This window comes from Pseudanabaena mucicola FACHB-723 (assembly GCF_014696385.1).
GTDB lineage: Bacteria > Cyanobacteriota > Cyanobacteriia > Pseudanabaenales > Pseudanabaenaceae > Pseudanabaena.
The window spans coordinates 288,358-346,028 of record NZ_JACJQB010000001.1 but is presented as its reverse complement, the minus strand read 5'-3'; the positions used below and the strand labels follow the sequence as shown (position 1 = coordinate 346,028).

The 57,671-nt window shown below is 43.4% G+C and carries 53 protein-coding genes and 2 tRNA genes (2 of these 55 only partly in view); 33 read left to right on the top strand and 22 right to left on the bottom strand.

What is annotated here, in order from left to right; all coding sequences use genetic code 11:
• The 7 genes from dapF to H6F41_RS01480 form a co-directional block, all read left to right on the top strand.
• A protein-coding gene (gene dapF, locus H6F41_RS01510) for a diaminopimelate epimerase (protein WP_190401685.1) crosses the window boundary here: on the top strand, positions 1-90 show its end. The gene continues 756 nt to the left of window position 1, outside the view; only the last 90 of its 846 coding nucleotides appear in the window; the start codon falls outside the window, past its left edge; it ends in the stop codon at positions 88-90.
• A 70-nt stretch (positions 91-160) separates the two neighbouring features.
• Positions 161-499, top strand: a complete 339-nt coding sequence (locus H6F41_RS01505) for a histidine triad nucleotide-binding protein (protein WP_190401684.1) — start codon at positions 161-163, stop codon at positions 497-499.
• Between the two features lie 26 nt (positions 500-525).
• Positions 526-2,130: an Hsp70 family protein gene (locus H6F41_RS01500; protein WP_190401683.1), complete on the top strand. Its 1,605-nt coding sequence runs from the start codon at positions 526-528 to the stop codon at positions 2,128-2,130.
• A 218-nt stretch (positions 2,131-2,348) separates the two neighbouring features.
• Positions 2,349-2,858 (top strand): hypothetical protein, encoded by a 510-nt coding sequence (locus H6F41_RS01495; RefSeq protein ID WP_322095857.1) that lies wholly within the window; start codon positions 2,349-2,351, stop codon positions 2,856-2,858.
• Between the two features lie 49 nt (positions 2,859-2,907).
• Positions 2,908-7,722, top strand: coding sequence for a GAF domain-containing protein (locus H6F41_RS01490; RefSeq protein ID WP_190401682.1), 4,815 nt, complete (start codon positions 2,908-2,910; stop codon positions 7,720-7,722).
• 16 nt (positions 7,723-7,738) lie between these two features.
• Positions 7,739-8,428, top strand: a complete 690-nt coding sequence (locus H6F41_RS01485) for a glutathione S-transferase (protein WP_190401681.1) — start codon at positions 7,739-7,741, stop codon at positions 8,426-8,428.
• A gap of 174 nt (positions 8,429-8,602) precedes the next feature.
• Complete coding sequence (locus H6F41_RS01480) at positions 8,603-8,911, top strand: hypothetical protein (RefSeq protein ID WP_190401680.1); 309 nt, start codon at positions 8,603-8,605, stop codon at positions 8,909-8,911.
• A 4-nt stretch (positions 8,912-8,915) separates the two neighbouring features.
• Here the strand turns inward: H6F41_RS01480 and H6F41_RS01475 are convergent, their stop codons facing one another.
• The 9 genes from H6F41_RS01475 to H6F41_RS01435 form a co-directional block, all read right to left on the bottom strand.
• Positions 8,916-9,617, bottom strand: a complete 702-nt coding sequence (locus tag H6F41_RS01475) for a lecithin retinol acyltransferase family protein (RefSeq protein ID WP_190401679.1) — start codon at positions 9,615-9,617, stop codon at positions 8,916-8,918.
• 35 nt (positions 9,618-9,652) lie between these two features.
• On the bottom strand, positions 9,653-10,255 hold the full coding sequence (locus tag H6F41_RS01470; RefSeq protein ID WP_190401678.1) for a hypothetical protein: 603 nt from the start codon (positions 10,253-10,255) through the stop codon (positions 9,653-9,655).
• 190 nt (positions 10,256-10,445) lie between these two features.
• Complete coding sequence (locus H6F41_RS01465) at positions 10,446-10,805, bottom strand: hypothetical protein (RefSeq protein WP_190401677.1); 360 nt, start codon at positions 10,803-10,805, stop codon at positions 10,446-10,448.
• A 74-nt stretch (positions 10,806-10,879) separates the two neighbouring features.
• Positions 10,880-11,029 carry a hypothetical protein gene (locus H6F41_RS01460; protein ID WP_190401676.1) on the bottom strand — a complete coding sequence of 50 codons (150 nt, stop codon included), beginning with the start codon at positions 11,027-11,029 and terminating at the stop codon, positions 10,880-10,882.
• Positions 11,030-11,296: a type II toxin-antitoxin system RelE family toxin gene (locus H6F41_RS01455; protein ID WP_190401723.1), complete on the bottom strand. Its 267-nt coding sequence runs from the start codon at positions 11,294-11,296 to the stop codon at positions 11,030-11,032.
• The gene (locus H6F41_RS01450) at positions 11,280-11,489 is read right to left on the bottom strand and encodes a hypothetical protein (RefSeq protein WP_190401675.1); all 210 of its coding nucleotides are present in this window, start codon (positions 11,487-11,489) and stop codon (positions 11,280-11,282) included. Before H6F41_RS01450 ends, H6F41_RS01455 begins: the two co-directional genes overlap by 17 nt.
• A 173-nt stretch (positions 11,490-11,662) precedes the next feature.
• Positions 11,663-12,034 (bottom strand): HEPN domain-containing protein, encoded by a 372-nt coding sequence (locus H6F41_RS01445; RefSeq protein ID WP_190401674.1) that lies wholly within the window; start codon positions 12,032-12,034, stop codon positions 11,663-11,665.
• The gene (locus H6F41_RS01440) at positions 12,031-12,366 is read right to left on the bottom strand and encodes a nucleotidyltransferase domain-containing protein (protein WP_190401673.1); all 336 of its coding nucleotides are present in this window, start codon (positions 12,364-12,366) and stop codon (positions 12,031-12,033) included. Before H6F41_RS01440 ends, H6F41_RS01445 begins: the two co-directional genes overlap by 4 nt.
• Positions 12,367-12,402: 36 nt before the next feature.
• On the bottom strand, positions 12,403-12,591 hold the full coding sequence (locus H6F41_RS01435; RefSeq protein WP_190401672.1) for a hypothetical protein: 189 nt from the start codon (positions 12,589-12,591) through the stop codon (positions 12,403-12,405).
• Positions 12,592-12,600: 9 nt separating this feature from the next.
• Here H6F41_RS01435 and purH point away from each other — a divergent pair, with 9 nt between their 5' ends.
• Positions 12,601-14,157 (top strand): bifunctional phosphoribosylaminoimidazolecarboxamide formyltransferase/IMP cyclohydrolase, encoded by a 1,557-nt coding sequence (gene purH / locus H6F41_RS01430; protein WP_190401671.1) that lies wholly within the window; start codon positions 12,601-12,603, stop codon positions 14,155-14,157.
• A gap of 148 nt (positions 14,158-14,305) precedes the next feature.
• Positions 14,306-15,517, top strand: coding sequence for a lipid-A-disaccharide synthase-related protein (locus tag H6F41_RS01425; protein ID WP_190401670.1), 1,212 nt, complete (start codon positions 14,306-14,308; stop codon positions 15,515-15,517).
• 47 nt (positions 15,518-15,564) lie between these two features.
• Here the strand turns inward: H6F41_RS01425 and H6F41_RS01420 are convergent, their stop codons facing one another.
• Positions 15,565-16,629 (bottom strand): CobW family GTP-binding protein, encoded by a 1,065-nt coding sequence (locus tag H6F41_RS01420; RefSeq protein ID WP_190401669.1) that lies wholly within the window; start codon positions 16,627-16,629, stop codon positions 15,565-15,567.
• An 82-nt stretch (positions 16,630-16,711) separates the two neighbouring features.
• Positions 16,712-16,915, bottom strand: coding sequence for a sulfur carrier protein ThiS (gene thiS, locus H6F41_RS01415; protein ID WP_190401668.1), 204 nt, complete (start codon positions 16,913-16,915; stop codon positions 16,712-16,714).
• 54 nt (positions 16,916-16,969) lie between these two features.
• Here thiS and H6F41_RS01410 point away from each other — a divergent pair, with 54 nt between their 5' ends.
• Together H6F41_RS01410 and H6F41_RS01405 are read left to right on the top strand one after the other, a co-directional pair.
• The gene (locus tag H6F41_RS01410) at positions 16,970-19,489 is read left to right on the top strand and encodes an HAD-IC family P-type ATPase (RefSeq protein ID WP_190401667.1); all 2,520 of its coding nucleotides are present in this window, start codon (positions 16,970-16,972) and stop codon (positions 19,487-19,489) included.
• A 37-nt stretch (positions 19,490-19,526) separates the two neighbouring features.
• Entirely contained in the window at positions 19,527-20,033 is a 507-nt protein-coding gene (locus H6F41_RS01405; protein WP_190401666.1) for a hypothetical protein, read from the top strand.
• Positions 20,034-20,131: 98 nt separating this feature from the next.
• On the opposite strand, the gene H6F41_RS01400 is transcribed toward H6F41_RS01405, so the two are convergent.
• Together H6F41_RS01400 and H6F41_RS01395 are read right to left on the bottom strand one after the other, a co-directional pair.
• Positions 20,132-21,298, bottom strand: coding sequence for a metallophosphoesterase family protein (locus H6F41_RS01400; protein ID WP_190401665.1), 1,167 nt, complete (start codon positions 21,296-21,298; stop codon positions 20,132-20,134).
• Between the two features lie 34 nt (positions 21,299-21,332).
• Complete coding sequence (locus tag H6F41_RS01395; RefSeq protein ID WP_190401664.1) at positions 21,333-21,956, bottom strand: ribonuclease HII; 624 nt, start codon at positions 21,954-21,956, stop codon at positions 21,333-21,335.
• Positions 21,957-22,098: 142 nt separating this feature from the next.
• Between H6F41_RS01395 and ndhL the strand changes: the two genes are divergently transcribed.
• Genes ndhL through H6F41_RS01380 form a run of 3 tightly spaced genes read left to right on the top strand, consistent with a single transcriptional unit; the run spans position 22,099 to position 24,380 of the window.
• The gene (ndhL, locus tag H6F41_RS01390) at positions 22,099-22,326 is read left to right on the top strand and encodes an NAD(P)H-quinone oxidoreductase subunit L (protein ID WP_190401663.1); all 228 of its coding nucleotides are present in this window, start codon (positions 22,099-22,101) and stop codon (positions 22,324-22,326) included.
• 33 nt (positions 22,327-22,359) lie between these two features.
• Positions 22,360-22,713: a DUF3007 family protein gene (locus H6F41_RS01385; RefSeq protein WP_190401662.1), complete on the top strand. Its 354-nt coding sequence runs from the start codon at positions 22,360-22,362 to the stop codon at positions 22,711-22,713.
• Positions 22,710-24,380, top strand: coding sequence for a hypothetical protein (locus H6F41_RS01380; RefSeq protein ID WP_190401661.1), 1,671 nt, complete (start codon positions 22,710-22,712; stop codon positions 24,378-24,380). Before H6F41_RS01385 ends, H6F41_RS01380 begins: the two co-directional genes overlap by 4 nt.
• Before the next feature lie 111 nt (positions 24,381-24,491).
• Here the strand turns inward: H6F41_RS01380 and gcvP are convergent, their stop codons facing one another.
• Positions 24,492-27,464 carry an aminomethyl-transferring glycine dehydrogenase gene (gene gcvP, locus H6F41_RS01375; RefSeq protein ID WP_190401660.1) on the bottom strand — a complete coding sequence of 991 codons (2,973 nt, stop codon included), beginning with the start codon at positions 27,462-27,464 and terminating at the stop codon, positions 24,492-24,494.
• A gap of 321 nt (positions 27,465-27,785) precedes the next feature.
• Between gcvP and rpoB the strand changes: the two genes are divergently transcribed.
• The 3 genes from rpoB to H6F41_RS01360 all read left to right on the top strand — a co-directional run bounded on the left by rpoB (position 27,786) and on the right by H6F41_RS01360 (position 37,449).
• Positions 27,786-31,088, top strand: a complete 3,303-nt coding sequence (gene rpoB, locus H6F41_RS01370; RefSeq protein WP_190401659.1) for a DNA-directed RNA polymerase subunit beta — start codon at positions 27,786-27,788, stop codon at positions 31,086-31,088.
• A gap of 229 nt (positions 31,089-31,317) precedes the next feature.
• Positions 31,318-33,354 carry a DNA-directed RNA polymerase subunit gamma gene (rpoC1, locus tag H6F41_RS01365; RefSeq protein ID WP_190401658.1) on the top strand — a complete coding sequence of 679 codons (2,037 nt, stop codon included), beginning with the start codon at positions 31,318-31,320 and terminating at the stop codon, positions 33,352-33,354.
• Between the two features lie 117 nt (positions 33,355-33,471).
• The gene (locus H6F41_RS01360) at positions 33,472-37,449 is read left to right on the top strand and encodes a DNA-directed RNA polymerase subunit beta' (RefSeq protein ID WP_190401657.1); all 3,978 of its coding nucleotides are present in this window, start codon (positions 33,472-33,474) and stop codon (positions 37,447-37,449) included.
• 455 nt (positions 37,450-37,904) lie between these two features.
• On the opposite strand, the gene H6F41_RS01355 is transcribed toward H6F41_RS01360, so the two are convergent.
• Positions 37,905-38,597, bottom strand: coding sequence for a GntR family transcriptional regulator (locus H6F41_RS01355; RefSeq protein ID WP_190401656.1), 693 nt, complete (start codon positions 38,595-38,597; stop codon positions 37,905-37,907).
• 99 nt (positions 38,598-38,696) lie between these two features.
• Here H6F41_RS01355 and H6F41_RS01350 point away from each other — a divergent pair, with 99 nt between their 5' ends.
• From H6F41_RS01350 to H6F41_RS01330, 5 genes are all read left to right on the top strand, one after another.
• A complete protein-coding gene (locus H6F41_RS01350; RefSeq protein WP_190401655.1) occupies positions 38,697-39,941 on the top strand; it encodes a Zn-dependent hydrolase in 1,245 nt (414 codons plus the stop codon).
• A gap of 86 nt (positions 39,942-40,027) precedes the next feature.
• The gene (locus tag H6F41_RS01345) at positions 40,028-41,389 is read left to right on the top strand and encodes an 8-oxoguanine deaminase (RefSeq protein ID WP_190401654.1); all 1,362 of its coding nucleotides are present in this window, start codon (positions 40,028-40,030) and stop codon (positions 41,387-41,389) included.
• Positions 41,390-41,560: 171 nt separating this feature from the next.
• Positions 41,561-42,703, top strand: coding sequence for an ABC transporter substrate-binding protein (locus tag H6F41_RS01340; protein WP_190401653.1), 1,143 nt, complete (start codon positions 41,561-41,563; stop codon positions 42,701-42,703).
• Between the two features lie 90 nt (positions 42,704-42,793).
• The gene (locus H6F41_RS01335) at positions 42,794-43,618 is read left to right on the top strand and encodes an ABC transporter ATP-binding protein (RefSeq protein ID WP_190401652.1); all 825 of its coding nucleotides are present in this window, start codon (positions 42,794-42,796) and stop codon (positions 43,616-43,618) included.
• 103 nt (positions 43,619-43,721) lie between these two features.
• Entirely contained in the window at positions 43,722-44,531 is an 810-nt protein-coding gene (locus H6F41_RS01330; RefSeq protein ID WP_190401651.1) for an ABC transporter permease, read from the top strand.
• Positions 44,532-44,583: 52 nt separating this feature from the next.
• On the opposite strand, the gene H6F41_RS01325 is transcribed toward H6F41_RS01330, so the two are convergent.
• Positions 44,584-44,775: a hypothetical protein gene (locus H6F41_RS01325; protein ID WP_190401650.1), complete on the bottom strand. Its 192-nt coding sequence runs from the start codon at positions 44,773-44,775 to the stop codon at positions 44,584-44,586.
• Positions 44,776-45,140: 365 nt separating this feature from the next.
• On the opposite strand from H6F41_RS01325, the gene H6F41_RS01320 reads away from it, so the two are divergent.
• Together H6F41_RS01320 and H6F41_RS01315 are read left to right on the top strand one after the other, a co-directional pair.
• Positions 45,141-45,863, top strand: a complete 723-nt coding sequence (locus tag H6F41_RS01320; RefSeq protein ID WP_190401649.1) for a bifunctional sterol desaturase/short chain dehydrogenase — start codon at positions 45,141-45,143, stop codon at positions 45,861-45,863.
• Positions 45,864-45,866: 3 nt separating this feature from the next.
• On the top strand, positions 45,867-46,730 hold the full coding sequence (locus H6F41_RS01315) for a 3'(2'),5'-bisphosphate nucleotidase CysQ family protein (RefSeq protein ID WP_199288606.1): 864 nt from the start codon (positions 45,867-45,869) through the stop codon (positions 46,728-46,730).
• Positions 46,731-46,767: 37 nt separating this feature from the next.
• Here the strand turns inward: H6F41_RS01315 and H6F41_RS01310 are convergent.
• Positions 46,768-46,840, bottom strand: a tRNA-Ala gene (locus tag H6F41_RS01310).
• Positions 46,841-46,960: 120 nt separating this feature from the next.
• On the opposite strand from H6F41_RS01310, the gene H6F41_RS01305 reads away from it, so the two are divergent.
• Together H6F41_RS01305 and H6F41_RS01300 are read left to right on the top strand one after the other, a co-directional pair.
• On the top strand, positions 46,961-47,869 hold the full coding sequence (locus H6F41_RS01305) for a 4-hydroxybenzoate solanesyltransferase (protein WP_190401648.1): 909 nt from the start codon (positions 46,961-46,963) through the stop codon (positions 47,867-47,869).
• A 90-nt stretch (positions 47,870-47,959) separates the two neighbouring features.
• The gene (locus H6F41_RS01300) at positions 47,960-48,181 is read left to right on the top strand and encodes a Calvin cycle protein CP12 (protein ID WP_190401647.1); all 222 of its coding nucleotides are present in this window, start codon (positions 47,960-47,962) and stop codon (positions 48,179-48,181) included.
• A gap of 97 nt (positions 48,182-48,278) precedes the next feature.
• Here the strand turns inward: H6F41_RS01300 and H6F41_RS01295 are convergent, their stop codons facing one another.
• A complete protein-coding gene (locus tag H6F41_RS01295; RefSeq protein ID WP_190401646.1) occupies positions 48,279-49,235 on the bottom strand; it encodes an ABC transporter ATP-binding protein in 957 nt (318 codons plus the stop codon).
• A 236-nt stretch (positions 49,236-49,471) separates the two neighbouring features.
• Between H6F41_RS01295 and aspS the strand changes: the two genes are divergently transcribed.
• A complete protein-coding gene (aspS, locus tag H6F41_RS01290; protein WP_190401721.1) occupies positions 49,472-51,262 on the top strand; it encodes an aspartate--tRNA ligase in 1,791 nt (596 codons plus the stop codon).
• Between the two features lie 184 nt (positions 51,263-51,446).
• Here aspS and H6F41_RS01285 read toward each other — a convergent pair.
• A tRNA-Val gene (locus H6F41_RS01285) sits at positions 51,447-51,519 on the bottom strand.
• A gap of 217 nt (positions 51,520-51,736) precedes the next feature.
• On the opposite strand from H6F41_RS01285, the gene H6F41_RS01280 reads away from it, so the two are divergent.
• The 4 genes from H6F41_RS01280 to H6F41_RS01265 all read left to right on the top strand — a co-directional run bounded on the left by H6F41_RS01280 (position 51,737) and on the right by H6F41_RS01265 (position 54,447).
• Positions 51,737-52,564, top strand: a complete 828-nt coding sequence (locus H6F41_RS01280) for a YaaW family protein (RefSeq protein ID WP_190401645.1) — start codon at positions 51,737-51,739, stop codon at positions 52,562-52,564.
• A 185-nt stretch (positions 52,565-52,749) separates the two neighbouring features.
• Positions 52,750-53,391, top strand: a complete 642-nt coding sequence (locus H6F41_RS01275; protein ID WP_190401644.1) for a chorismate lyase — start codon at positions 52,750-52,752, stop codon at positions 53,389-53,391.
• Positions 53,392-53,492: 101 nt separating this feature from the next.
• Complete coding sequence (coaD, locus tag H6F41_RS01270; protein ID WP_190401720.1) at positions 53,493-53,972, top strand: pantetheine-phosphate adenylyltransferase; 480 nt, start codon at positions 53,493-53,495, stop codon at positions 53,970-53,972.
• Positions 53,973-54,045: 73 nt separating this feature from the next.
• Positions 54,046-54,447 carry a hypothetical protein gene (locus H6F41_RS01265; RefSeq protein ID WP_190401643.1) on the top strand — a complete coding sequence of 134 codons (402 nt, stop codon included), beginning with the start codon at positions 54,046-54,048 and terminating at the stop codon, positions 54,445-54,447.
• A gap of 69 nt (positions 54,448-54,516) precedes the next feature.
• Here H6F41_RS01265 and H6F41_RS01260 read toward each other — a convergent pair whose 3' ends face one another.
• The 3 genes from H6F41_RS01260 to H6F41_RS01250 all read right to left on the bottom strand — a co-directional run bounded on the left by H6F41_RS01260 (position 54,517) and on the right by H6F41_RS01250 (position 56,859).
• Positions 54,517-55,251 carry a peptidylprolyl isomerase gene (locus H6F41_RS01260; protein WP_190401642.1) on the bottom strand — a complete coding sequence of 245 codons (735 nt, stop codon included), beginning with the start codon at positions 55,249-55,251 and terminating at the stop codon, positions 54,517-54,519.
• A gap of 81 nt (positions 55,252-55,332) precedes the next feature.
• The gene (locus H6F41_RS01255) at positions 55,333-55,890 is read right to left on the bottom strand and encodes a photosystem I assembly protein Ycf4 (RefSeq protein WP_190401641.1); all 558 of its coding nucleotides are present in this window, start codon (positions 55,888-55,890) and stop codon (positions 55,333-55,335) included.
• A gap of 252 nt (positions 55,891-56,142) precedes the next feature.
• The gene (locus tag H6F41_RS01250) at positions 56,143-56,859 is read right to left on the bottom strand and encodes a response regulator (protein ID WP_190401640.1); all 717 of its coding nucleotides are present in this window, start codon (positions 56,857-56,859) and stop codon (positions 56,143-56,145) included.
• A gap of 167 nt (positions 56,860-57,026) precedes the next feature.
• On the opposite strand from H6F41_RS01250, the gene H6F41_RS01245 reads away from it, so the two are divergent.
• Complete coding sequence (locus H6F41_RS01245) at positions 57,027-57,251, top strand: DNA-directed RNA polymerase subunit omega (RefSeq protein ID WP_190401639.1); 225 nt, start codon at positions 57,027-57,029, stop codon at positions 57,249-57,251.
• Between the two features lie 130 nt (positions 57,252-57,381).
• Positions 57,382-57,671: the 5' portion of a DUF1818 family protein gene (locus tag H6F41_RS01240; protein WP_190401638.1), read on the top strand. 106 nt of this gene lie beyond the right edge of the window; only the first 290 of its 396 coding nucleotides appear in the window; it begins with the start codon at positions 57,382-57,384; its stop codon lies off the right edge, out of view.

The window sequence follows — 57,671 nt, the reverse complement described above, 5'->3', positions numbered from 1 at the left end:
CAAATTAATTGGTCAGCCGAGAACGATCATATTTTGATGACTGGCCCCGCGAAGTTGGTATTTACTGGCTCGGCTAACTGTGATTTGTAATTTTAATCATCTTTAATCATCAAAGGTGCAAAGCACCTTTGATGATTTCCAGAAATATTGAGAGAGAACTATGAGCGAAACTATTTTTAGCAAAATCATTAAGCGCGAAATTCCTGCCACGATCATCTATGAAGATGATCTATCCCTTGCCTTTCGCGATGTCAATCCGCAAGCACCTGTGCATTTTTTGGTGATTCCCAAAAAGCCCATTGTAAAGCTATCGGAAGCAACTGTTGAGGATCAATCTCTGTTAGGACATTTGCTGCTAGTTGCTAATCAGGTCGCCGCACAGGAAGGGCTAGAGAGTTTCCGTTTAGTGACTAACAGTGGCGCAGCGGCGGGGCAGAGTGTGTTCCATTTACATATCCATGTCTTGGGTGGACGTTCCCTCGATTGGCCCCCCGGTTAGATTGAAGGCATTCTATAAGCATTGCTATGACAGTTATTGCCATTGATTTTGGAACTAGTAATACTGCGATCGCAATTTTAGAAATGGATTGCGATCGCCATCTTGCCACACCGCGAACTTTGCAATTTCCCGATATTGCCAATAGCTTTGTGACCGAAGCAGGAGATGTTTGGCTTGTACCGAGTTTGGTATATGTGGATGGAGATGATGAACATAGTTTTTTGGTGGGAGAACAGGCGCGATCGCAAGCAAGTTCAGTAAGAGAAAACCAAGCACGGCGATTATTTCAAGGTTTTAAACGGGATATTATCGCCAGTTTTCGTCCCCCTGCCCGTGAGATTGATGGTTGGCAGTATGACGCGGAAATCATTGCGGAGATATTTTTAAATGACCTGTGGCAACGTTTGGCGTTGAAAAATATTCAACCCACACAATTAATTTTGACAGTTCCCGTGGGGGCGTTTGAGGCATATTTGCACTGGTTTCGAGGTTTTGCCCAGCGTTTAGATTTCCCTAATTTACAAATTATTGATGAATCCACCGCCGCCGCCTTGGGCTATGCGATTACGAAGCCTAATACCTTAGTGTTGGTGGTAGATTTTGGTGGTGGCACTTTGGACTTGAGCCTAGTCAGGACTGCGCCAGTTGCCAATATTAGTGAAAAGCAGCAGGTAATTAAGGCAGAAGCGATCGCGAAGTCTGATGCCTATATTGGCGGCATTGATATTGATCGTTGGATTGCCGAATATTTTTTGCGGCAGTGGGGTAAATTGCGATCGCAAATTAGTAATTCTGACTGGCAAAGTCTTTTAAAAAGCTCAGAACAAGTCAAAATTCAGCTATCTCTCGCACAGGAAACCAATGCTATTTGGCAAGATGAACATAGAGTGGCGCATTCTCTCCGCCTTACGCAAGCACAACTCACCGAAATTATCGAACAAAATCAAATGATCGAACAATTGCGGGATGCAATTGATGAAATCTTGGCAATTGCTACTAATCGCGGCATTAGTAAAGCGGCGATTGAGCAAGTTCTTTTAGTCGGTGGCAGTTGTCAGATTGTGGCGGTGCAACAGTTGATGATCGCCTATTTTGGTAAAACCAAGGTCAATTTTGGCAAACCCTTTGAAGCAGTTGCCCATGGCGCATTGATGCTCGGTCAAACGATTGCTGTTGAAGATCATTTACGCCATAGCTACGCAATTCGACTTTGGGAACCCTATTTACATCAATACGCCTTTTATACCTTGTTTGCCAAAGGGACAAAATATCCCTGTGAGCGTCCTGAGCCATTGATCCTGCAAGCGGCAGCCGCAGGGCAATCGGAAATTAGGCTCGATATTGGTGAAGTTGCAGATATTGCTCATGCCGAAGTTACCTACGACGCTTCAGGACGGATGACCAGTAGCCAATTACTGAAGCAGTCAGATTTTCGGGCGTTGGCTAGCAGTGCGTCTAAGAACGGGGATCAAGCCTGTGTGGCGCGACTTGAACCTGTGGCGCAATTGGGTTGCGATCGCATCAGTATCAATTTTGAGATCAATGAGAGGAGAGTATTAATCGCTACGATTACGGATTTACTGACGGGTAAAGTGTTAATTGAGAAACAAGCAATTGCTCAATTAAATTAGCCATCATCCCCCGCCCCCTTCTCCCTAGGGGAGAAGGGGAGTAGAATCCATATTTTCTTATTCTCCTCTCCTGCGGGAGATAGGCTAGGGATGATGGCATCGCCAATTATTTATTTAAAGTTTAAGAAATCGCTGGAATTGCCTGAAACTTTGTAGAATCTAAGAAGATATATTTCTATAATCTAAATCAACTATCTAGTAGATAGCAGGCATCACTCGTGACTCACACTCGCTCAAAACATTCTCGGCTGATGATTGCTGTTTTACCCGACGAATCCTCAGCATTTGAAGCCTATCGATTGCTGCAATGCCATGGCATTTCCCCAGAGCATTTAGCATTAGTCGGCAAAGGTTATAGTAGCCCCGATAGTGTTGGTTTATTTAATCCTGCCCACACGACATGGAACTATGCAAAGTTGGGAATGTTATGGCTAGGTATGGTTAGCACGATCGTGGGGGTCACATTGTATTTCATTTTTAAGATTAACTTACCAAATCTTGATTGGTATCAAGCCTTATTTACGATCGCATCTACATCAGGCTTGATTGGTATTTTCACAGGCGGAACCATCGGCACATTATACGGATGGTTTTTTAAGAGTAGTCTTTCCATCTCTTGTCGGGGATGTTTAGAACGTGGACAGTATTTACTCTTGCTAGAAGGGTCAGAATCTTTGACTCGCAAAGGCAGGGAAATTCTGGATAACTATACGGTAAAGCCTCACTAAATTTAAAAGCTTATTCAAAGGATTCAGATCAGGTTCATTTAAGGCAGATATGACTAACTCTCAAACTATCTTGATAGTCGATGACTGTAGAAGCGATCGCGAGCTATTTCGGCTATACATACAAAGCTCGGACATTAATCTACAGGTTTTAGAAGCAAGTACGTTCAAGGAAGGGTTAGAGCTATGGCATCTGCACAAACCACAGATAACTTTGATGGATCTGAGCTTGCCTGATGGGAATGGCATGGTTTTTCTATCAAAAATTCGTGAAGAAATCGCTACATACAATAATCCAAATCAAAAATTACCAGTTGTCGTCCTTACAGGTAGTGAAAATGCGAGAGATGCCGTGCAAGCACTAAAACTGGGTGCATTTGACTATTTAGTTAAGAATGACATTAATGAATTTTCGCTGAGATACTGTATCCATGGTGCAATTTCGCACTTTAACTTAACCACCAAACTAGAGAATTTACGCAAACGGGAAGCAATCGTTTCTAGAGTTGCCCTCAAAGTTAGTCAATTTATCAACCTAGAAGATATTTGTCAGACTGTGGTGCATGAGGTGAGGCAGTTTCTTAAAGCCGATCGCACATTAATTTACAAATTTGATGAGCAGATGAAACGACGCATTGTGGCGGAATCGGTCGCTGCCCCTTGGCCATCTTGTTTAGATTTCGGCTCGGAAACTAGCTGTGTCACACCTTCAGAGTCACAGATTAACGAATATCTTGACGGCAAAATTTATGCTAACCCTGATATCCATAAAGCGGGATTTGCCGAATGTCATTTGCAGATGTTGGAGGGCTTTCAGGTACGCGCCAACATGGTTGCGCCAATTATTTTATCGGGTAGTATCAGTCAGCAATCGCAGCCGATCCTATGGGGCTTAATGATTGTGCATCACTGCGCCAATACGCACCTATGGGAAGACTTTGAGATTAAATTAATTCAGCAAGTATCCACTCAAGTTGCGATCGCAATTCAACAAACAGAGCTTTATCGAAACCTGCAAAATCTGAATACATCCCTAGAAAAGCAAGTGCAAGAGCGCACTTCAGAATTACAAGCCAGTCAGCGCAAACTCCGTTCGATTATTAATGCAATTCCCGACATGGTGAATTTAGTCAGCGTCGATGGAGTCTATTTAGAATGCAAGCGACCGACATCTTTTTATGACTTAATCCCATCTAAAGTTGATCCGATTGGCAAGAATATACGCGAGTTTTTGCCCTCAGATTTAGCTGAGGCGCAGTTACAAGCCGTACAAAAGGCACTCGCGACTAGAGAGATGCTCGAGATCGAGCAGACATTTGAAGTTGATGGGCTTTGCCACTATGAAGAAGTGCGTGCGATGCCAGTGGAGACAGATACGGCTGTTATGATTATTCGTGACATTACCAATCGTAGGCATACCGAACAGGAACTACAACTTCAATATCAGCGCACGCAAATACTGGCAGAGGTTTCCCTCAAAATCCGTCAATCCTTAGATCTAGAGACGATCTTACTAACTGCCGTTGGTGAAATTCAAAATATTTTCCAAGCCTCACGAGTTTTTATTATTCAGCTTCAGAATGATGGTGCGGGTACTGTTTTGCAGGAGTTAGTAACTCCACCCTTTCAATCAGTGGGCAAATATGTGGAAACGCCTTGTTTCCATAATGAATATCTGGAAAGTTATCAGAGAGATCGAGTCGTTAAGTTTGACAATGTGGATGCACCGCATATGCCTGCGGATCATGCCGCATTTTTTAGGCAGTTTGAGGTCAAAGCCAACATCATCACCCCAATCATTGAGTCAGAAAATCTATGGGGATTGCTAGTCATCGATCAGTGTGATCGTCCGCGCCAATGGACAAACTTTGAAGTTGAACTATTACAACAGGTAGCAAATCAACTGGCGATCGCCATCATCCAAAGTCAACTGCTGAAGGCTTTACAACATAGTGAACAACAACGACGACTAGCCACCGATCTTAATCAAATTGGTTGTTGGAGTTTTGATGTCGCCACAGGAATAGCCGATTGGACTAGTGAGCATTTTCAGTTAATGGGGTTAGATCCTGATACGGCAGTGAGTAACTATGTGTCATGGCGAGATCGAGTACATCCCGACGACTTGGCATGGGTAGAAGCTGCCTTTGAGAATGCGATCGCAAATCGCACATTACTAGATCTAGAATATCGGATCATCCATCCAGATGGCTCAGTGTATTGGGTACTAACCAAAGGTAAGGGTGTGTACGACAGCTCTGGCAAAGCTATCAAAATGGTCGGTGTAATGATGAACATTAACGATCGCAAACAAACGGAAATAAAGCTGCAAAAAGAACTGGTTCGCAATAAAGCATTTTTAAGTAATTCCTTTGATGGGATTGTGATCTTAAATACTCAAGGTCAGATTCTGGAAGTAAACCAAAGCTACGCGACAATGCTGGGCTACACCATCGAAGAATTAACTCAGTTTCAGATTCATGAGATTGATACTAAATGGACAAAAACAGAGATAACAAAATCCTTGGCAGACTTACAAAATATTCGTAACGCCCACTTCGAGACACGCCATCGCCGTAAGAATGGCTCAATTCTTGATGTGGAAATTAGTGCGAATAATATGGAAATCGATGGTGAAATGCTTCAGTTCTGCATTTGTCGCGATGTCACCCAACGGAAACTCTATGAACAAACTCTGAGCCGTCAAGAGCAAGAACTCCGCACCTTACTTGAGAATATTCCTGATATTATCGCTAAATTTGATCGACAGCTAAGACGTACCTATATCAATCCAGCCATTACCTTCTTTACAGACAAACCTACTGATTACTATATTAACAAGTCCCATGCAGAGTTACCCTTACCCCCTGAGCTAGCTAGGGCGATTGAGAGCGCCTTTACAACGAAAGAACCCTGTTTGGTAGAATTTGAAACCATAATTAAGGGAACATCAAAATATTTCCAATCTATCCTCGTTCCCGAAATTGGAACAGATGGTGATGTAGTTTCTGTAACGGAAATATCGCGTAATTTCACTACGCAAAAGCTAACGGAAAAGGCTTTAGAGCATAAAGTACAACAAGAGAAAATGCTCAATCATTTTGTCCAAACCATTCGCAATTCTCTCGATGTCAAGGTCGTATTCCAGATGGCAATAAATGCGATCGCAAATCTTCTCAATCTAGAGCAGGCAAGCATCGTTCAATATTTGCCCGAACAACAGATTTGGAAACATATTGCGGTTTTCCAAGACGGAGACTCAGTGTTTGAAAGCGTTGGAGTTGAAATTACGGATCTGGATAATCCCTTTGCCGAGATGCTCAAAAACAAGCAGTTTGTGCAAGTCGATAATACGCATAACATAAATGATCCCGTCAATCGTGAGTTATCAGAGAAAAAAGACTCTGATGGGGCTTGGCTGCTGATGCCGATTATTGTCAATGATCAGACTTGGGGAAGCCTCAGCTTGCGGCGAGCCTATCGGGCTGAGCATTGGCAAGACAATGAAATTGAAATCACCCAAACCATCGCCAATCAACTTGCGATCGCAATCCAACAATCTTCACTCTATCAACAATTGCAAACCAAGCTAGAGGAACAAAAACAAACGGAAATAGCCCTCGCCAAGTCCAAGGCTTTAGCTGATAGTGCCAACAAAGCCAAAAGTGATTTCTTGGCAAATATGAGCCATGAACTGCGTACCCCAATGAATGGTGTACTAGGTATGGCACAGCTTTTGGCGAATACGCCCCTCAATCATGCCCAGAAAAACTTTGTGCAGATTATTCTCGATAGTGGCGATGCGCTACTCATGCTCATTAACGATATTCTCGATTTTTCTAAAATTGAGTCTGGCAAATTGCGCTTAGACAATAAAGAGTTCAAATTTGAGGATACGCTCAATTTTGTTTGTAGCCTACTGAGCAAGCAAGCCTTTGATCAAAACATTAACTTGCAATGTCATATCAACAACAATAGCGCCACAAATGTAATTGGTGATAGCTCAAGGTTACGCCAAATATTGATCAATCTGATTGGCAATGCCATTAAGTTCACCGAGCAAGGCTCTGTTTCCATTAGCTACAGTCGCAAACTGATTAAGTCGAACGTCTATGAATTTAAATTTGCGATCGCCGATACAGGTATTGGCATCGATAGTAAGAGTATTAATAAGTTATTCCGTCCCTTTACCCAAGCTGATGCTTCGATCAACCGTCAATATGGTGGCACAGGACTGGGCTTAGCAATCTGTAAACGTCTTGTGGAAATGATGAATGGGAGAATCTGGGTAGAAAGTGGGGGTAAGGTGGGCGGACATCCTCCCGCAGATTGGGTAATGGATGACACGCGACAAAATCAACAAGGCTCAACATTCCACTTTACAGTGAGATTTCCATTAGCAAATCCTAGTGATGCTAATCAGCCCCAAGAGAACCCTCTAGATCCTATCCCTAATAATTTGGCAATGGATTTCCAGAAATTTCCACTTAAGATTTTGGTCGTCGAAGACAATCTTCTCAATCAAAAAATCGCCGCTCTAATGCTCCAAAGACTAGGCTATGATGCGGATGTGGTGAATAATGGAAGTGAGTGTCTGGCGGCTCTTGAGCAGTCAAATACAGCAACCAACTACGATGTCATCTTTATGGATGTACAGATGCCGATTCTCAATGGACTCGATACGACAAGAGCAATTCGCACCAATCTCAATTTGGTACAGCCTTGGATTATTGCACTCACAGCCGATGCCTTGCCAGAGGACTATCAAATCTGTATTGATGCAGGCATGAATGACTATATCAGCAAGCCAATTAATCTCAAGGAAATTTCGCGATCTCTATCAGAATTTATCCATCAACGTGTTTGAACCTCTATCAGAATCTATGAGTCTTCCCATTGTTTATTCCTTTCGGCGTTGTCCCTATGCGATTAGAGCCAGACTCGCGCTTGCCTATGCAAATATCAGTTATGAACTGAGGGAAGTCTCTCTCAAGGCTAAACCGCAACAAATGCTAGAAATATCGCCCAAGGGAACTACCCCTGTGATACAAATTGGCGAGGGGCAGAACGCAATCATTTTGGAAGAAAGTCTCGACATCATGAATTGGGCATTGCAACAACATGATCCAGAGGGTTGGGCAGATTTGCCCATAGAGTCAATTGCGATCGCAAAACAGTTAATCACCACAAATGATCGCGAATTTAAACAGTCCCTCGATCGCTATAAATATCCCAATCGTTTTCCTGAACAACCCCAAGAGTTTTACCGCCAACAAGCGGAACAATTCCTACAGATTCTCGAATCACAACTTCAGCAAAACCTAGAGCCATCATCGCAAGTTAGCTTTTTAATTTGCGATCGGCAAACCCTCGCCGATGCGGCGATTTTCCCGTTCATTCGCCAGTTTGCCTATGTCGATATTGACTGGTTCCACACAAGTCCCTATCCCCACTTGCAGCGCTGGCTCCAGTGGCACGAAACCAGCAACCTGTTTGAGTTTGTGATGCAAAAATATCCTGTCTGGACAGAGGATCAGGAAATGGTCGTGATCAAGCCATGTCAGGCAATCTAAAATTTCGGGGAATCTTTTTTGCGATCGCAATCTTGTAATTGGGACGATAGCGGATGCCATGAAGTATCAGTTTTTCATGCATGGTAAGGGCATTGGCGATCGTGCTGAAGTTTAGAGTACAATCAAACCTAGATAGCACTTATGCTCTTTACTTTTTCGCTATTGAGTAAAATTATGGCAAAGTTGACGGTTGACTTAGCAACTTCAGCAGATGTTTTGGGAACTACGCCTGATCGCTTTTTGGCATGGTTAAAGCGTGAATATTTGCATAGCTTGCTCTATTTCAACGACACACCACAGATTTCTATTTTCACGCTGGCAAAGATTCTGGATACTACGCCTAGAGAATTGGTTGATTTTTTAGAAGAAACTGATTTAGAAGATCGTTTAGATTTGCAAGATGCTTTAGATGCGATCGCTGAGTCCGAAAGGTTAGGGGAGCAGCCAATTCCTTGGGATTCGGTGATGGGAGAGTTAGCTTAGATACTTAGCATCCCCTTACTTTTCTAACAATACTCAGGATTTCACCTCTTCCTATAAATGCGCCATAGTACGCTAGAAGAACTGAATCATAACTAGCTTCAAAGTTTTGAGATTTAGGAATAGTAGTTACATATAGATGTTGACCACCTAAAGGATGGCTATAGTGATAGACATAATGACCATCGTTTAGTTTGCCAACAAGAGTAGAATCTTTAAAGTCTCCTCTAGATAAGCCAACTACTCCACAATGACTAGACCTCAAAAGCTCATCTTTTAGTTCGCGGACATTTTGAATCATAGAATTACTTGTAAATGGATCGTGATCAGTAAACATATGGGAAACACTTTGCTGGGAATAGCCTGTGTACCCAGTAACATAATAAGCAAAATGTTCACAATTGCGATGCCCTAAATGATAGTCAATCCCTGTGGTCATCTCTCTAATTTTCTGATTAATCAAAGACTCACTAGCTCCTGTGCGTTGCTCTAGAGTAATTTCTTTTAATTCTCCATCACTACCTAGCGATTTATATTCTGAGCCAGACTTAAATAATTCTTTTGTAAAAACATGACCTTTTCCCCCCATCCAAGATATTCCATCCCAAGGTCCCCACTCTACTATTTTTCCATTGCCAATATAAACAAAGAAATGTCGAGTATGAGCAAATAACTCAACCGACAAAATATCTCCTATCTGAAATGTCACCTCTACATACCTCTAATTTTTATTTGTGAACATGGTTATATTGGATAGCTATGATCTGGCAATTCTTCCATCGTAACTTTGAAGCTGTTTTTCTTTGTATTCCAATTCATATCCCAAATCTTCATGAAATTAATACTAATTTCACTGGTGTAAACTTCACTCTCTCTATCAATACTATTTTCTAGTTCAATATAGTATTCATCAAATGCATTTTTAATAGCATCAATATAAGAAGGAGCATATATAGTCATTTCAGATGCTTCATAAATGATTGGAAAAGAATTTCTTCGAGAAGAGATAATAATCCTATTTTTCCCTAAGCGATCATCTGCTTTCTGAAGAAAACCTTGATGAGCAAGTCCACATCTTACTCCTTGATGCAAAAGGTCTATTGGCTTTTTGCATAATTCGTTTCCCTCAGAGGTGCAACGGGGACAATGCTTCTTGCTAAAATGTTTTCGATCTTTCTGGCATAAGTATTGAAAAATCTTTTTTGCACCCTCAGTGAAGTTAGCCTTTGGTTTTCCTGATTTGTATACTTGCAGAGATTCAATAAGAGGCGTTACAATACCAATAGCAGCCATGACATGATTATCATCCAAGAGATTTTTAGCTGGTGTAAAAAACCATCCTTCCATCCTATCTTGAAATATCAATCTAGCTGCTCTTTTACTGTCAAAACTGTATACACCTTCGTCTGATCTGGTACTCGTTATCAAGCTATTAGATAGATCCAGTCTAAATCTTGGGCTGACTTGAATTAAATTTCCACTTACCATTGTTCACTAATATATTTTGAAGATTATTCACCGAGTAGAATCACAGAAACTAAGTGAACTTCCGTTTGATTGTTGAGATTGCTTCATTTAATCCATCAGTATGAATCCATCCAACAAAACCACCAAAAACCATGTTACCTTGAGTGTCAGCGATAAATACATGGTTAACGCCAACAGGATTTTTCCACATCTTTAGTACAGAGCCATCACGAAGAGTAAAGCGTGGGGTTGCTTTTTTGAAGTCTCTACTATGAGCTTGTGTCATACCGTCAACTTCATTCAAAAAATCTACAACTTGTTCGGCAACATTTGATATTTGATTAGCTGCTTGTGCAGGTTTATTCCAGTCTTCGACAGAATCATGAATCTTTTCGTAGACTCTAGCGAGAGGATTTAAAGGATCTAACATACTTTTTTTGGCAAGTAAAATATTCCTAATTATAGGATAAAAATTTTTCTCTAGACTGCCAAATTTTATGAATTTTAAGATCGCTGTTTGATGTGGAGATTTAGGTGATCAGGTTTTGGGTTATGAGAAGGCGATCGCTGTTTGATTTGAGGGAATAGGCGATCGGGTTTTGTGGAGTTGAGAGTTCGATCGCTGTTTGATGTGGGGAATTTGCGATTATTCATCTAATCATAAATTTCGCTACGATGTCCGACCTGATGGATAATGATACTTTTTTGTGATTGCGCGATCGCATAGATAACTCGATAATCTCCAACACGCAGCTTAAAAAAGCTTGATAAATTGCCAGAAAGCGATAGAGGTGTAATTTGTTCAAAATTCTCGCCTAGCCACTTGATTTTACGAGCTATCCGTATTTGATTAGTGCGGGCAATTTTCGCAAGATCAGCGATCGCCTCAGAAGTAAAATCAATACTATAACTCGTCCCAATTAAGCCCCAATGATTGCATAGCTTGAGCCGCAGGGATAACAGTTGGTTGCTGTTGCTGTCGTAATAAACGTTCCACAACTGCTATTTTCAACTTCTTGCCTTCATCTAGATCGATATATTCTTCTAATACTTCAATTACAACTTCACGAACTAGTAAACGAAACTGTTCGGTAGTGAGTTCTTTTATTTGCATAGCACTAAGGATCTACTACTTGGTTTTAAACAATTTTAACTTAGTCGTCAATATAATCGCTGTTTGAGGTGGAGAAAATGGCGATCGCTGTTTGATGGGGAAATATGCGATCGGGTTTGTGAGTGGTGAGATTTGCGATCGCCGTTTGATGTGGGAATAGGCGATTATTAATTCTAAGAAAGCAGCATTTTTACTTCAGAAATAAAAGCCTGAGCGTTTGCGATCGCATTTTTTGCCATCGTTTCATCCTCAGCCATATCAGATTCATAATCACAAGTTTGTCTAGCATCAAAAGCCTCCCTCAGTAAGTCTGCAATGCTTGGATTTATTTTCCCTGTTTTCACAAAATGGAGACTAAGCATCTTGAGAACTCCTTTGTGAGTAGAAGTATCTAATCCTTCAGAGAGAAGTAAATATTGAGTCATATAAAACATGGCATAGTAAGCACGCGATATAGCAGAACGATAACGCCCACAATCGCATAATAATTGAGCAGTTTCCAAATCGTCATTGGATAATAGCAAGAACTTTGCTAATTCATTCATACCTCAATACCTTCACGCTTAACCACTCTCAGAAAAGAAATTTCACCTGCTAAAAAACGAGATTTTGATATTGGGATAATTGAGATTAATTCATCATATTGCCTCAAAAAATACCAGAAAAGACTAGACATTTTCGCTCTCTCCGCGACTGCGTTCACAGGGTCTACCAAGACTACCATCACATCAATATCTGATTCAGGAGTTGCCTCTCCTCTTGCATGAGAACCAAAAAGAATCACCGAAAATAATCTATCTCCATAAAGTTCTACTAGACTAGACTTTAGCTCATTCAACAAAACAAATAATTGCTTGTTCTTAATATTTGTAAGCATAGATTTAAGGCTAAAGCAAACATTATCATCACTATTTTAATCTACGATCACTAATATAAAGAGGCGCTGGCTGATTTTAGGGAATAGGCGATCGGGTGTTGGGTGTTGAGAGTGCGATCGCTGTTTGATGTGGGTAATTGATCGCAGTTTGCGGGTGAAGATATTTGCGATCGCAAGTGATTGGAGATTAGAAACTGCGATAAAATGTAACGGAAAACTTAACAATTTGAATCTATGAAACCCCTTGCCCTTTTGAGTGTTTCTGACAAAACAGGACTACTCGACCTTGCCCGCGAACTGTCAACCACCTACAACTTTCAGATTATCAGTAGTGGTGGCACTGCCAAGGCAATCAAAGAAGCAGGGCTAGAAGTTACTAAGGTTTCGGAATACACAGGCGCACCCGAAATTTTAGGTGGAAGGGTTAAAACTCTGCATCCGCGCATCCATGGCGGCATTTTGGCAAGACTAGAGATTCCAGAGCATCAACAGGATCTCGATGCTAACGAAATTCGCCCCATCAAAATTGTGGTGGTCAACCTCTATCCATTTACACAAACGATCGCTAAACCCAACGTCACCCTCGAAGATGCGATCGAAAATATTGATATTGGCGGCCCCGCAATGATTCGTGCCTCCGCAAAAAACTATGAGCATGTCGCGATTCTCTCCAGTCCTAGCCAATATCCAGAGCTACTCGCAGAGCTAAAGGCAAACAATGGACAAACAACCCTAGAGTTTCGCAAAAAATTGGCGATCGCTGCTTTCCAACATACCCAGTCCTATGACCAAGCCATTGCTACATATCTAGAAGCTAGCAGTAACAGCGAGCAGGAAAACAATCAAATCGCTTCCTCTTACACCCTGCTCTCCCACAGTCCTAAGCCGCTACGTTATGGCGAAAACCCTCATCAACCCGCCACATGGTATCAGGTGGGCGCAACTCCCAAGGGTTGGTCAGCCGCGCAACAACTACAGGGCAAAGAACTTAGTTTTAACAACTTGCTCGATCTTGAAGCCGCCCGTAGCATCATTGCCGAATTTAGTGATGATCTGCCCTGCGCGGTAATCATCAAGCACAATAACCCCTGCGGTGTAGCGATCGCACCGACCATTGCCGAAGCTTACCAAAAAGCCTTTGCCGCCGATTCCGTTTCCGCCTTTGGTGGCATCGTCGCCCTCAATCGCCCCATTGACGAACAGACCGCCAAACTTCTCAATAAGACCTTCCTAGAATGTGTGGTTGCCCCCGCCTGTGTGCCAAGTGTTGCAGAACTGTTCAGTAAAAAACAAAATCTACGGATTTTGGTTCTTCCCGATTTGCGCCAAGGTTCGGCGGAAGTAGTGAAGACGATTGCGGGTGGTATCCTCGTTCAGAAATCCGACGATGAGGCAGTCAATTCTGACACATGGCAAGTGGTTACCCAAAAGCAACCTACCCCAGAGCAGTTACAAGAGTTGGTCTTTGCATGGAAAGTTAGCCGCCATGTCAAATCCAATGCGATCGCAATTACCAAAGATCTCACCACCATCGGCATCGGTGCAGGTCAAACCAATCGCATTGGTTCTGCCAAAATTGCCGTTGAGCAGGCTGGGGAAAAGGTCAAAGGGGCATTCCTAGCAAGTGATGGATTTTTCCCCTTTGATGACTCAGTACGCGCCGCCGCCGCCGCAGGTATTACTGCCATCGTGCAACCAGGGGGCAGTATGCGTGATGCTGACTCGATCAAGGCCGCCGATGAACTAGGCTTAGTCATGATCTTCACAGGTGTGCGTCACTTCTTGCATTAATCTCTAAAAGCAGAGCTTGTAAGTATCACAAGCTCTGCTTTTACTTACGCAACCTACAATTTGTTTCCCGTTGAAACGGGCATAATGTCGCAGTCTCTACTAAAGTTACAGTAACCCTATTAGTTAGATTCAAGTTTTTTGGTAAAAAGTGGAAATTTTATGTATCAGTAACGGACATGGTGAAGATATCATTGCTGCCCGTATCTGCGTTGAACTAGAAAAATTAGGATTCTCGACAATTGCATTGCCCCTTGTGGGTGTGGGACATGCCTATGCTAAGGCTAATATTGCGATCGCAAATCAATACACACAGGCAATGCCGTCGGGGGGATTTGTGCGGATGGATAGCCGACAGCTAGCACGGGATGTCAAAAGTGGGCTGATGGGGTTAACGCGCAAACAACTGGGCTTTGTGTGGAACTGGTCAAGGGGGCAGCGCAAAGATAAACGCTTAGTTTTGGCAGTAGGGGATATCGTGCCATTGCTCTTTGCATGGTTGCCCACCCGTTTTGGTGGTTGCAAATATGCCTTTATCGCCACAGCAAAATCAGAATATTACTGGCGCGATCGCAAAAATGCTTTACCTCATATTAAAAAGCCCTTTGGTGGCTCAATCTTCTTTCCATGGGAACGCGCACTAATGGGCAGTAGTTACTGCAAAGCGGTATTCGTCAGGGATCTACTGACCGAAGAAGTATTAAATCAAAATTTTAAAATGTCTGCGACCTATCTTGGTAATCCGATGATGGATGGTCTAGAACCAAAAGGATTAGATTTTGGTGTGGGCGAAGATGAATGGGTGGTCACCATTCTCCCCGGTTCCCGCGCCCCTGAAGCTTACGAAAATTGGATGACATTAATGCTCTGCGCTCAAGTTGTGGCGAGGGCAATTCCCCATAGTGTGCATTTTTTAGTCGCGATCGCCCCCGATTTAGATGTGGAAGTCATTGGTCAAAGCATCATTCAAAAGGGCTGGCTTCGCATTGATGAAACCACTTTTAAAGTACAAAATGCAAGACTAATTCTATTGCAGGATGGCTTTGGCGATTGCCTCCATCAAGCTCATTTAGGTTTGGCAATGGCAGGGACAGCCACAGAGCAGTTAGTTGGTTTAGGTAAGCCTGTGATTACGATCGCAGGTGATGGGCCACAATTTACACGCCAATTCGCCGAAGACCAAGCAGATTTGTTGGGTTGTTCAATTAATTTAATCGATAAGCCTGCCCAAGTCGCAGAAGTGATCACCAAACTGTTGCAAGATGCGGACTATTTTCAAGAAGTGCGTCTGAATGGACGCGAGCGCATGGGAACGGCAGGGGCTTCCGCCAAGATTGCGAAATATATTGCCGACAAGCTTTAAAAGCCTGTGCCGCCTGCTAAGCAGGCGGCACAGGCTTTTAGATTTACTTAAACCAAACAACCTAAAAAGCCTTCGCGGAGCTTCTCACTTTCTAAATGTCTGCCGATGAAGACTAATTGATTCTTGCGGAGTTCATTTTCTTTCCAAGGACGATCGCGAGTGGCATCGAACTGCATATGCACACCTTGAAATACCAAACGCTCCTCAGATCCAGACAGATTAATGATTCCCTTAGAACGGAAAATATCTTGACCTTGGGTTTTTAATAACTCACTAATCCATGCTTGAAACTTATAAGGATTAACTGCACCTGCTTCCAAAATGCTGACAGAGCCAACTTCCTCATCATGGATATGGTGATGATGTTCGTGAGCATGATCGTGGTGGTCGTGGTCGTGATCATGCTCGTGATCATGGACATGACTATGTTCCTCTTTGACTTGAGCAGCAAGAAACTCTGGATTCTTCTCAAGAATACGCTCGAGATCAAAGCCACCAACATTAAGAACCTTGTTAATACTGTCTTCGATATTCTCAGTATTTGTCTGATTCAATTGGACTCGCTCGATCCTTGCCAAAATATTTAAATGCTTGATTTTAGCTTCTAGTTCCTCTAATTCCGATTCAGTCACCAAGTCAGTTTTATTTAGCAAAATTACATCGGCAAAACCAATTTGTTCGAGAACTTCGCGATCGCCCCAGTGCTGCTGCACATGCTTAGCATCAACCACAGTAACGACCGCATCAAGCTCTACTTGGCGATGAATATCTTCATCCATAAAGAAAGTCTGAATCACAGGGCCGGGATCGGCTAAGCCAGTAGTTTCGATCAGTAAATGATCAAACTTGTTGCGGCGACGCATCAAATTGCCAATAATTCGGATCAGATCGCCGCGCACGGTGCAGCAAATGCAACCATTATTCATTTCAAAAATCTCTTCATCAGCACCAATTACCAATTGCTGATCAATACCAACTTCGCCAAACTCATTGACGATAACGGCAACTTTTTTGCCATGTTCCGCCGTAAGAATGTGATTGAGAAGTGTGGTTTTACCTGCGCCGAGGAAGCCTGTCAGCACAGTTGCGGGAATTTGTGATGTTGCGATCATAGCCGATGCCAATTTGCCTGCGATGCTAGTTAATTTAAAGATGTACTGACCAAATTATAGCGCTCTTAATTTGCTAAGGCATTTAACCACCACCGACAATTGTGACGACTTCTAAGCGATCGAAATTTTGAATAATCGTCTGTTCCCACAATTGACGATGCAAAATCTCCCCGTTATATTCGACTGCCACCAAGCGAGGATTGAGTCCTAAAGATTGGAGCAATTCAACCATAGTGAGATTGGGCTTACAGATCTGCTCGTCCCCATTGACTTTCAAGGTAATCATATTTTTGTTTTTTTGATTGCTATACTTCTTACTAAAAATGATACCTGTGTGTCCATGCCACAACCTACATCACCAGAAAATCAGCCAGATCGAGAAATCAATGACACCAAGCCTCCTGTGACTGATCCCACTGATCCCATTACAGGACTTAGCGAATCTGAAGTATTAGATCGCAAACGGAGTGGCGATATCAATGTAGTTGTGTTGCGTTCCAGCCGCACCTATCAAGATATTTTCAAGGAAAACGTCTTTACTTTATTTAACGTCACCTTTGGCGTGATCTTGATTCTGATGATGGCGTTAGGACAAATTACTGATGCCATATTTTCAGGATTTTCCGTATTCATGAATATTCTTGTGGGCGTGGTGCAGGAAATTCAAGCCAAGCTGACACTGGATAAATTAGCGTTGTTATCAGTGCAGAAGGTAACGGTGAGACGCGACGGAGTATCACAGGCAATTCCCGTTGGTGATGTGGTACGCGATGACCTAATCGAGCTAAATCCGGGCGATCGCGCTCCTGTCGATGGCACAGTATTAATCTCACAAAATGTGGAAATGGATGAGTCGCTGCTCACAGGAGAATCCGATCCTGTTGCTAAGCAACAGGGCGATATTGTGCTATCAGGTTCTTTTTGTTTAGCAGGAAGCTGCATATTTAGTGCCGATAAAATTGGCAATGAAAGCTATGCCGTAAAGTTATCGCAATCTTCGCGAGTTTATAAGCGCGTCTTTACGCCATTGCAGAAAAAGATTGATATTCTCGTTGAAATTTTTGTGTTAGTGCTGATTGTGGCTGCATTTTTGCATGTTGCCTCTAGCCTCAATTCAGGACGATCGATGGTGGATACGATTCGCTATGCCTCGGTCATTATCAATAGTTTTGTGCCAGCAGGTTTAATTCTCTCGATTAGCGTTGCCTTTGCGATTGGGGCTGTGGAAATCAGTAAACGCAGGACGTTAATTCAGAAAATTAATGCCGTTGATTCGATGAATAGTGTGCGGATTCTCTGCACTGATAAAACAGGAACGCTGACTCAAAACAAGCTGGTGGTCAAAGAGATCGTGCCTCTGGGTGATACCGATGAGGATTCACTGCGCGAGCTAATTGCCCTCTATACAAATTTGATGGGATCGCAAAATAGTAGTGCCAAGGCGATGGCGACATTTACTGACAAACCGCGATCGCAATCGCAACTGGTCAGCGAAGTTCCCTTTAGTTCTAGTCGCAAATGGGGCGCGATTAGCCTTGATATCGGCACAACGATCATGATCGGTGCGCCTGAAATTCTATTCACCAGTCCTGAGACACAGGAACAAGCTAAGCAATATGGTAGACAAGGTTTAAGGGCGATCGCCGTTGTCAGCAGTGAAGATAGTTTTGATACTTCTGAAAAAAACCCTGCGTTGCCAAACAATCGGCGCGCTCGCGGTATTGTCTTACTCGAAGACAGTCTCCGTCCTGATGTGATTGAAACGATCTCCGAATTACAAAATAAAAATATTCGCCTCAAGGTAATTTCAGGCGATAGTGTCGAAACCGTGGCTTCAATTGCCCGCCAAGCAGGGATAGCCGTTCCCGATGATGCGGTATTTACGCAAAAGACTCTAGATGAAATGGATGCACCCACCTTTAGCCGTGCAGCTTCTTCTGGCACAGTCTTTGGCAGAATCACCCCCGACACGAAACGTCGTTTGATTTCGGCAATGGTGAAACGAGGCGGCTATGTGGGGATGGTCGGCGATGGAGTTAATGATGTCCCTGCCTTTAAAGAAGCTCAACTTGCGATCGCAATGAATGATGGCGCACAAATCAGCAAGGATGTTGCCGATATCGTTCTTTTAGATAACAACCTATCAGCATTGCCCCAAGCCTTTAGTGCAGGGGATGATATTAAACAAAAGATTCTCTCTTCGGCGCTACTTTATCTCACCAAAAATATCATGGTGATTCTGACAATCTCCTTTGCAGGGTTTGTGCAGCTTCCTTTTCCGATTGAACCAAGACATATGACGATCTTGACTATGGCAGTAGTAGGATTACCTACAATTTGGATTGCCTTTGGTTGGCTAAAACCAGTGAGACTAGAAAACTTCCTTCGCGATGTCTTGGGATACAGTTGCATTGCAGGAATTTTTGGAGCAATCGCCATGACGATTGGTTATGTCTTCTCCTACTACATTAGCGGTTGGGCTTTACTCAAGAGTGTCACTGGCTCAGCAATACTTAGTTCTGAGACCTTTCAAGATATGGCTAGAGGTCAAGCCCAATGTGTTAGCACCTTGATTGGCATGTTGTTCTGTCTATTTGTATTTTGGAATATCACTGGCATTTCCATATGGAAGTTCCGCACCCTCATTAAAAATCCGACTGCCTCGCTACTCGGTATTCTATCCGTCGGTATTTTAGGAATAGTGATGCTAATATTCCCCCGCTTTTTTCAAATCGAAGTTCCCGATCAGTTTGGCTGGTCAATGGTGATATTTTTGCCAACTTCTGCTTATTACATGCTGCGGATGTTGCAATCGAGCAAACTGGTTCGGAATTTACCACGCTATCTCAGTCAACCCTAGTGGATTAATTTCACGCCCCATACAGTCATTTAAGCTCATGAAATCATCAACCAAACGTCCTATTTTCATTACGATTTTAGCAACTGCCATGATCACCAGCAGTTTGCTATTCTTTTGCGATCGCATTTTGCATTTTTATTTGTATCGTTTTCTAGAAGCTCATAGCCCTGCCATCGATGGAGACTATGTAAATCTACAGATAGTTTCTGACATTACATTTCTTGGTGTAAGTTTAGTTCCCATGGTTTTAGCAATCGGACTATGGACTTTAAAGTCTTGGGCAAGATTTTTGAGTATTTGCTTTTTTAGTGCGCTAGCTTTTCCTGCGATCGCCGCTTCTCTCAAGATAATCTCGCCACCTTCAGTCAGTAAATTGATGGAAGTTCCTACAGTATTTGATGGAGTGTTTAGCACAAATAACAATGCATCTGTGTCATTGATCATGACCCTAAATCCATACATTGCTATTTCCAGCACAATTGCGCTGACTATTTTGCTAATCCCTGCGATCGGCAAGTCTTTTCAGGAAAACAAAAGGTGCTAAGTAGTTCAGCATAAATAACCTTAAAAATCAGAAGTGGGTGACTCACGCTTCTGGTTTTACTTGAACCGACTGCGTAGCAGTCGGTTCAAAAGTTTTTGTTAATTTGACGCATCATTAAACTCCATATACAAATCCTTGAAGGCTGCCATTACATCGGGAGATAGATTTTTCTCGCGATCGCTATAGAATTTTTGAAACTCGGCAATCGGATCGAAGCGATCATAATCCTTGACTTCTGGTGTTTGCGCTGATGTATTGACAATCAATTTCGGCTCTACCATGACTGCCTGTGGACATACTTTTCGCACCCGATCAGCGAGTCCAATCGGTGGCGTATCCACTGCGATCGCAAATTTTAAGTATCCCTGATAATCACGATGGGACTCTAAATGTTCTTCTAAATGATCAAGATGACATTCCACACGCTTGAGGGGTTTCTGACAAGTAAGTGGCTGAAATTTCACCTGTGCAGGTCTTCCCCTTTCCACTTCAATCAGGTTAAATCCCTTCTCTTCTCCAACCTCTCCAAAATCGACTTGAATTAGCGATCCTGCATAGTAGGTGGGGGCAGCATTGGCCACCTGTTGAGGACGGTGAATATGCCCTAAACCAACATACTGACATTCTGAAGGAATCGACTGTCCCGACAAACTATAGACAGCACCACTATAAAAAGCTGCCTCCGAGCCTGTAAACTTCGCGCCATCAATGGTCATATGCGCCATCATCACATTCACCGCATCATTTTGAAAACCCTTGGCAAGATCTTGTAATACATAGGTGACAAGGCTTTTGTAATCACTACGTTGTTCTAAATCGTCTTTATGCCACACATCCTCCGCCGCTAATAATCGCCGCTCTGAGGCAAAGGGCATTGCCCCCACACAAAGTTTCCCACCCGCCGTATCAATATTCACCACGCCGCCTTCTGCGGCAATACGGGGCCTGCCCAAAGCCCTTACCCCTGCCAAAGACAACAAATGCGAGAGACTATCAATGCGATTGGCGGAGTCATGATTGCCTGCAATCGCAACGGAGGGAATGCTTAACTGATTGAGCTTATAGAAAAATTCGTAAGCAACCCGTTCCGCCTCAGTATTGGGATTCGGTACATCAAAAATATCCCCTGCCACAAGTACCGCATCAACTTCAAATTCTTGAGCATAGGTAAGTATTTCTGCAAGGGCTGCTTCAATCTCAGGAGTACGATCAACGCCTTTGAGTTTTCTGCCCAAATGCCAATCAGAGGTATGAATTAAGCGCATAGTCTTTGTGGTTTAACCAATGGATTGCTTGTGATTACTTTGCGATCGCAGGTTTGATTTTAAACGTTTTGCGGTGTAACTCGCTGTAGCCTAACTTTGCGATCGCAGATCGATGTTTGGCAGTGCCATAGCCCTTATTGGTAGCAATATCATAGCCTGTATAGATTTCTGCTAGTTCCAACATTTTGCGATCGCGCCATACCTTTGCGACGATACTCGCAGCGGCAATTGATATTGATAAAGAGTCACCTTTGATCACCGTCGTTTGGGTGATTGGCTCAATGAGTTGAAACCGTAAAAGCTGATTGCCATCAATTAAGCAATGTTTAGGCTGGGTCTGTAATTTGGCGATCGCCCGCTCCATTGCCAAGAGACTAGCAGCAAGAATATTCATTTCATCAATCTCGGTGACCGAAGCAGTCCCAATTTCGACTGCGATCGCAATTTCACGAATTAGCAAATCTAATTGTTCGCGCCGTTTTGGCGATAGCTTTTTACTATCGGTTACACCTGAATTAATGAGATGCTCCCATTGCTCAACGGGTAAAATTACTGCCGCCGCCACGACATCACCAAAAAGCGCCCCACGTCCTACTTCGTCCACACCAGCCACGGGATAATTTTCAATTTCTAGTGATCGGATCTCTTGTGCGTTCATAAACCAGCTCAGCAAGAATTCTCAAGGCCAATGTAGCCATCCTAAATCTTAAAGCGTAATCCCTATCACCTTTTTGGGTATGGCGATTCCGATACTGTTACAATCTTTAGATAGATAAATCTACACAATCCTATCTAGAAATATGTCTTTGCTCCTTTCCCTCCCGATTGCCCCAATTGTCTATGCCGCGATCGCAGGTACATATTTACTGGTGATCCCTCTGATCGTTTTGTTTTACTTCAAAGCCCGTTGGTATAAAACTGGCTCCTTAGAAAGGGTATTTCTCTGTTTTCTAGCATTTTTCTTTTTTCCTGGACTCCTGCTGCTCTCCCCATTTTTTAACTTTCGACCTCAGATGCGAGAAATTTAAATTTTCATAAAAAATATCTGAGAGACTAAAACTATGCGCCGCATTGATGCCATCGCAATTATGGTTGCCTTCTTTGGATTTGGTGGCATTGCCTTTTGGGTGTTTCGTACCTCTGGATTTGATGTAATCAATGCAGGTGTATGGAGCCAAGTCGTTCTAGTCGGTGTACTCATCGCTTGGATTTCCACCTATGTATTTCGGGCAGTTACCCAAACGATGACCTATAACCAACAGCTCGATGAATACAAAAAAGCAGTGTTGACTAAGCAATTAGAAGAAATGTCTCCCGAAGAGCGCGAACGTTTGCTGTCTGAAGTCGAAGCAGAAAAGTTAGCAGTGCAAACCATGTCCGAAGATGTTGTCAAAAATGTCGTCAAAGATGAATGAATCAGCGATCGCCCTATTATTCTCTATTTCATCCTAAGCCGCTTGCCAAGCGGATTAGTTCCTTTGGCTTTCCGAGAGATTTAGGCGATCGTTTTCAAATTATCCAAAAATGGCTATGCTTTGCCAACGACGGTGAGCCATCGAATTTAATTGCTGAAGCTCAGTTTCTCCATGATATTTTTGTGGACATTCTCGGCTATAAATCACCTTTCGAGAGCAATGGTGGCACATGGGAATTAGAATTGCATCCCCATCCTGCCCTTGGCTTTTTTAAGGAAGATTCTGCGAATGTTATTGCTGAAATTCGGGTAAATACAGCCGAAGAGGGGGCAATCGTCAAACCAGAGCCAGCCCATGACACGACAGAATGGCTCATAGTCTTGGACTATCGAGAAATATGCCTTTATCATCGGCAAGTATCGAGCCTATTTTGTCAGCGTTTTACTTGGGACTCGTTGGCAGACCTAGAGCAGCTCAAAGCTTTTTATTTTTTGCTATCGAGACGTACTTTGCTAAGGGGGATTGCTAATAGTGAAGAGCGCTCACGCACAACCCATCTGCTGGAAGAATCGCACCAACTAGAGTCTGAGGTTCTCAAAAATTTTTATAGCCACTATTACAAAATCCGTAGCCAACTGATTAAGGACTTTCGCTATCGGTTACAGTTGCTCGCTCACCCCGCCGAAGACACTGACAATAATCTCAATCTCAAGCTGGAAAATGCGATCGCAATCGCCATCTATCAAGCCCAAAAGCTGCTAAACCGAATTTTATTTGTTGCCTACTGTGAAGATCGGGAGTTATTGCCTGAAAACCTGATCAAAGATGCCTATGAATTTGTCAATCCTTATATAGAGCAACCGATTTGGGAAAATTACAAAGCCATATTTAGTTGGGTACAAAATGGCAATCCTAACTATCACAGTCCAGTTAACGCCTATCCGATTAGTCTATTCGAGTGCGATCGCATTTTAGATCAAGCTCTCTTCGTCGGTGATGAATTATGCCGCCAGATTAAAGAGATTGCCCGATTTGACTTTTGCGAAGATATCACGCGCCACATTCTTACTTGCCTCTTTGATGAGTCGATCAGAGAGTTATCCCAATATCGCAAAGATTTAAGCAATCTCAGCAAGCGTCGTATCCCCAAACTTCCCTGTAAAACCATTTTGCAAAGTGAATCGGTGATTCGGACATTGCAGCAACATTTAGCAATTTCCAAGCAAAATCAAGATCCAGAGTCCCAACTCACCCAAGACACCTTGGCATATTGCCAAGCATATCAACAGCGTTTATTAAAAATTAAAATCTTGCATCCTAAATGTGGCGCAGGTGTATTTCTCTCCACAGCTTTAGAGTTTTTGTTGTCCGAGCATGAACGTATTCATTATCTAATCACAAAATTTTCTCAGGATGCGGAGACCATTGTGCATCAAACACCAACGGAAATCATCGCCCATATCTTGCAACACAATTTATTTGGTTGCGATGTCGTCGAAGAGGCGATCGAAATTACTCGCCTGTCGCTTTGTTTGCGATCACTAGAAGTTAACCCAGCCCTAACAGAATTTGAGCGAAATATTCAGCTTGGAGAGCCAGCAAATTGTGATTTTGGCGAGGAGTTTCAAATGGCAAGTGAACGCGGTGAAGTAATTATCCTCAAATAAAAGCCCTGCAATGCAGGGCTTTTATTTGAGGATGCGAGTTACAGCGCTTTGCGCCGCAACTCGCCTTCTGGTTTTGTGTTGTAGCAATGCTGGCGATAGTTACATTTGTAATTATTCGGCGTAGGCTTCGATGGGTAAACAAGAGCAAACAAAATTGCGATCGCCAAAGGCATTGTCAATCCGTCCCACACTTGTCCAAAACTTGTGTTCCTTTAGCCAAGGCGCAGGATAGGCTGCCTGATGGCGGGTGTAGGGATGCGTCCAATCATTAGCAAGCAAAATTTCGGCAGTATGGGGCGCATTTTTGAGCGGATTATCTAGTCTATCCATACTTCCATCTGCGATCACATTCACTTCTTGCTTAATGGCAATCATCGCATCACAGTAGCGATCTAGCTCTGCCTTAGACTCACTTTCCGTTGGCTCGATCATCATCGTTCCCGCCACTGGCCAAGAGACAGTTGGCGCATGAAAACCATAGTCCATCAAGCGTTTGGCGATATCATCCACCTCAATCCCTGCGATCGCCTTACAGTCATGCAGATCGATAATACATTCATGGGCAACTAAGCCATTTTTCCCTGTATACAGAATGGGGTAATGCGGTGCAAGACGTTGCGCCATATAGTTAGCGTTCAAAATAGCCACTTCTGTCGCTAATTTCAAACCCTTACCTCCCATCAAAGCAATATATACCCAAGAGATCGTAAGAATGCTGGCACTCCCCCAAGGAGCCGCCGAGATGGTGGTTTGTTCAGGATTACCGTTAAAAGGATGCTTGGGCAAAAATGGTAATAGCTGCGGCGCAACGCAAATTGGTCCCATGCCAGGTCCACCACCACCATGGGGAATGCAGAAGGTTTTGTGCAGGTTAAGGTGACAAACATCTGCGCCGATGTCGCCGGGACGACAAAGGCCGACTTGGGCATTCATGTTTGCCCCATCCATATATACTTGCCCACCGTAATAGTGGATGGTGTCGCAAATATCCTTAATGGATTCTTCAAATACGCCATGGGTTGATGGGTAAGTGATCATGAGCGCCGCTAGCTCATGTTGATATTTTTTTGCCTTTGCCTTGAGATCTTCAATATCAATATTGCCTTCGCGATCACAATTAACCGTAACTACTTTCATGCCTGCCATAACAGCGCTGGCGGGGTTTGTGCCATGCGCCGAAGTCGGAATTAAGCAAATATGGCGATTGGTTTGCCCACGGTGTTGATGATATTCGCGGATGGTAAGTAAGCCTGCATATTCACCCTGCGAGCCTGCGTTAGGTTGCAGCGATACACCCGCAAACCCAGTGATTTCCGATAGCCAAGTTTCTAATTGCTGAAAAAGAATTTGATAGCCTTGGGTTTGTTCGAGCGGTGCAAAGGGATGAATATTGGCAAACTCAGCCCATGTTACAGGCAGCATTTCCGAGGTTGCATTTAATTTCATCGTGCAGGAACCGAGAGGAATCATCGATGTGGTTAGGGATAGATCCTTAGATTGCAGACGATGAATGTAACGCAGCAACTCCGATTCCGAATGGTAAGAGTTAAAGACGGGGTGGGTTAGGTAGGGAGTATTGCGAGTTAGAGAGTCAGGAATTACAAATTGCTGATTTGTTGCGATCGCAATTTCTTGTCCGCCACAAATCTCAATTAAATCAACTAAATCCTGCTTAGTAACAGTTTCATCAAGACTAATTGCGATCACACCATCAGCAAGGTAGCGCAAATTAATTTGTTTTGCCGCCGCTCTTGCTTTGAATTCATCATTAGAAATCCCCTTTACTTCCACACGAATCGTATCGAAGAAAGCTTGATGGGAAACTTTATGTCCTAGCTTTTCGAGAGATTGAGCAAGAGTCGATGTTAGTAAATGTACCCGTTTAGCAATACGTTTAAGCCCTTCTGCACCATGGTAAACGGCATACATGCTAGCCATGATCGCAAGTAAAACTTGCGCCGTACAAATATTGCTCGTTGCTTTATCACGACGAATGTGTTGCTCGCGGGTTTGCAATGCTAAACGCAACGCAGGACGACCATGCACATCCTTAGAAACCCCGATCATTCGACCTGGCATTTGGCGCTTGTAAGTTTCCTTAGTTGCCATATATGCTGCATGGGGGCCACCATAACCCAAGGGAACGCCAAATCTCTGGGCGCTACCGATCGCAATATCTACGCCAAATTCCGCAGGAGCTTTGATCAAGGTTAGAGCCAATAAGTCGGCCGCCACAATTGCTAAACCACCCTGAGCATGAATCTGAGCAACACAATCGCTGTAGTCATAAACTGCACCATCACTAGCAGGATATTGTAGTAAAGCGCCAAAGCAATCCTTGTCAAAGTTAAATTGATCGTGCTTACCAATAATTACCTCAATCCCCAAAGGAATTGCACGGGTTTTGACAACGGCGATTGTCTGCGGATGACAATCCGCAGATACAAAAAATTTATTGCCCTTATTCTTAGCAATACCTGCCGCCATCGTCATCGCTTCCGCCGCCGCCGTTCCTTCATCCAAAAGCGAAGCATTGGCAATTTCCAGCCCCGTCAAATCAATAATCATGGTTTGAAAATTCAGCAAAGCCTCTAAACGCCCTTGGGCAATTTCCGCTTGATATGGAGTGTACTGTGTATACCAACCTGGATTTTCCAAAATATTGCGCTGAATAATTGGTGGCGTGATGCAGTTGTAATAACCAGTGCCAATATATGAGCGCCAAACTTGGTTTTTCGAGGCGATCGCTTTTAGTTCCTGTAGTAATTCATGCTCCCCACGGGCTTCTCCTAATTGCAAAGGCTTGTTGATCCTGATGGCAGCAGGTACGGTCTTTTCAATCATTTCATCCAGTGAGTTACAGCCAATCGCCGCCAGCATTTGCTGTATTTCTGAGGATGTAGCGCCTATATGACGACTGATAAAGCTATCAGTAGGAGCAAAATCTGTATCGCTAAGACATGCGCCAATATAGTCTTGATCTGATTGGCTGAGAGAAAAAGCGGGAACCTTCAATGATGATGTTTCGGGAATGACGTTGATGTTGGCATCGGATTTAGTTAAGGCGAGAGAAGGTTCCAGCATACGATTCTGTTTGTGGTGAAGAAAATTTGGGCGGCTAATTGCGATCGCAATTGATTGCAGCTATGGCGTTGTGTTGAGTGCAGAAGACAATTGATCGGCAAACCCAATCCCTATGTTATTACAAACTTATTACAAAGTGTTAAGTCAGTAGTTCAGCATAGCTTGTGCTACGCATAACAAGAAGGTATCAACCGCAGCACTCGTCAAATGAATATCAGAATTGCTTGACAATTAAAAGAAAGACAGGATATGATTATGTGCTTATGTCTTGACGTATGTCTTGACATGTACTCCGCCCACTAAAACTGCAGTCATTAGTGCATGAATAAGCCTACTCTTGTTACTCCTGCCTTCGTTCTACCAGATCTTGTAGAAATCCAGCGGGAGAGTTTTCGATGGTTCCTAGAAGAAGGACTTATTGAAGAGCTTGAGAGTTTCTCACCGATTACAGATTATACGGGCAAAATGGAACTCCATTTTATTGCCAAAGATTATAAACTCAAGCGTCCAAAATATAGTGTTGATGAGTCCAAACGTCGGGATGCCACCTATGCCGTACAGATGTACGTTCCCACAAGGCTTATTAATAAAGAAACAGGAGAGATAAAAGAGCAAGAAGTTTTTATTGGCGATCTGCCACTGATGACAGATCGTGGAACCTTTATCATCAATGGCGCTGAGCGAGTCATCGTCAATCAGATTGTCCGTAGCCCTGGGGTTTATTACAAGCAAGAGATTGACAAGAACGGTCGCCGTACCTACAACGCTAGCCTGATTCCTAACCGAGGTGCATGGCTCAAGTTTGAAACCGACAAGAATGATCTTGTATGGGTACGCATTGACAAAACTCGTAAACTTTCCGCACAGGTATTACTTAAAGCGATCGGCTTAAGTGATGCGGAAATTCTTGATGCGCTTACTCACCGTGAGTATTTCCAGAAAACAATTGATAAAGAAGGTCAGTTCGACGAAGACGAGGCACTGAAAGAGCTTTATCGCAAGCTCCGTCCGGGTGAGCCACCTACCGAGTCGGGTGGTCGTGAACTCTTGCGATCGCGCTTTTTTGACCCCAAACGTTATGACCTCGGAAAGGTTGGACGTTACAAGCTCAATAAGAAATTGCGCTTAAATACCCCTGACACGATGCGGGTATTGACCGAGAAGGATATTCTCACCGCGATTAACTACCTAATCAACCTCAAATTTGATATCGGTGAAATCGACGACATTGACCACTTAGGCAACCGTCGCGTCAGGTCAGTTGGTGAACTACTGCAAAACCAAGTTCGTGTTGGCTTAAACCGTCTAGAACGGATCATTCGCGAACGGATGACTGTCTCTGATGTTGATGCATTAACACCTGCATCCTTGGTTAACCCCAAACCACTAGTAGCCGCGATCAAAGAATTCTTTGGTTCTAGCCAACTATCTCAGTTTATGGATCAGACCAATCCCCTAGCTGAGTTGACCCACAAGCGTCGTCTTAGCGCCCTTGGTCCTGGTGGTTTGACCCGTGAACGCGCAGGCTTTGCGGTACGAGATATTCACCCTAGCCACTATGGTCGCATCTGCCCTATTGAGACTCCTGAAGGACCTAACGCAGGTCTGATCGGTTCCTTGGCAACTCACGCTCGTGTGAATCAATACGGCTTCATCGAAACCCCTTATTACGCAGTCGAAAATGGCAAAGTTCTCAAGAACGAAGAACCTGTATACATGACTGCCGATGAAGAAGATGAATTCCGCGTAGCTCCTGGTGACGTAGCCACTAACGATGACGGTTACATTTTTAACGAAATTGTACCGATTCGTTACCGCCAAGAATGGGGTACAGCAACACCTGAAGAAATTGACTATGTTGCAGTTTCTCCTGTACAGATCATCTCGGTAGCAACATCGCTGATTCCGTTCCTTGAGCATGATGATGCTAACCGCGCCCTGATGGGATCGAACATGCAACGTCAAGCGGTTCCTCTCTTGCGTCCTGAGCGTCCTCTCGTTGGTACTGGACTCGAAGCTCAAGCTGCGCGTGACTCAGGGATGGTAATCGTCTCGCGAGTCACAGGTGAAGTCTCCTATGTCTCTGCCGATGAAATTCGCGTTAAAGCTGATGATACTGGACTGGAAAGCATCTACCGTCTGCAAAAATATCAGCGATCAAACCAAGATACCTGCTTAAATCAGCGTCCTCTGGTATGGGTTGGCGATACGGTCGTAGCAGGGCAAGTGCTTGCTGATGGCTCCGCAACTGAAGGTGGTGAAATCGCCCTCGGTCAGAACATTCTGGTTGCCTATATGCCTTGGGAAGGCTACAACTACGAAGACGCAATTTTGATTAATGAGCGTCTCGTAATTGATGACGTTTACACCTCGATTCACGTTGAAAAATACGAAATTGAGGCGCGTCAAACCAAGTTAGGTCCCGAAGAAATCACCCGTGAAATTCCGAACGTTGGTGAAGACTCTCTACGTAACCTTGATGAGCAGGGCATTATCCGCATTGGCGCTTGGGTAAGTTCTGGAGAAATCCTTGTCGGTAAGGTCACACCTAAGGGTGAATCTGATCAGCCACCTGAAGAAAAGCTGTTAAGAGCAATCTTTGGTGAAAAAGCTAGGGATGTAAGAGATAACTCTTTGCGTGTACCCAACGGTGAAAAGGGTCGTGTCGTTGATGTGCGCGTATTTACTCGCGAACAAGGCGATGAGCTTCCTCCGGGGGCAAACATGGTTGTTCGTGTCTATGTTGCTCAAAAGCGCAAGATCCAAGTCGGCGATAAGATGGCAGGTCGTCACGGCAACAAGGGCATTATTTCCCGCATTCTACCGAAGGAAGATATGCCTTTCTTGCCCGATGGTACTCCTCTTGACATCGTATTGAACCCTCTAGGTGTGCCTTCTCGGATGAACGTCGGACAGGTGTTTGAATGCTTGCTCGGTTGGGCTGCGGAAAACTTGAATGCCCGCTTTAAGATCGTACCTTTTGATGAAATGTACGGTGAAGAGGCTTCTCGCGAGTTGGTACATGGTCAGCTAGAACATGCCCGTAACCACACTGGCAAAGACTGGATCTTCAATGATGGTTTCCCCGGTAAATTGACAGTCTATGACGGACGTACTGGTGAGCCATTCGATCAGCCTGTGACCGTTGGTAAGGCTTATATGCTGAAACTAGTTCACCTCGTCGATGACAAGATTCACGCACGTTCGACTGGTCCTTACTCTCTAGTTACCCAGCAACCTCTCGGTGGTAAAGCTCAACAGGGTGGTCAGCGCTTTGGAGAAATGGAAGTATGGGCACTGGAAGCTTTCGGTGCGGCTTATATTCTTCAAGAATTGCTCACAGTCAAGTCTGACGATATGACGGGACGTAATGAAGCGCTCAATGCGATCGTTAAGGGACATGCAATTCCTCGTCCTGGTACACCTGAATCCTTCAAGGTTTTGGTACGCGAACTTCAGTCTCTTTGCTTAGATGTTTCAGTTCACAAACTCTCCGAAGATGGTAGTAACCAAGATACAGAAGTGGATTTGATGGTGGACACTGGCTCGCGCCGCACTCCAAACCGTCCAACCTATGAGTCAGCCTATCGAAGTGATATTAACTTTGATGAGGATGATGATTAGTAATTAGCTGTTAGCGGTTGGCTATTAGCTGTTAGCTTTTGAAATATCCAAGCTAAACGCTAATAGCTAAATGCTAAACCTTAATAGCTAACTCAAGTTTGGTGCTGCAATTCAGCGATTTGCTACGCAATGCAAGCTAGCACAATTCAATCATAAAAAAGCTAAAAGCTAACCGCTAATAGCTAACAGCTTTCAACCTAAAGAACTTAATTTAAGGACGTTGTAACGTATGGCGAAAGTGGAACAGCGATTTGACTATGTCAAGATTGGCTTGGCATCACCCGATCGCATTCGTAAATGGGGCGAGAGAGTCCTACCAAATGGCAGTTTGGTTGGCGAAGTCACAAAACCTGAGACTATTAACTACCGCACACTTAAGCCCGAAATGGATGGCTTATTCTGTGAGCGAATTTTTGGTCCTGCAAAGGATTGGGAGTGTCACTGTGGCAAGTATAAGCGTGTGCGCCATCGTGGCATCGTTTGCGAACGTTGCGGCGTAGAAGTAACCGAATCAAGAGTTCGTCGCCATCGCATGGGCTTCATTAAGCTAGCTGCCTCCGTTACCCATGTATGGTATCTCAAGGGTATTCCTAGCTATATGGCAACTTTGCTAGATATCCCCTTGCGTGATGTTGAGCAAATTGTTTACTTTAATGCCTACGTTGTCCTTAATCCTGGCATTCAATCTGAGGTTGATGGTGTAATTGTCTCCGTCAATAGTAGCGAAATTCGTATTCGTGGTGTTGATGGGATTGAGAGATCTTACCATCTGCATCCTAAGCATGTGTCCACAGTTTCCGAAGGCAAAGTAGTAGAAGCTGGCGAAGCGATCGCCAGCGCCTATGGTCTTAGCTATAAGCAATTACTTTCTGAGGATCAATGGATTGATCTTGAGGATCAAATTTATGCCGAAGATCCAGTCCTAGATGGCGTTGAAGTAGGAATTGGGGCTGAAGCAATCAAGCAATTACTCCAAAATATCAATCTCGAAAAGGAAGCCGAGCGACTCCGTAATGATATTGAAAATTCTAAGGGGCAAAAACGCGCCAAACTGATCAAACGTTTACGTGTGGTTGATAACTTTGTAGCAACAGGCTCTAAGCCAGACTGGATGGTATTAGATGTTATTCCTGTAATCCCGCCAGATTTGCGCCCGATGGTACAGCTTGATGGTGGACGCTTTGCCACTAGCGACTTGAATGATCTCTATCGTCGCGTGATCAACCGTAACAACCGTTTAGCAAGGCTCCAAGAAATTCTTGCGCCTGAAATTATCGTCCGTAACGAAAAACGGATGTTGCAAGAAGCGGTAGACGCTCTCATCGATAACGGTCGCCGTGGTCGGACTGTAGTTGGCGCAAATAACCGTCCACTTAAGTCTCTGTCTGACATCATCGAAGGTAAGCAAGGTCGTTTTCGTCAAAACTTGCTCGGTAAACGGGTTGACTACTCTGGTCGTTCCGTTATCGTCGTTGGTCCTAACCTCAAGATTCACCAATGCGGTTTGCCTAAGGAAATGGCGATCGAGCTATTCCAGCCCTTTGTAATTCATCGTTTGATTAAAACAGGTTTGGTGAATAACATCAAAGCTGCAAAGAAATTGATCCAGCGTAACGATCCAGCCGTTTGGGATGTTCTTGAGGATGTGATCCGCGAACACCCCGTTATGCTGAACCGTGCTCCGACATTGCACCGTTTAGGTATTCAAGCTTTTGAACCATTACTAGTAAGTGGTCGTGCGATTCAATTACACCCCCTAGTCTGTCCTGCGTTTAACGCTGACTTTGACGGTGACCAGATGGCAGTTCACGTACCATTATCGATCGAGGCCCAAGCTGAAGCTCGTCTGTTGATGTTGGCTTCTAACAATATCCTTTCTCCTGCAACAGGTCGTCCGATTGTGACTCCCAGCCAAGATATGGTTTTGGGTTGTTACTATCTCACCACCGAAAATCCATATAAGCAAAAAGGACTGGGGCGTTATTTCTCCAACTTCAATGATGTGGTGATGGCATACGAGCAAGGTGAAATTGATATCCATGCAAATGTTTGGGTGAGATTTGAGGGCATCGTTGAAGGTCAAGGTGAAGCTAAGGAAAATGAAGAGCCAAAGGTTACAGTTTTAGAGGACGGTACAAAAGTAAAAGAATTTGAATTTCGCCGTATTCGTGAAGATGCTGAAGGTGGATTGATTTCTCAATACATCAAAACTAGTGCGGGTCGTGTGATTTTCAATCAAGCGATTTATGAATCTCTAGCTAGCTAAACTCCACCTTAGTCCTTGTTTTGTAAGGAGAAACATCTATAAGTCTCTCTTAATCAAAGTGGGACTTATAGATTCTCCAGATTAATTACTCAAAAGATTATTTAACAGCTTAATACCATGGCAGATTTCACCACTATCAGCACTGATTCGCCTGCTGAAACCCAACCTCAGCGTTTTATCAATCGCACCATTGATAAGGGACAACTCAAAAAGTTGATTGCTTGGGCTTTTACTCACTACGGTACAACCAGCGCTGCCCATGTTGCTGACAAACTAAAAGAATTGGGCTTTCGCTATGCGACACAGGCGGGGGTGTCAATTAGTATTGATGATTTGCAAGTGCCTGCCACCAAGAAAGCTCTACTAGCTGCGGCTGAGCAGGAAATTGAGGCTACGGAAAGCCGCTATACAAGAGGCGAAATCACGGAAGTAGAAAGATTCCAAAAGGTCATTGATACATGGAATGTTGCCAATGAAAACCTCAAGGATGAAGTAGTTAAAAACTTCCGCAGTAACAATCCGCTCAACTCTGTCTATATGATGGCGTTCTCTGGAGCTCGTGGCAATATCTCACAGGTGCGTCAGCTAGTCGGTATGCGTGGCTTGATGGCAGATCCCCAAGGGGAAATTATTGACTTGCCAATTAAAACTAATTTCCGCGAAGGTTTGACGGTTACGGAGTACATCATCTCATCCTATGGTGCGCGTAAGGGACTGGTAGATACAGCGTTACGGACGGCCGACTCTGGATACTTGACTCGTCGTTTGGTAGACGTATCTCAGGATGTGATCGTCCGCGAAAATGATTGTGGTACAACTCGTGGTATTAAGCTCAAAGCGATGCGTGATGGGGAAAAGACCCTGATCAAGCTATCCGATCGCCTATTTGGTCGTGTGGCGGCCGAGGACATTGTTGATCCACAAACGGGCGAAGTAATCGTCATGCGTAACCAAGAGATTTCCGAAGATCTATCCTTGGCGGTTCAAAAAGCTGGTGTTGAAGAAGTCTGTGTGCGTTCTGCCTTTACCTGCGAATCGACGCGATCGGTTTGTCAGATGTGCTATGGCTGGAGTTTGGCTCATGCAGAACTTGTTGACATCGGTGAGGCCGTTGGCATTATTGCGGCTCAGTCCATCGGTGAACCCGGAACACAGCTAACCATGCGTACCTTCCACACTGGTGGTGTATTTACGGGGGAAGTTGCGGAACAACAACGTGCTCCTTTTGATGGCACGGTCAAGTATAGCAAGAAGCTAAAAGTACGTCCAATGCGGACTCGTCACGGTGAAGATGCGTTTATCGTCGAATCTAATGGTGACTTTAGTCTGGAAGGTTCTGAAGGTAAGCGCAGTTATGCAGTGACCCAAGGTTCAACTCTGTTAGTTCGCGATGGAGAGAAAGTTACTAAGTCTCAGATGATGGCTGAGGTTTCGGCAACAGGTAAGACTTCGCGTAAAACTACGGAGAAGGCAACTAAAGCCCTAAATACTGGTCTAGCAGGTGAGGTCTTGTTTTCGGATTTGGCAATCGAAGAGAAGAAAGATCGTCAAGGTAATACTAGTTATGTAGCTCGCGGTGAAAAGGGACGGGTGTGGGTTTTAGCGGGTGAAGTCTATGACTTGCCACCAACTGCGGAACCGACTGTCAAAAATGAAGCCTATGTCACTGAAGGTGATGTATTAGCAGAAACTCGCTTGATCACCGAGCATGGAGGGGTCGTTCGCCTTAGCGAAGAAGATAGCCGCCATAACCGTGAAGTTGAGATTATTACTGCTTCAGTGGTACTGGATCAAGCGATCGTTAAGGAAGAAAGCTACCAAGGGCGTGAACATTATGTTCTCGAAACCCAAGGTGGACAAAGCTTCTCGCTCAAGGCTTCCCCTGGAACCAAACTTACTAACAATCAAGTAGTTGCCGAATTGATTGATGATACTTATCACACTAAGAGTGGCGGTATTATCAAGTTTGCGGGTGTGGAAGTTGCAAAGCGCAGCAAGGGCAAACAGGGATATGAAGTCGTCAAGGGCGGAACTTTACTATGGGTTCCTGAAGAAACCCATGAAGTTAACAAAGACGCTTCGTTGTTGATGGTGGAAGAAAACCAGTTTATTGAAGCTGGTACTGAAGTCGTCAAAGATATCTTTAGCCAAACCGCAGGAGTGGTTGAAGTATTCCAAAAAAATGACATTTTGCGTGAAATTGTGATCAAGCCAGGGGATTTACACTTGGTTGATGATCCGCAAACTGCCATGCAAAAGAATGGAACTTTAGCTCAACCAGGTACCGAGATTATGCCAGGGTTAACTTCACCTGAACTCCGTTATGTGGAATATCTGGATTCAACTGAAGGGCCTGCGTTACTGTTACGTCCTGTTGAAGAGTACCAAGTTCCTGATGTACCGACGGTTCCTAGCCAAGAATCAGTTAATCAAGAAGGTCGTTCAATTGGCTTACGTGCTGTACAGCGTATTCCTTACAAAGATGGCGATCGCGTTAAAGCGATTGATAGTGTTGAGCTATTGAAAACTCAGCTATTGCTGGAAGTTGACACTGATGCACCTCAATTGGCGGCTGATATTGAGTTTATTCCTAACGAGAGTGATCCTGGTAGCCTACGTCTGCAATTAGTAATTTTGGAGTCTCTAGTAATTCGTCAAGATACTTCTGGAGATCCTGCTCATACTAATTCCCGCACCCGTTTGCTGGTAAATGATGGCGATCGCATTGATCCTGGTGCTGTCGTTGCTCGCACCGAAATTCTTTGTAAGAAAGCAGGCCAGATTCGTGGAATTCGCCAAGGCTCGGAAATAGTTCGCCGCTTGCTAGTAGTTACAGAAGCAGATTGTATTACAACAACCTGTCCTAATCCCACTGTTCAACCTGGAGATTTGTTGCGATCTGGGGATGAAATTGGGCAAGGTGTAATTACCGAAGAATCAGGGCAAGTTCTCAAGGTCGAAAACGGCACAGTTGTATTCCGTATCGGTCGTCCGTATCTGGTATCTCCAGGCGCATTGTTGCAGATCCATGATGCTGACCTTGTGCAACGTGGTGACAACATTGCATTGCTAGTGTTCGAGCGTGCTAAAACTGGCGATATTATCCAAGGTCTACCTCGGATTGAAGAACTCCTTGAAGCACGTAAACCGAAGGAAATGTGTGTACTTGCACGGGTATCGGGTACTGCTCAAGTTACCTATGACTCTGATGATAATCCTGAAGTACGCATTGTTGGCGATGACGGTATTGTTGATGATGATTACTCATTCAATGCTGGTCAAAGTGTAATTATCTCCGATGGTCAGCATGTATCAGCAGGTGAAGCAATTACCGATGGGCCTGCTAATCCCCATGATATTCTTGATATCTATTTCCACGCTTACAAGGAATCCCTTGGTGTACGCCAAGCCGCTCTGATTGGATTGCAAAAGGTTCAAGAATTTTTGATGAATGAAGTTCAGTCGGTTTATCAATCACAGGGTGTAGATATTTCCGATAAGCACATTGAGGTAATCGTTAAGCAGATGACATCGAAGGTGCGGATTGAGGATGGTGGTGACACTACCCGTCTGCCTGGTGAGCTTGTTGAACTCCATCAAGTTGAGCAAATCAACGAAGCAATGGAAATCACTGGTGGTGCGCCTGCGGATTACACACCTGTATTGATGGGCATTACCAAAGCAAGTTTGAATACTGACAGCTTTATCTCCGCAGCTAGTTTCCAAGAAACCACACGTGTTCTCACGGAAGCCGCGATCGAAGGTAAGTCTGACTGGTTGCGCGGATTGAAGGAGAACGTGATTATTGGTCGTCTGATTCCTGCGGGTACTGGTTTCAATGCTTACGATACGCCAATTGTGGATGTTGAGACTGGCTATGAACCAGATCTTGGCTATGACGAAGAAGCGGATGATGTGATCATTGATGACAATACTGCGCGTAATTATCAAATCATTGAGCCTCGGATTGAGCCAATTCGCGTTATTGATAAGCCTCGCAGTCGTCGTAGCTTTGATGATGAGCTAGTAGATGATGATGTGGAGTTTGAAGATGATGAAGACGATGAAGATGATGATTTTGATGATGAAGATTAATTAAAAAAAGAGAGTTCGCATCAGCGGACTCTCTTTTTTTAATCTTATGTATTGCACGGTACATTCTATTGAAAGATCAAGTATCGCAGTAACAACAGCGAGTAAACCAGTTTTTGAAGAAAACCCCTCGCTGGCATGAAATCTTTCTAAAAATCCTCCACTGGTTCTAGTCTCCATTCTTTCACTCCCCATCTTTAGTTCCAAAGATACGATACTTGCTGATGTTCTCAGTATTAACATTATCGTTCTTGTGCTTTTACTGAATCTTTTGCAGCATTCCTTGCATAGGTAATTTTTAGGTATCTTTGCAGTCTTGATAGCAATGTTTACTGTTTTTAATGCTCTTTTGGCTTTGGCAGTATGGGCATTTTATGGATTTCTCCTTGTACTCGGTGTCTATTTTTCTCATGTCAATAATTCCCTGAGCACTGTCATAATCAAGATAAGACTTTGTGCTATACCTTGGCTTGCAATTGTTCAATTTCAGCAATCACTCGATTTTGGCTTGAAGTAAGGTGAGTACGAATTGAAGCTAGAGCTTTCTTAACATTGCGTTGGGCAATTGCTTCATATATTTGTCGATGTTCAGAGCGAATCTCTAAAACTTGGAGATTACGTTGAACCGTTTGGATTCGTAACAATGCCATCTTGTCAAACAACTGATCGAGCAGAAGTGATAACCAAGGATTGCCCGAACATTCGACGAGCGCACGATGAAACTGATAGTCAAGGTGAAGTAGTTGATAACTAGTAAGCGGATTGGGGTGCTGAGCGCTGGCTTTTTCAGCTTCTTGAACAAGTAATTCTATTTTTTCTAACTGTTCAGGCGTAGCGTGTTTACAAGCATCTGATACCGACTCCTGCTCTAACACTAATCGACAACGATAGAGATTTTGGGCATCTTCAATGGAGAAACTAATTACTCGTAAGTTTCCATTTCCATCGGCAACAATAAGTTGTTCTTTTTGTAACTGTTGCAGAGCTTCACGAATCGGTGTCCGACTAACTTGCAGTTTCTTGGCAATTTGCGTTTCTACCAAACGTGAGTCAGAGGCAAACTCACCTGACAAGATAGCCGATCGCAATACTTGGTAGGTCTGTTCGCGCAAAGACTGTGGACGCTGAATTGGCGCAGATGAAGAAAACATTAATCAAAAAACTCCTAACGAAAAATCGCTATGTATACAGTATATTGTATGCACTATGATCTGTGATATCACAGAAATTACCATAAAAAAAGTTAGACTATGATCGTAACACTTTCAGGACTATCAATAAACTGCGATCGCATTGATCGCCATCTTGCTGAACTTGCAGAAATAGGTAGACTACCTAATGGAGGCGTATGTAGACTAGCTTTTTCCGATGCCGATATGCAGGCACGATCGCGGATCAAAACTTGGATGTTAGAAGCAGGGATGAGCGTGCGCAGTGATGCGGTCGGGAATATCATTGGCACTTATGCGGGTACAGAGGTAGGGATTGGGGCTTTGGCGACAGGTTCGCACATTGACACCGTGCCTGTGGGGGGGCGTTATGATGGATGTCTGGGTGTCTTAGCAGGGATTGAAGTAGCACGAGTATTTCAAGAAAATCAGTTTCGTTTACGTCATCCTTTTGAAGTAATTGTTTTCTCTGATGAAGAAAATAGCGTGATTGGTTGCAAAGCGATTGCAGGTAACGCGCCCACAGATCCTGAACGCTATCGCCGCAAAGATGGGACAGCAATTCAGGATTGTTTGGCTAAAGTTGGCGGTGATTGGAATGCTTTAGCAACCGCAAAGCGCGATCGCTGTGACATAGCAGCTTTCATTGAACTCCATGTCGAGCAGGGTGGAGTATTGGAATCTCTAGATAAACAGATCGGCGTGGTAACAGGCATTGTCGGCCAGTATCGCTTTATGGTGCAGATTGTCGGTCGCCCCAACCATGCAGGAACAACACCAATGAATATGCGAAAGGATGCTCTTGTGGCGGCTGCTCAACTGGTATTAGCAATTAATCGTTTGGGAATTTCAGGTAATGGCGAGCAAGTTGCCACGGTAGGATATCTCACAGTTGCACCGAATGCCACTAATGTTGTGCCTGCGAGAGTTGATTTGAGTATAGATCTGCGTGACCTTTCAGAAGATAATTTACGGTTTCTGATTGCCGAGATTGAACGGGAATGTAAGACGATCGCCACAAACACTGGTACAGAAATTACGATTGAGCAGAAGCTCCATGTTTTGCCAACTCCAGCTAAATCGGAACTAATGGAGGCGATCGCCAAAGTTTGTCAAGACCTCAAACTTAGTTATGCTTATTTACCAAGTCGGGCAGGACATGATGCCCAAGAGATCGGACGTTTTACAGATATGGGAATGATTTTTGTGCCAAGTCGTGACGGTATTAGCCATTCTCAAGATGAATATACTTCTCCTGAACAATGTGCTCAAGGAACAAATGTTCTATTACATACACTTTTGGCGATCGATAATTGCTATCCATAATCTTTAGTCTTCCCAGTGAACAACTTTGGGGGCAGTGGAGCCGCCCCCCAAAGTTGTTCACTATAAAACCTAGAAGGTAAATTGTAATGGGTACAGTTCTTGTCAAAAATATTCATACTTTGGTGACAATGGATCGCGATCGCCGTGAGCTTCATAATGTGGCAATTTTTGTGCAAGATCAGGCGATCGCACAGGTAGGACTAACTGAAGATTTACCTCAAGAGGCGGATCAAGTTCTCGATTTGCAAGGACGACATATCGTCATGCCAGGGTTAGTCAATACCCACCATCATTTCTACCAAACTCTGACGAAAGTAGTTCCCGATGCTCAAAATTGCGATTTATTCAACTGGTTAAAAACACTCTATCCCATTTGGTCAAAGCTGACTGCTGAAGGTGTCTATGTGAGTGCTCAGATGGCCGCCGCCGAACTCATGCTTTCTGGCTGCACCACTGCTAGCGATCACCTCTATATCTATCCCAATGACTGCACCTTAGATGATGAAATTGCGGCGATGAAAGCGATCGGAATCCGTTTTCATGCCAGTCGCGGCAGTATGAGTGTGGGCGAGAGTCTTGGGGGCTTACCTCCAGATAGTTTAGTGGAGAAGGAAGCAGATATTCTCAAAGATTCCCAACGATTAATCGAACAGTATCACGATCCTTCGCGCTATTCGATGTTGCGAATGACATTGGCTCCCTGTTCACCTTTCTCCGTTTCTCCTGACCTCATGCGCGAGTCGGCAAGAATGGCGCGATCCTATACCAGTGTGAGACTGCATACTCATCTTGCGGAAAACCAATCTGATATTGATTATAGTTTGCAGAAGTTTGGAATGACTCCTGAAGACTATGCGGAATCAGTCGGTTGGCTTGGTGATGATGTCTGGCACGCCCATTGTGTGAAGTTAAGTGATCGGGCAATTTTAAAATTTGGACGCACTGGCACTGGTGTGGCGCATTGTCCTTGTAGCAATATGCGTCTAGCGAGTGGCATTGCATCAATTCGGAAAATGCTTAATCATGGTGTGCCTGTGGGCTTGGGGGTAGATGGTTCCGCTTCCAATGACATCGGGAACTTGATGCAAGAAGCTAGAACTGCTTTTCTCTTAGCAAGGGTCGGTAGTGGCGATGCTAAGTCAATGACCGCGAGAGATATTTTAGAAGTCGCTACATTAGGCGGCGCGAAGGTATTGGGGAGAGATGACATTGGTGCGATCGCTCCTCAGATGGCGGCAGATTTCATTGCCATAAATGTGGATCGTCCAGAGTTTGCAGGGGCACATCACGACTTAGTCGCTGCTTTGATTTTTTGTCCTGTCGGGAATGTGGATTACAGTTTTATTAATGGTCGAATGGTAATTGATCGTGGGCAATTAGCTACTGTCGATCTACCAATGCTGATTGAACGGACAAATAAATTATCTCTTGCGATGTTGCAGGTCTAAAGAGCAGAAGACGAATTACGGTGCAAATATCCGCAATTCGTCTTCTGCTCTTTAGACCGATAAGAGGTATAGATATCTATGTATTACTGTATACAGAAACTTTATAGCTACTAACCTTAAATACAGATTGGTTCTGTATACAGTATACATATTTAGCTTTGCAGAGAGATAATGCTTCATACTTTCAAGAAACAGTTACACAGAATTCTTTTTATTGCAGTTTCCACAACAGTGCTTGCTGCTTGTAACACTGCACCACCAAGCCCAAGTACAACCTCTGGCGATAAGCCTGCAACAACAGCAACAACGCCCCAGTCAGGAAATCCTGATCAAAAGACTAAACAAGATATTCGTGTGCAGCTTCCTTTTCTAAAGCAAAGTCTTGATGCACCGCTAATTTGGGCGATCGAAAAAGGTTATTTTGCAGAAGAAGGATTGAATGTCAGCTACGAACGCGGTTTTGGGAACGCAGATACCATTAGTAAGTTGGGTACTGGCAAATATGACATGGCATTTAGCGATATCTATAATGCAATGGAGTTTAATGACAAAAATCCTAATGACAAGATTCTTGCCGTAGCCTTTTATCAAAATAAAGCTCCTTTCTCGATTGTCACCTTCAAGGCAAATGGAATTAAAAGTCCTGCGGACTTAGTTGGTAAAAAGCTTGGTGCGCCAGCAGGGGATGGACCTCGCAAGCTATTTCCACTTTTGGCAAAAGAAGTCAAAATCTCTCCTGATTCAGTTACTTGGGATACAATGGAACCCAAGCTGCGTGAGACCTTTTTGCTACAAGGTAAGGTTGACGCAGTCAGTGGTTTCTACACTTCAGTTATTCCATCCTTGATCAAGGGTGGAAAGACAATGGAAGATATCCAAATCTTTTTCTATGACGAATATGGTCTAGATTTTTATGGTAATGGCATTTTAGTCAAACAAGATTTCATGACCAAAAATCCTGAAGCAATCAAAGCTTTCCTCAAAGCCTATTTTCGCGCAATGCAGGAGGTTATCAAAGATCCTAGTGCTGCCCTTGATTTAGTTGTATCCACAGATCAAAGTAAGTTAATGGATCGAGATGCAGAGAAGCTACGTCTAAAACTTGCCCTCGAACGGATGTATGTGACTCCAGAATTAGAAGCATCTGGTTTAGGGAGTGCGGACATGAAACGGCTCGATAAGAGTATCGCTCAAACTGTCGAAGGTTTCAAATTGAATCCTGTTACCTCCGCAGATTTGTTTACCGACAAGTTTTTACCTCCTAAAGAACAACGGATGATTCCTCCTGCTAGCGAGCGTAAACCATTACTTTAATACCAAAGCACAAAATGACTATGCCATTTTGTGCTTTTAAAACTCTTGTTGGGTTTGATCTTTAATACTTAATTAAAAGGCACAGCTAAAATGGTTCAGCCTATAACTTCCTCTTCTGCTGAAACTGCTACTCATTCTATACCCTTGTTAGAATTTGATCGTATTGGTTTGGAATATCCATTTGGCGAATCAATGCGTCAGATTATTCAAGAAATCTCACTTGATATCAAAGCTGGTGAATTTGTCTCCTTTGTCGGACCTAGTGGATGCGGTAAAACTTCGATTTTACGAATGGTTTCAGGCTTAAGTCCAACTAAAATTGGTGAGTTGCGATGTCATGGGCAACCCGTCACCAAACCACTCAAAAATGTGGGTATTGCTTTCCAGAATCCGGTATTACTACCTTGGCGGAGGACTATTGATAATGTATTATTGCCATTAGAAGTAGTACATCCTTATAAACGCGATTTTAAAGTTAATCACGCTTATTACGTGGAGATGGCACAAAAATTATTGCAGGCAGTAGGTTTAAAGGATTTTCAACAGCAGTTCCCTTGGCAGTTATCTGGTGGTATGCGTCAGAGAGCTTCCCTTTGTCGTTCCTTGATTCATAAGCCAGAAATCCTACTATTAGATGAACCATTTGGGGCGCTAGATGCCTTTACCCGTGAAGAAATGTGGGTAATGCTGCAAAAGTTGTGGATGGAAGCAAAATGCGTGGGGATTCTAATTACCCATGATTTGAGAGAAGCTGTATTTTTATCAGATACAGTTTATGTAATGAGTCCTAGACCCAGCGAGATTGCTTTCAAATTGAATATTGATTTACCTCGTCCAAGAACTCTAGAAATGTGTCTCAGTGATGAGTTTGCTCACCTTGCCGCCGAATTACGTCGTCATATTCATAAAAACTAAACCTTCAGAGCTGTAGCGAACACTATACGTGCGCTATAGCTTTGAAGGTTTTATATTTAATTTTGCCTAGCTACTTATATGACAATGATCATCAGGAGAAAATATGCAGGGAACTATTGAGAATGCAAGACGATCGCCCAAGAAGTTTGACTTTAATGCTTTTCTGAATACTAAAGCTGCGACGGTCATTTTGCCAGCGATCGCCACAGTTGTATTATTTATCATCTGGGAATTTGCAGTATGGGCTTTGAAGATTCAGCCTTTTAATTTACCTGCACCTTCCAAAATTTTAGAAGCAACTATCAAGTTTGCACCTCAACTTGCTGAAAACTCTTTGAGAACAGTCTGGACGACCTTTGCAGGTTTTGCGATCGCAAGCGTCGTTGGTGTAGTTTTAGGTTTTCTAATTGGTTACTCTAGATTCATTTATCTAACTTTCTATCCGTTACTAGTTGCCTTTAATACAATTCCAAAGTCAGCACTAGTACCATTGCTAGCAGTCTGGTTTGGCGCTAATGCCATTCCTGCGATCGTCACCGCCTTCTTGTTAGCATTTTTTCCGATCGCAGTTAATGTCGCTCTAGGTTTAGAAACCATTGAACCAGAGATGAAAGATGTTTTACATGCTTTGGGAGCATCTGATTTTGAGATATTCCAGAAAGTTGGCTGGCCACATACCTTACCCTATGTATTCGCTTCTCTCAAAATCGCAGTTTCCTTTTCCTTTATCGGAGCCGTAATTGCTGAGTCGATCGCTTCTAATGCAGGTTTAGGTTATCTGATCGTACAGGCCGCATCAGATTTTAATGTGCCTCTTGCTTTTGCCGCGTTGATTGCCCTTGCGATTCTGGGTGTGATGCTATACGCCTTATTTGTCGCCATAGAAAAGAAAGTGATTTACTGGGCAAGGTAATCCTCTAGCAAACAATAAAAAAGCTCGCGTATGCGAGCTTTTTTATTGTTTGCTAGTTAGGTTTTGGTAACCATGCCCAATGGCGATAGTTTGGATGGAGATAATCCTTTGGCTCATAATTTTCAATTACATCTTCAAATATTGGATGAGCATCTACCTCTTTAAAATCAACCTCCTTGAATGTTAGACAATCATCATAATTATTACCTTTTTGTTGCTTGATATTCTTAGTAAGAGTTTGCATAGTCTTTTTTCAGCACATAAATTTAAATTCATATTTGTATTATAAGCTACATTTACTTCAAAAAGATTCCAAGGTTTTTATTCGATGACATTGACGAATATATAGCGATCCTAAATTATGTCAGTGGTCAGTTAATCGGTTGCTTCAAGGCACTAGGTAGTTAAATCTTGATCGGCGTATTTATGTCTTTTTGGTCATCATGAAATGGAAATATCAGAACCCATCATCGATTAGATGACCAGTCCCCCCATTCATAGTTTAGGTATAAGAAAAGCGATACACCAACTGCTACTAATCATAGATAGAGACAAAACTTTGCTCGAGGGGAAGTTTTTGTAGTAAGTTTACAACTGTAGGTTAAAGTTTTGGGTGCAACCTTGTCACTTAAAGGCAAAAGCATTGCGATTACAGGTGCTTCTGGCACGATGGGGCGAGCGTTGATGATAGAACTTGCCAAGTCTGGGGCAAGTATAATTGCGCTCACAACTTCACCCAATGCCAAATTTCAGACAATTGAAGTTGATGAATCTGAAGTTGTGCCAATAGAGGTATGGACATGGCAGTTGGGCAAGGAAACAGAATTTTGCGATCGCATCAAAAATGTTGATATTCTGATTCTCAATCATGGGATCAATGTTTTGGGAGAAAGAGATTCGCAATCAATCTATAAGTCCTATGAAGTGAATACCTTTTCGGTATTTAGATGGATTGATCTATTTTTAGCAACATTGGGGGATTCCCCCAATATTGCATCTAAGGAAATTTGGGTAAATACCTCAGAAGCAGAGGTCAATCCTGCATTTAGCCCGTTATACGAACTATCAAAAAGGGCAATCGGAGATTTAATCACATTGCGTCGCCTTGATGCACCTTGTCAAATTCGCAAGTTGATTTTGGGGCCATTTAAAAGCGATCTCAATCCCTATGGTGTGATGTCGTCAAGCTTTGTTGCTTGGGCAATCGTCGCTTTAGCCAAACTTAATGTAAAGGATATTATCGTGACGATTAATCCGATTACTTTTGTCGCCTATCCGATTAAGGAACTATGTCGATCGCTTTATTTTCGTCTTTTTTTACGCCGCCACTAATTTATGAATTGCTCTATACAACCAGCATTGCAAACTGAAATCTGCCAATTTATTCGCGAAATTGGGCAAAAAGCTGTACAACTCAGGAAACAAGGCTTTGAAGTCGATGAGAAGGGTTTTGATGACTATGTAACTAATGTCGATCGCGAGCTTGATCAACTACTCAGTCAGAAGTTTGTGGCATGGTTTCCCGATGATGTGGTGATTAGCGAAGAAAATTTGCGATCGCTAGAGCTATGGAGACAGAAACCTGACTTTGCCTCAAAATTTTGGTTGATTGATCCCATTGATGGCACGGATGATTTTATCCATGGTCGTGAATTTTATTCAGTGATGGTGGGGGTTTTGGAGGGCTTTCAGCCTGTATGCGGCTGGGTCTATGCTCCCAAAAGCGATCATCTCTACTTTGGCGGCAAGGCAGTCAATGGGGTATTTACAATTACCAATGGCAATATTGCTGAGCCTTTGTATCCCCATGAACCAATTGGAGCAAGCTGCGATCGCATTATTGTCAGCAAAAAAGATGATCTTGCCTATGGTGATGCGATTCGGGCAGCCGTACCCAATGTCGAGTTTTATAGTTTAGGCAGCTTTGGCTTGAAGGTATTAGAAGTAGTGAATGGTCGCGCTAATGCCTATATCTATCTCAATCGTCGGGTTAAGTTGTGGGACACAGTTGGCCCCCTTGCGATCGCAAAAGCAGCAGGATTAATTTGTTGTGATTTGCAAGGACGAGAAATTGGCTTTGGTTATGATGATATTGACCCTAATAAATTGACTCACAATCAATTAATTGTGGTCGGGTGGCCAAAATTTATTGATCAATATCTCGCGACAATCGCCAAGAATCTATGCTTGCATAATTAAGCAGGTCGTCTGCAAAGCAGACGACCTGTGAACAAAATGGAGAATAGGAGGCTCGAACCCCTGACCTCTGCGGTGCGATCGCAGCACTCTACCAACTGAGCTAATTCCCCGATCGGTCATAGATCCTAGCATATTTGTCTTGATGGTGAGCTAGAAATTTAACCTCCTGTTAAAAACTTTAACCAGAACTTTAACCAGAAATCTATAAGCATACTTAAATAGCATTCCCTATGACCACAGATATCAGTAACCCAGAACCGCCTCCAGCATCAACATTCACCAAAATTGTGCGATTGTTACGTTGGCACAAGCCCGCAGGAAGATTAATTTTGATGTTGCCTGCACTATGGGCAACCGTCGCCGCCGCCAAAACCACAAGCCAGTCACCGCCAATTGATTTGATCATTGTGGTGATCCTTGGCAGTTTGGCAACTAGTGCTGCCGGTTGTGTGATTAATGACCTCTGGGATCGCAATATTGATCCACAGGTCGATCGCACCAAAAGCCGTCCCCTCGCCGATCGTTCCCTATCAATTCAAGTGGGGATCGCAGTTTTACTAGTATCAGGACTTTGTGCCTTTTTGCTCTCAACTTACCTCAGCCCACTCAGCTTTGGACTCTGTTTTGTGGCTGTACCTGTAATTGCAATTTATCCCGCCTGTAAGCGATTTTTTCCAGTCCCACAATTGGTCTTGTCAATTGCATGGGGCTTTGCCGTTCTCATCCCTTGGAGTGCGGTCACAGGTGGGTTAGATCGCTATGCTTGGGAACTATGGGGCGCGGTAATTGCGTGGACAATGGGATTCGACACAATTTATGCAATGAGCGATCGCGAGGATGATCTCAAGGTGGGAGTTAATTCCAGTGCGCTCTTTTTTGGAAGATATGTAACATTTGCGATCGCAATATTTTTGATACTCACCCTTGGATGCTTAGTTTGGTTTGGTTGGGAAATTCAGCTTAGTTATTTCTACTACCTATCTTGCTTGACGGCAGGGATAATATGGGTATGGCAATGTAAGCAACTATCTCAGACAGAAATTCCTAATAATTTTTATCAAAAAGCATTTGGGCAACATGTCTGGGTCGGCTTCATTATTCTTTTGGGAATGCTGTCATCATTACTGGGTATAGATTAGACCTTATGCCTTAGCTTCCTACTCCTGATGTATGATGCTTAGCTGGTATCATTCTGATAGTATCTAGATTACAGATAGTAGAAAAAATACATGAGTAATATTTCAGAAAAAATTCAAGACGAATTAAAGCAAGCCAGAGAAACTTGTGACACTACTGGCACTGACTCTAAGGAATGTGCTGCTGCATGGGATGCCGTCGAAGAGCTACAAGCTGAATCATCACACCAATCTGAATCTAAGCCTAAGAACTCCCTTGAGGTTTACTGTGATGACAATCCTGAAGCTGCTGAATGTCGCTTGTACGAAGACTAATAAATATATAGACAATTTATATTTCCCAATATATTTATTCTTTGGGATTCCCGTAAGAGCTTTGCACCGCAAAGCTTTTTTGTTGTTTTCAGTTTTCTTAACTAGTTTGTTTATAGCCTAGCTTTAGGAAAATATTCTCAAGACTATCTTGAGACTGATGAAAATTGGAAATTGGTATTTCTGAATCGATTAAGGATTTGAGTAATGCCGCACAATCCTCGATACTGCCTGCAAACTGGACACGCACAGTCATTGAACCATTTAAAGTCTCGACTTCCTGCACTAATTGCGATCGCAAAAGTGCTGCCTTTAGCTCCTCAACTTTACCAAGGGTAGAGATCAGCAATTGCCGTTGATCTTGATTATTGCGATCGTAAAGCTCCTGCAACCGTGAGCTTTCCACCAAACTACCCAATTCCATAATCCCAATCGATGTGCATATTTCGGCAAGATCACTCAAAATATGCGATGAAATCAGAATTGTCATCCCTTGTTTTTGCAGTGATTTAATAATATTGCGAACTTGTACTCTCGCAATGGGATCAAGCCCTGAGACTGGCTCATCTAGTAATAGCAAGGTCGGATTATGAATAATGCTGCGAGCGAGGCTCAATCGTTGTCTCATGCCCCTAGACAAGGTTGCGATCGCCTCATTTCTCTTCTGCTCTAGCTCCACTAACTCGATTACTTCACACAATCTTTGCGATCGCTGGGGATCACGCAAAAAATATAAACGCGCAAAATAATCAAGATAGTCCCAAACCGTTAAGTCATCATAAAGAGGGAAATCATCGGGTAAATATCCCAACTGTCTCTTTAGCTCAGGATTATTTTGCCCACGCAAAAAATGTACCCCATTAATATAAATTTCGCCTGCGGTCGGTTCTTCAGCAGCAGCAAGCATCCTGATTAATGTAGTTTTACCTGCACCATTGGGGCCAATTAGTCCATAGATCTCACCCTGCGAGATCTCTAAATCGACATGATTAACGGCAATATGATGATCAAACTGCTTTGTCAATCGGTGAGTGCGAACCGTCGTTACTGCTGTCATTGGATTGATCTAGAAACCAAAATTTAGCTGTATCTTAGCCTAATCGGTATTGAAAAACAGAAGACTGGTGCCGGCGCTTCGCACCAGTCTTCTGTTTTTCAAAACTTGCTATCCCATAGCGAAATGGGCAATTCTCCAAAATTAGATTTGCATTGCCATCATTAGCAGTTATGATCGGAAATGGTCAAAATTACATTTTTTACTTTTTTCTCAAAAGTTTCGCCAACAACATCATGATGCGTAGCAACTATTGCGGTCACCTCAATACCGAACATCTTGGACAAACAGTTAGCCTGTGCGGTTGGATTGATCGCAGACGGGATCATGGTGGTGTAATCTTTTTAGATTTGCGCGATCGCACAGGAATCGTCCAAATAGTCAGCGATCCTCAACGTACTCCTGTTTCCTATGACCTTGCAGGAGAGTTGAGAAATGAATATGTAGTCAAAATTATCGGTAAAGTTTCCCAACGCCCCGAAGAATCTCTAAATTCTAAATTAGCGACGGGTGAAGTAGAAATTTATGCAGAATCTATTGAATTGCTCAATGCCGTCAGCAAACCACTACCTTTCTTAATTTCTGAAGCTGACACGATCAAAGAAGAATTGCGCCTGAAATATCGTTACTTAGACATGCGTGGTGAGCGTCTGTCTAGTAACCTAAAACTCCGCTTTGAAGTTGTCAAATCCATTCGCCGCTTCCTTGAGGATGAATATGGATTTATGGAAGTGGAAACCCCAATTCTTTGCCGTTCCACTCCTGAAGGTGCGCGTGATTACCTTGTACCGAGCCGTGTCAATGCTGGTCAATGGTATGCGTTACCTCAATCGCCACAATTATTTAAGCAATTGCTAATGGTCGGTGGTTGCGATCGCTATTATCAGATTGCGCGATGTTTCCGTGATGAAGACCTTCGCGCCGATCGCCAGCCTGAATTTACCCAACTTGACATGGAAATGAGTTTCATGTCACAGGAAGAAATTATCGAGCTAAATGAGAACCTAATTCGGTACGTTTTTAAAACCGTTAAAGGTGTAGAACTTGGTGATTTCCCTCGTCTCACCTATGCCGAGTCCATGGATAGATATGGTTGCGATCGTCCTGATACTCGCTTCGGCATGGAACTGGTAAATGTCACAGATTTATTTGCCAACTCTGGCTTTAAAGTATTTGCCAACACCGTTGCCAATGGTGGCATTATCAAAGTCATCCCCGTCATCGGTGGCGACGAAGCGATTTCCAATACTCGCATTAAACCAGGTGGGGATCTTTCCAATTTAGTAGCCCAGTATGGTGCAAAGGGCTTAGCATTCATCCGCGTGCGTGAAGGTGGTGTGATCGACACCATCGGCGCTCTCAAAGATAGCATCACTGAAGAAGTGAAAAAGGAACTTCTAGAACGCACGGGCGCAACCGCAGGCACAATTCTACTATTTGGTGCTGGTGAAAAGGCAATCGTTAATGAATCGCTCTATCGTCTGCGTCTTGCTCTTGGTCGTGAGTTGGAATTGATTGATGACAATAAACTCAATTTTGTCTGGATTACTGACTTCCCAATGTTTGAATGGAATGCTGACGAGAAAAGATTGGAGGCACTGCACCATCCCTTTACCTCACCACGTCCCGAAGATATTGCCGATGGTCAACCCATCGATGTTAATACGATCGCACTAGCCTATGACCTCGTACTCAATGGTACAGAAATTGGCGGTGGTAGTATTCGGATTCACAAGCGTGAAGTCCAAGAAAAGGTATTTGCGGCGATCGGGCTGAGCGATGAACAAGCAAAAGAGAAGTTTGGATTTCTCATGGAAGCCTTTGAATATGGAACACCTCCCCACGGTGGTCTAGCCTTTGGACTCGATCGCTTAGTAATGCTAATTTCAGGTGCAGATTCTATCCGTGATGTCATTGCATTCCCGAAAACACAGCAGGCCCGCGACCTATTGACTGATGCCCCTTCAAGTGTTGATGACTCACAATTGAAAGAGCTTCATGTTAAATTGTCTTTGCCTCCGCTAAAATAATTTAAAAGCACAGAAACCAGAAAGGACGCTTTGCACCTTTTCTGGTTTCTGTGCTTTTATTGGTCTATGTATTAGCTTACTTTGAATCGACTTGCCGACATTTTGAACAGCATTGATCACAGTTAAATTCTACTGATGTTGCTTAAATATTGATTAAATGAATTATGTATGCAGATGTAATGTATGGGCGCTGAGGGACTCGAACCCCCGACATTCTCGGTGTAAACGAGACGCTCTACCAACTGAGCTAAGCGCCCTTGCTTGTGATTAGTGGCGGTCTTTTTTTGACCTCAATTAATATAACAGATCATGATCACTTTTAGTCAAGCATTTGGAAAATATTTTTTTAAGTCTTCCTTAAATTAATTTTTTCGTCATGTAAAATGCTTTCAGTATGGCGCTTTGCACTGTAAGCTTAGATGATTCTAGCGACTTTTTGTTCAATATACGTTCAATATTTGAGTAGATGCGGCAATGGAAGAATTGAGCAATGTCTTGGCATTAGCGACCGATGAGGAGCTACACCAAATCGCAGATATCCTCTTTCGGCGCAAGTTAAATCCCCTTGATTATTTTGCTACGCCGCCAATACAAGAATTACAGGCATGGGATCGTGATGAGCTGATTGATGCGATCGCAAAACGTTTTCGATTTCTGGCGGCTGATGGGCTTACGGTTTTACGCCGCAAAACTAATGGGGTTAGTTACCGTGAAGTCTTAGAGCGTGTATGTCAGCACCTCAATATTAAATATTCTAAAAAGCAAACCATTGAAGAAATTGAGTCAGAGCTGTTTCTCAACTTGATCAGCAATTCATGGAAAAAACTCTCGCCACAGGAACGTTCTAGCATTGACGAATCGATGCAAACTGCACTTACCCAGTCAGATTTACAAAGAGCCTTGCCCCTTGATGCCCAACGTAATCCCATGAGTTTGCTGGTTAAGGGTGGTAGTGCGATCGCAGTTAGCACTGTAGTACGTTCGGCGGTTTTGACAGCAATTGCGAGACAGATGGCGTGGCACTTTGCCTCCTATCAAGTTGGCTATGAAGTTTTGAAGGCAGGCAGCACGGCGATCGCCACCCGTTTAAATGCCTATGTATCAACTTACCTTGCTAAACGAGGTATGGCGGCGGCGGCAACTCAATACACGGCCGCCCGCACAGTATTCTCAGTAATTACACCTGCGCTTTGGGGATTGTTTTTTGCGGATCTTGGCTGGCGGGCGATTGCTACTAACTATGGGCGAATTATTCCCGCAATTTTTATTGTTGCCCAGATCAGATTATTGCGAATGTCATGAACTATTGCTGTAGTCACATAAAACCAAAAAACTAGGTGGTGGCGCGATGCGCCGCCACTCAGTTTTGGATTGGGAAGGGAATAGCAAGACTGGCGATAGTTATGTTACTTGGCAATACTTTATTTTTTTAGGGTGCGATCGCATTACAATGGAGATATGTTACGGATTGTTAAGAGAAATCCTGTATGAAATCTTCGTCTCCGCAAATTCTAAAAATTCCCACTAATCAGCTTGCCAATCCTGAAAATATATCTGACTGGAATCGCATCGAAGCACCGATGTGGCAAGGCAGTGAAGAAGATATGCGTCAAGGCTTGCCTTTTAATCTGCTCTCTCCGATCTGGCAAATGTTTTTGCTAGGTGATGGAGCACCGACAAGGCATTTGCAGTTGCTTACTCAATCACAAATCTCGGTTGATGTTGTGGCAATGACCCCCATTGGTGACAGTGATGACAATGCGCCAGCAGATATTGCAGCAATTGCTGCACCCAGAATTCGCCGACAAATCTTTTTGCGATCGCAGCAGACTGGCGAAATTTTTTCCCATGCGACTTCTTGGTGGTCTGAGGCAACCATGCAAAAGTATCTCAAAGACCCATCTTTACCAATTTGGGTCAGTCTCAATCAAAAATATACTGAACTGTACCGCGATCTTAAAGGAATTTATAAGGGTAAATGTCCCAACTTGACGGCAGCTTTTGGTTCAGAAATTGACACTTACTGGGGCAGACATTATTTACTGTGGCATGGGGGTGAGCCAATCACGATGATCTATGAGGTTTATTCCCCTGCGATCGGCAAGTATCTTGGTTCTAGTAGTCTCTAGGTAATAATGGCGACGCTTTGCGCCGCCACTAGTAGGTAGGTGTGAAATTTCTCTAGCTCGCAAAACGGTATAATCTTTGGCGTAGCTAATAGGTGACCGCATTGATTGCCATCTATCCAGGAAGTTTTGATCCGATTACCTTTGGGCATCTCGATATTATTCGGCGAGGCAGTCATCTATTCGAGCGGGTCATTGTGGCGGTTTTACGCAATCCTAATAAAACGCCTCTTTTCACGATGGAAGAGCGAATGCTGCAAATTCGAGAAGCAACGCAGCATTTAGAAAATGTTGATGTCGATACTTTTACAGGTTTGACAGTTACCTATGCCCGTCTCAAAAAAGCTCAGGTGCTAATTCGCGGCTTGCGGGCGGTCTCTGATTTTGAGTTGGAATTACAAATGGCTCATACTAACAAAACCCTAGCCAATGATATCGAAACCGTATTTTTATCGACATCCAATGAATATAGTTTTTTGAGTAGTAGTGTCGTTCGCGAAATTGCCCGCTTTGGTGGCGAAATTGGTCATTTAGTCACCCCTGAAGTTGCGATCGCATTAAGGCAAAAGTTTCAAACAAATTGACAACTAAATTTGCGTTACATTAGGGATAGGTGGCTTCATGTTTGTGCATTAAATCTCAAGGAGCATTAAACCTATGAAAATTATGATCTCAGCGCTCACATTACTAGGGGCTGCAACAACTTTTGTCAGCTCGGCGCTAGCTGATGTCTCGATTAACATCCGATTTGGCTCAAGTCCTTCCTTCAATAGGATCTACAATCCCTACCGTGTCAATACTCGTAAGCCTGTTTACTTTAATAATTACCCAACTAGGTACAATCGCACCTACCAGAATGGTTTTAACAATGGCTTTCAGCGTAATATTGGCTCTAGAAGAGTTATTCATCAAGTAGTTCCCAACTATAACTATAGTAATTCGTGGAATCAGCCGATTTTGCCGAGAGTGAATTATCTATCACAGTTCCCTAACCAAATCCACTCAATTTATAGTCCTTTTCCTTCACGCCCCAGCACAAGATATATTCGCGTTAGATAAGCAATCCCAAATAAACAAAGACGGCGCGAAACGCCGTCTTTGTTTATTTGGGATTTGTTTTTTAAAAGATTAGGCAGGTTGCTTAATATTTTCTTCACCTGAAGTGATCGTCATTGACTCAATGCGATCGCCAACTTGAATCTTTTCGACTAAATCCATCCCCTCAGTTACATAGCCAAATACAGCATAGGAACCATCAAGAAAATAGATATCATCGAGAGCAAAATAAAACTGACAGGATGCTGAGTTTGGGGACTGCGATCTTGCCATGGCAATCGCCCCCTTGTTGTGGCGTAACTTAGGCTTTTGTGTAGGCGCTAAAATTTCACCATAGACAGGCTTTTGATTTGCCCCATCGGGCAAAATTTCCAGTGGCACATAGCGCGGCTGGGAACTAACAGGATCAACAAAATTTCCAGTGCCATTGCCAAGGGGATCACCACCCTGAGCCACAAAGGGAGATGGTTCTTTGACAACACGATGAAAGGTTAACCCGTTATAAACGCCACGCTTAACTAAATCCGCAAAGTTACCTGCGGTGAGTGGCGCACTATTGCCGTCAAGCTCAATTTTGACAGTACCAGACTTTAATTTTAGTTCGACTGTTGCCTTTCCCTTGAGTTGTACAAACTTAGCAAGGGCAGCCTCTAGCTCGTTTTCAGGCTTTGTGCTAGGTGATGGTGATGATTTTGGGGCTTCTGCGATCGCAGTGGGGGCTTGACTGGCTGAGACACTAGCATTATTGCTGCATCCAGTGATAAAAACGGTCACTACCAAAACACAACTCAAAATCCAACGTAACATCTTCATTTCCAGCTCTTAAATAAGTTTATAAACTAAAAACCAGAAGTGAGTTGCGGTGTAAAGTACCGCAACTCACTTTTTCTACAATCCTTCCAATGGTACGCCCAAAAACTTAGCAATTTCCGCAGCCCGATCTTCGAGGACAGTTAAAGAAATTGGTTGACCGACTTCCGATAGAGGCAAGTCACCCTTGCCCTTTACACGCAAATATAAAGCTCTCTTAGGGCTAAGACCATTACGAATTTCGACACGCACAGCCTGCACATCAGTAATCTTATAGGTAAATTCGAGGTTGTTGCTTTGTGTGCGTCCACGACGAAAAATCTTGACCTTACCAGTATTGCGATCGAACTCGTTGTATCCACTGCCGTAGTCAATCGCCATTACATATAGGAGGTAAAGCTCTAGCAAAGTACCAGCCACGCCATAAAAAGATAGCGCCAAACCCTGCGGCACAAATTCTAGTTGTAGGGGATCAGAAAATGGCAGTAAATTGATTTTTAAGAAGCTGGAAATACCTGCTAATAGAAAGCCCGACGCGCCTATGGCAACAATAACCGCAAAGCAATAGTTACTAAAGCGTCGTGACCCGACAATGTCATATCGCAGAACATTGGATTGAGATTTTGTAGTTACCATCGGTTGAAATAGGATTAAAAATTTACTATCTAGAAAACAACAGTATATAGCGGCTTGCAGCCTGTTACCAAGGAAATAATAACTGGCGCAATTAAATATAAAACTCTAAAACCTGTGGCGCACGCGCAGCGTGCGCCACAGGTTTTAGCTCTGGGTTTTAATTATGCCTGGTTACTTAAACACAAAAAGATAGTGGCGATGTTTTGCACTGCCACTATCTTTTTGTGTTTAAGTAAGCGCAAAGCGCTATATTTATTTATTTTGTAAAGCCTTGAGTTCTCGTAAAATCACCATTAGACCCTTATTTTGATGATCTATTTGTTCAGAAATCTTACTCATTCGCTGATTTAAGACCTTGATCTCATTATCCTGATGATCTATGCGAGTATTTAGCTCATTAAATCTGGCGACAACCTCACGCTGAATTAAGTTTTCGATGCCTTGTACTAATAGAGTCTCAGTCGCAGTCAGTCGATGGATAATTGTTTGGAGTGTGGGCTGAACTTCGGCAGCAATAGGTTGGGGCTGGGCTAGTTGTGCTGTAGACACTGTGTCGGCAACCCTTGCAACTGGTGTTGTTACCGTTTGGACAGGTTCACTTACAGGATTTAAAAAGTTGTGAATGCGCGAGACTAGGACATCTGCCTCGAAAGGTTTTTCAAGAAAGTCAAATTCTGTAAATGGTTCAGGAACATGCTCAGTGACTTGTTCTTTTAGCCCTGAGATCATAATTACAGGGACTTTTTGCAATCCTTCGACACGTCGAATCGCCTGTAAGGTTTGATAGCCGTTATATTTCGGCATTACGAAGTCAAGTAAAATTAAGTCAGGGAAAGTCTTACGAGCAGCATCTAAGCCTGATTTACCATCACTTGCTTCTAAGACATCATATTTGCCTGCCAAAATGCTTTTTACCATTTTGCGGATCATGATGCTGTCGTCAATTACGAGTACTTTTTTTGCAGTCATGGATTTTCAGAATCCGCCCCAAATAGCTATGCGACATTATCATATTACAGTAATCATTGCTATGAAACTGAGTTTTATAGTTTTCCTGAAATTACACAAAATTAGGATTTTGCTGCAAGATCGGCGCGATCGCGTTAAACTTGAGATCCTTATTTTATTTCGGTTTTATGGCAAAACGTTACTCTATTGATTCGTCACAAATTATTCGTCGTGTCGAAGAATTAATAAACGCTTCTTCTAACCGTTATCGGATTACTGTGCAAGTTGCCAATCGCGCTAAGCTCAGACGCTACGAAGATGATGACTATGACGATCGCATGATGAAGCCAATCTTACGAGCCATTATGGAAATGTCTGATGAAATTTCCCAGCCTGAAATTTTAAGTGATTGAGGATACCTAAAGTGAGTGGTGCAATGTACCGCTTGTTTGAACATTACATATAAATTTTGGGAAGCACCGCAAAACAGTGCTTCTCAAAATTTATATGGGTTTTAACTCAGCGCAAAGCGCTGCATAGATTATGTTGAATTTCATAACTCAAGAGAGTAAGCAGCTATTGCGCGGTGACGATTGGCGCATTGGTTGGCGCTCAGATGTCGAACTTTATAAGGGTTTGGTGGGGACTGACAGTTGGGCAATCGAGTTAACTGAGGGTGAGTTTAAAGATTTTTGTCGTTTGGCAAGACAACTTGCTGAAACGATGCAACTGATGGCAGCAGAGCTATCTGACTGTGAAAAGATTTCTTGTACGCTAGAGACTGAAGATATTAGCCTTGAGGCAAATGGTTATCCCCATGCGTTTACCCTGCA

Coding starts and splice junctions, on each gene's coding strand:
- H6F41_RS01440 (WP_190401673.1), bottom strand. CDS start 12,366: ATGCTTACAAATATTAAGAACAAGCAATTATTTGTTTTGTTGAATGAG.
- H6F41_RS01490 (WP_190401682.1), top strand. CDS start 2,908: ATGACTAACTCTCAAACTATCTTGATAGTCGATGACTGTAGAAGCGAT.
- H6F41_RS01305 (WP_190401648.1), top strand. CDS start 46,961: ATGACCACAGATATCAGTAACCCAGAACCGCCTCCAGCATCAACATTC.
- aspS (WP_190401721.1), top strand. CDS start 49,472: ATGCGTAGCAACTATTGCGGTCACCTCAATACCGAACATCTTGGACAA.
- H6F41_RS01485 (WP_190401681.1), top strand. CDS start 7,739: ATGAGTCTTCCCATTGTTTATTCCTTTCGGCGTTGTCCCTATGCGATT.
- H6F41_RS01275 (WP_190401644.1), top strand. CDS start 52,750: ATGAAATCTTCGTCTCCGCAAATTCTAAAAATTCCCACTAATCAGCTT.
- H6F41_RS01445 (WP_190401674.1), bottom strand. CDS start 12,034: ATGAATGAATTAGCAAAGTTCTTGCTATTATCCAATGACGATTTGGAA.
- H6F41_RS01335 (WP_190401652.1), top strand. CDS start 42,794: ATGGTTCAGCCTATAACTTCCTCTTCTGCTGAAACTGCTACTCATTCT.
- gcvP (WP_190401660.1), bottom strand. CDS start 27,464: ATGCTGGAACCTTCTCTCGCCTTAACTAAATCCGATGCCAACATCAAC.
- H6F41_RS01500 (WP_190401683.1), top strand. CDS start 526: ATGACAGTTATTGCCATTGATTTTGGAACTAGTAATACTGCGATCGCA.
- H6F41_RS01450 (WP_190401675.1), bottom strand. CDS start 11,489: ATGCAAATAAAAGAACTCACTACCGAACAGTTTCGTTTACTAGTTCGT.
- H6F41_RS01385 (WP_190401662.1), top strand. CDS start 22,360: ATGCGCCGCATTGATGCCATCGCAATTATGGTTGCCTTCTTTGGATTT.
- H6F41_RS01505 (WP_190401684.1), top strand. CDS start 161: ATGAGCGAAACTATTTTTAGCAAAATCATTAAGCGCGAAATTCCTGCC.
- purH (WP_190401671.1), top strand. CDS start 12,601: ATGAAACCCCTTGCCCTTTTGAGTGTTTCTGACAAAACAGGACTACTC.
- H6F41_RS01245 (WP_190401639.1), top strand. CDS start 57,027: ATGGCAAAACGTTACTCTATTGATTCGTCACAAATTATTCGTCGTGTC.
- rpoC1 (WP_190401658.1), top strand. CDS start 31,318: ATGGCGAAAGTGGAACAGCGATTTGACTATGTCAAGATTGGCTTGGCA.
- H6F41_RS01360 (WP_190401657.1), top strand. CDS start 33,472: ATGGCAGATTTCACCACTATCAGCACTGATTCGCCTGCTGAAACCCAA.
- H6F41_RS01355 (WP_190401656.1), bottom strand. CDS start 38,597: ATGTTTTCTTCATCTGCGCCAATTCAGCGTCCACAGTCTTTGCGCGAA.
- H6F41_RS01350 (WP_190401655.1), top strand. CDS start 38,697: ATGATCGTAACACTTTCAGGACTATCAATAAACTGCGATCGCATTGAT.
- H6F41_RS01300 (WP_190401647.1), top strand. CDS start 47,960: ATGAGTAATATTTCAGAAAAAATTCAAGACGAATTAAAGCAAGCCAGA.
- H6F41_RS01400 (WP_190401665.1), bottom strand. CDS start 21,298: ATGCGCTTAATTCATACCTCTGATTGGCATTTGGGCAGAAAACTCAAA.
- H6F41_RS01340 (WP_190401653.1), top strand. CDS start 41,561: ATGCTTCATACTTTCAAGAAACAGTTACACAGAATTCTTTTTATTGCA.
- H6F41_RS01420 (WP_190401669.1), bottom strand. CDS start 16,629: ATGATCGCAACATCACAAATTCCCGCAACTGTGCTGACAGGCTTCCTC.
- H6F41_RS01280 (WP_190401645.1), top strand. CDS start 51,737: ATGGAAGAATTGAGCAATGTCTTGGCATTAGCGACCGATGAGGAGCTA.
- H6F41_RS01250 (WP_190401640.1), bottom strand. CDS start 56,859: ATGACTGCAAAAAAAGTACTCGTAATTGACGACAGCATCATGATCCGC.
- H6F41_RS01260 (WP_190401642.1), bottom strand. CDS start 55,251: ATGTTACGTTGGATTTTGAGTTGTGTTTTGGTAGTGACCGTTTTTATC.
- H6F41_RS01255 (WP_190401641.1), bottom strand. CDS start 55,890: ATGGTAACTACAAAATCTCAATCCAATGTTCTGCGATATGACATTGTC.
- H6F41_RS01345 (WP_190401654.1), top strand. CDS start 40,028: ATGGGTACAGTTCTTGTCAAAAATATTCATACTTTGGTGACAATGGAT.
- ndhL (WP_190401663.1), top strand. CDS start 22,099: ATGTCTTTGCTCCTTTCCCTCCCGATTGCCCCAATTGTCTATGCCGCG.
- H6F41_RS01295 (WP_190401646.1), bottom strand. CDS start 49,235: ATGACAGCAGTAACGACGGTTCGCACTCACCGATTGACAAAGCAGTTT.
- rpoB (WP_190401659.1), top strand. CDS start 27,786: ATGAATAAGCCTACTCTTGTTACTCCTGCCTTCGTTCTACCAGATCTT.
- H6F41_RS01265 (WP_190401643.1), top strand. CDS start 54,046: ATGAAAATTATGATCTCAGCGCTCACATTACTAGGGGCTGCAACAACT.
- H6F41_RS01315 (WP_199288606.1), top strand. CDS start 45,867: ATGAATTGCTCTATACAACCAGCATTGCAAACTGAAATCTGCCAATTT.
- H6F41_RS01480 (WP_190401680.1), top strand. CDS start 8,603: ATGGCAAAGTTGACGGTTGACTTAGCAACTTCAGCAGATGTTTTGGGA.
- H6F41_RS01465 (WP_190401677.1), bottom strand. CDS start 10,805: ATGTTAGATCCTTTAAATCCTCTCGCTAGAGTCTACGAAAAGATTCAT.
- H6F41_RS01470 (WP_190401678.1), bottom strand. CDS start 10,255: ATGGAAGGATGGTTTTTTACACCAGCTAAAAATCTCTTGGATGATAAT.
- H6F41_RS01410 (WP_190401667.1), top strand. CDS start 16,970: ATGCCACAACCTACATCACCAGAAAATCAGCCAGATCGAGAAATCAAT.
- H6F41_RS01325 (WP_190401650.1), bottom strand. CDS start 44,775: ATGCAAACTCTTACTAAGAATATCAAGCAACAAAAAGGTAATAATTAT.
- H6F41_RS01460 (WP_190401676.1), bottom strand. CDS start 11,029: ATGAATAATCGCAAATTCCCCACATCAAACAGCGATCGAACTCTCAAC.
- H6F41_RS01395 (WP_190401664.1), bottom strand. CDS start 21,956: ATGAACGCACAAGAGATCCGATCACTAGAAATTGAAAATTATCCCGTG.
- H6F41_RS01380 (WP_190401661.1), top strand. CDS start 22,710: ATGAATCAGCGATCGCCCTATTATTCTCTATTTCATCCTAAGCCGCTT.
- thiS (WP_190401668.1), bottom strand. CDS start 16,915: ATGATTACCTTGAAAGTCAATGGGGACGAGCAGATCTGTAAGCCCAAT.
- H6F41_RS01330 (WP_190401651.1), top strand. CDS start 43,722: ATGCAGGGAACTATTGAGAATGCAAGACGATCGCCCAAGAAGTTTGAC.
- H6F41_RS01405 (WP_190401666.1), top strand. CDS start 19,527: ATGAAATCATCAACCAAACGTCCTATTTTCATTACGATTTTAGCAACT.